51 protein-coding genes and 1 pseudogene (2 of these 52 running past the window's edge) are annotated in these 57,412 nt (G+C 53.3%); 21 read left to right on the forward strand and 31 right to left on the reverse strand.

Translation table 11 applies throughout. The annotated features are described in order from the left end of the window. From EoCCA6_RS04100 to EoCCA6_RS04115, 4 genes and pseudogenes are all read right to left on the reverse strand, one after another. The gene (locus EoCCA6_RS04100) for an IS3 family transposase (protein WP_152081591.1) occupies positions 1-166 on the reverse strand (it extends 982 nt beyond the left edge of the window). Within the gene, positions 1-166 belong to an annotated coding region that runs on past the window's edge; the region does not span the whole gene. A gap of 240 nt (positions 167-406) precedes the next feature. Further along, the gene (locus EoCCA6_RS04105) at positions 407-2,023 is read right to left on the reverse strand and encodes a TIGR02391 family protein (protein ID WP_152081592.1); all 1,617 of its coding nucleotides are present in this window, start codon (positions 2,021-2,023) and stop codon (positions 407-409) included. A 4-nt stretch (positions 2,024-2,027) separates the two neighbouring features. Next, the gene (locus EoCCA6_RS04110) at positions 2,028-3,077 is read right to left on the reverse strand and encodes a DNA cytosine methyltransferase (RefSeq protein ID WP_152081593.1); all 1,050 of its coding nucleotides are present in this window, start codon (positions 3,075-3,077) and stop codon (positions 2,028-2,030) included. A gap of 250 nt (positions 3,078-3,327) precedes the next feature. Continuing rightward, positions 3,328-4,269 (reverse strand): annotated as a pseudogene (locus EoCCA6_RS04115) (tyrosine-type recombinase/integrase); the annotation flags it as partial. Between the two features lie 167 nt (positions 4,270-4,436). On the opposite strand from EoCCA6_RS04115, the gene EoCCA6_RS04120 reads away from it, so the two are divergent. The 3 genes from EoCCA6_RS04120 (at position 4,437) to EoCCA6_RS04130 (ending at position 8,514) form a co-directional block, all read left to right on the forward strand. Continuing rightward, entirely contained in the window at positions 4,437-5,108 is a 672-nt protein-coding gene (locus tag EoCCA6_RS04120; RefSeq protein ID WP_152081594.1) for an EAL domain-containing protein, read from the forward strand. Between the two features lie 544 nt (positions 5,109-5,652). Next, positions 5,653-7,029 (forward strand): diaminobutyrate--2-oxoglutarate transaminase, encoded by a 1,377-nt coding sequence (locus tag EoCCA6_RS04125; RefSeq protein WP_152081595.1) that lies wholly within the window; start codon positions 5,653-5,655, stop codon positions 7,027-7,029. An 18-nt stretch (positions 7,030-7,047) separates the two neighbouring features. Next, the gene (locus EoCCA6_RS04130; RefSeq protein WP_152081596.1) at positions 7,048-8,514 is read left to right on the forward strand and encodes a pyridoxal phosphate-dependent decarboxylase family protein; all 1,467 of its coding nucleotides are present in this window, start codon (positions 7,048-7,050) and stop codon (positions 8,512-8,514) included. Positions 8,515-8,564: 50 nt separating this feature from the next. Here the strand turns inward: EoCCA6_RS04130 and EoCCA6_RS04135 are convergent, their stop codons facing one another. Beyond that, complete coding sequence (locus EoCCA6_RS04135; RefSeq protein ID WP_152081597.1) at positions 8,565-9,485, reverse strand: LysR family transcriptional regulator; 921 nt, start codon at positions 9,483-9,485, stop codon at positions 8,565-8,567. A 122-nt stretch (positions 9,486-9,607) separates the two neighbouring features. Here EoCCA6_RS04135 and EoCCA6_RS04140 point away from each other — a divergent pair, with 122 nt between their 5' ends. Beyond that, positions 9,608-11,386, forward strand: coding sequence for an adenine deaminase (locus EoCCA6_RS04140; RefSeq protein ID WP_152081598.1), 1,779 nt, complete (start codon positions 9,608-9,610; stop codon positions 11,384-11,386). Positions 11,387-11,406: 20 nt separating this feature from the next. Continuing rightward, complete coding sequence (locus tag EoCCA6_RS04145; RefSeq protein ID WP_152081599.1) at positions 11,407-12,750, forward strand: NCS2 family permease; 1,344 nt, start codon at positions 11,407-11,409, stop codon at positions 12,748-12,750. An 8-nt stretch (positions 12,751-12,758) separates the two neighbouring features. Here EoCCA6_RS04145 and EoCCA6_RS04150 read toward each other — a convergent pair whose 3' ends face one another. From EoCCA6_RS04150 to EoCCA6_RS04160, 3 genes are read right to left on the reverse strand one after another with little or no spacing between them, the layout of a single operon-like run. Continuing rightward, complete coding sequence (locus tag EoCCA6_RS04150) at positions 12,759-14,945, reverse strand: polysaccharide biosynthesis tyrosine autokinase (RefSeq protein WP_152081600.1); 2,187 nt, start codon at positions 14,943-14,945, stop codon at positions 12,759-12,761. After that, positions 14,945-15,394 (reverse strand): arsenate reductase/protein-tyrosine-phosphatase family protein, encoded by a 450-nt coding sequence (locus EoCCA6_RS04155; protein WP_152081601.1) that lies wholly within the window; start codon positions 15,392-15,394, stop codon positions 14,945-14,947. The genes EoCCA6_RS04150 and EoCCA6_RS04155 overlap by 1 nt, the downstream gene beginning before the upstream one ends. Next, positions 15,394-16,533 (reverse strand): polysaccharide export protein, encoded by a 1,140-nt coding sequence (locus EoCCA6_RS04160; RefSeq protein ID WP_152081602.1) that lies wholly within the window; start codon positions 16,531-16,533, stop codon positions 15,394-15,396. The genes EoCCA6_RS04155 and EoCCA6_RS04160 overlap by 1 nt, the downstream gene beginning before the upstream one ends. Positions 16,534-16,999: 466 nt before the next feature. Between EoCCA6_RS04160 and EoCCA6_RS04165 the strand changes: the two genes are divergently transcribed. Both EoCCA6_RS04165 and EoCCA6_RS04170 read left to right on the forward strand, forming a co-directional pair. Next, entirely contained in the window at positions 17,000-17,332 is a 333-nt protein-coding gene (locus EoCCA6_RS04165) for an RcnB family protein (RefSeq protein ID WP_152081603.1), read from the forward strand. After that, positions 17,283-17,762, forward strand: coding sequence for a GNAT family N-acetyltransferase (locus EoCCA6_RS04170; protein ID WP_152081604.1), 480 nt, complete (start codon positions 17,283-17,285; stop codon positions 17,760-17,762). The genes EoCCA6_RS04165 and EoCCA6_RS04170 overlap by 50 nt, the downstream gene beginning before the upstream one ends. Positions 17,763-17,867: 105 nt before the next feature. Here the strand turns inward: EoCCA6_RS04170 and apbC are convergent, their stop codons facing one another. Beyond that, positions 17,868-18,977, reverse strand: coding sequence for an iron-sulfur cluster carrier protein ApbC (apbC, locus tag EoCCA6_RS04175; RefSeq protein WP_152081605.1), 1,110 nt, complete (start codon positions 18,975-18,977; stop codon positions 17,868-17,870). 165 nt (positions 18,978-19,142) lie between these two features. Here apbC and metG point away from each other — a divergent pair, with 165 nt between their 5' ends. Beyond that, positions 19,143-21,176 (forward strand): methionine--tRNA ligase, encoded by a 2,034-nt coding sequence (metG, locus tag EoCCA6_RS04180; RefSeq protein WP_152081606.1) that lies wholly within the window; start codon positions 19,143-19,145, stop codon positions 21,174-21,176. Positions 21,177-21,284: 108 nt separating this feature from the next. Here the strand turns inward: metG and EoCCA6_RS04185 are convergent, their stop codons facing one another. From EoCCA6_RS04185 to EoCCA6_RS04195, 3 genes are read right to left on the reverse strand one after another with little or no spacing between them, the layout of a single operon-like run. Beyond that, positions 21,285-21,755 (reverse strand): YehS family protein, encoded by a 471-nt coding sequence (locus EoCCA6_RS04185; protein ID WP_152081607.1) that lies wholly within the window; start codon positions 21,753-21,755, stop codon positions 21,285-21,287. Between the two features lie 47 nt (positions 21,756-21,802). Next, a complete protein-coding gene (gene btsR / locus EoCCA6_RS04190) occupies positions 21,803-22,522 on the reverse strand; it encodes a two-component system response regulator BtsR (protein ID WP_152081608.1) in 720 nt (239 codons plus the stop codon). Beyond that, positions 22,516-24,201, reverse strand: a complete 1,686-nt coding sequence (locus EoCCA6_RS04195) for a sensor histidine kinase (protein WP_152081609.1) — start codon at positions 24,199-24,201, stop codon at positions 22,516-22,518. The genes btsR and EoCCA6_RS04195 overlap by 7 nt, the downstream gene beginning before the upstream one ends. Positions 24,202-24,419: 218 nt before the next feature. On the opposite strand from EoCCA6_RS04195, the gene mlrA reads away from it, so the two are divergent. Both mlrA and EoCCA6_RS04205 read left to right on the forward strand, forming a co-directional pair. Continuing rightward, positions 24,420-25,160, forward strand: coding sequence for an HTH-type transcriptional regulator MlrA (gene mlrA, locus EoCCA6_RS04200; RefSeq protein ID WP_152084397.1), 741 nt, complete (start codon positions 24,420-24,422; stop codon positions 25,158-25,160). A gap of 69 nt (positions 25,161-25,229) precedes the next feature. Beyond that, positions 25,230-25,343, forward strand: coding sequence for a protein YohO (locus tag EoCCA6_RS04205; protein WP_010433613.1), 114 nt, complete (start codon positions 25,230-25,232; stop codon positions 25,341-25,343). Here EoCCA6_RS04205 and EoCCA6_RS04210 read toward each other — a convergent pair. From EoCCA6_RS04210 to bglX, 5 genes are all read right to left on the reverse strand, one after another. After that, entirely contained in the window at positions 25,318-26,055 is a 738-nt protein-coding gene (locus EoCCA6_RS04210) for an ABC transporter permease (protein WP_152081610.1), read from the reverse strand. The two genes, EoCCA6_RS04205 and EoCCA6_RS04210, sit on opposite strands and share 26 nt — an antisense overlap. Continuing rightward, positions 26,039-26,989: an ABC transporter ATP-binding protein gene (locus EoCCA6_RS04215; RefSeq protein ID WP_152081611.1), complete on the reverse strand. Its 951-nt coding sequence runs from the start codon at positions 26,987-26,989 to the stop codon at positions 26,039-26,041. The genes EoCCA6_RS04210 and EoCCA6_RS04215 overlap by 17 nt, the downstream gene beginning before the upstream one ends. Beyond that, on the reverse strand, positions 26,982-28,139 hold the full coding sequence (locus EoCCA6_RS04220; RefSeq protein WP_152081612.1) for an ABC transporter permease: 1,158 nt from the start codon (positions 28,137-28,139) through the stop codon (positions 26,982-26,984). Before EoCCA6_RS04220 ends, EoCCA6_RS04215 begins: the two co-directional genes overlap by 8 nt. 12 nt (positions 28,140-28,151) lie before the next feature. After that, entirely contained in the window at positions 28,152-29,069 is a 918-nt protein-coding gene (gene osmF / locus EoCCA6_RS04225) for a glycine betaine ABC transporter substrate-binding protein OsmF (protein WP_152081613.1), read from the reverse strand. Positions 29,070-29,215: 146 nt separating this feature from the next. Then, the gene (gene bglX / locus EoCCA6_RS04230; protein WP_152081614.1) at positions 29,216-31,513 is read right to left on the reverse strand and encodes a beta-glucosidase BglX; all 2,298 of its coding nucleotides are present in this window, start codon (positions 31,511-31,513) and stop codon (positions 29,216-29,218) included. A gap of 189 nt (positions 31,514-31,702) precedes the next feature. Here bglX and dld point away from each other — a divergent pair, with 189 nt between their 5' ends. Both dld and EoCCA6_RS04240 read left to right on the forward strand, forming a co-directional pair. Continuing rightward, complete coding sequence (gene dld / locus EoCCA6_RS04235) at positions 31,703-33,451, forward strand: D-lactate dehydrogenase (RefSeq protein ID WP_152081615.1); 1,749 nt, start codon at positions 31,703-31,705, stop codon at positions 33,449-33,451. Positions 33,452-33,563: 112 nt separating this feature from the next. Next, the gene (locus EoCCA6_RS04240; protein WP_152081616.1) at positions 33,564-34,118 is read left to right on the forward strand and encodes a GNAT family N-acetyltransferase; all 555 of its coding nucleotides are present in this window, start codon (positions 33,564-33,566) and stop codon (positions 34,116-34,118) included. A gap of 104 nt (positions 34,119-34,222) precedes the next feature. Here EoCCA6_RS04240 and pbpG read toward each other — a convergent pair whose 3' ends face one another. Together pbpG and EoCCA6_RS04250 are read right to left on the reverse strand one after the other, a co-directional pair. Then, a complete protein-coding gene (gene pbpG, locus EoCCA6_RS04245) occupies positions 34,223-35,146 on the reverse strand; it encodes a D-alanyl-D-alanine endopeptidase (protein ID WP_152081617.1) in 924 nt (307 codons plus the stop codon). Positions 35,147-35,313: 167 nt separating this feature from the next. Further along, positions 35,314-35,901, reverse strand: a complete 588-nt coding sequence (locus tag EoCCA6_RS04250) for a Yip1 family protein (protein ID WP_152081618.1) — start codon at positions 35,899-35,901, stop codon at positions 35,314-35,316. Positions 35,902-36,058: 157 nt separating this feature from the next. Between EoCCA6_RS04250 and EoCCA6_RS04255 the strand changes: the two genes are divergently transcribed. Next, on the forward strand, positions 36,059-36,634 hold the full coding sequence (locus EoCCA6_RS04255; RefSeq protein ID WP_152081619.1) for a DedA family protein: 576 nt from the start codon (positions 36,059-36,061) through the stop codon (positions 36,632-36,634). Between the two features lie 25 nt (positions 36,635-36,659). Here the strand turns inward: EoCCA6_RS04255 and EoCCA6_RS04260 are convergent, their stop codons facing one another. Beyond that, positions 36,660-37,424 (reverse strand): SDR family oxidoreductase, encoded by a 765-nt coding sequence (locus tag EoCCA6_RS04260; protein ID WP_152081620.1) that lies wholly within the window; start codon positions 37,422-37,424, stop codon positions 36,660-36,662. A gap of 50 nt (positions 37,425-37,474) precedes the next feature. After that, on the reverse strand, positions 37,475-38,893 hold the full coding sequence (gene mdtQ, locus EoCCA6_RS04265; protein ID WP_152081621.1) for a multidrug resistance outer membrane protein MdtQ: 1,419 nt from the start codon (positions 38,891-38,893) through the stop codon (positions 37,475-37,477). Positions 38,894-39,107: 214 nt separating this feature from the next. On the opposite strand from mdtQ, the gene yohP reads away from it, so the two are divergent. Further along, positions 39,108-39,191: a small membrane protein YohP gene (gene yohP, locus EoCCA6_RS21810; protein ID WP_015572324.1), complete on the forward strand. Its 84-nt coding sequence runs from the start codon at positions 39,108-39,110 to the stop codon at positions 39,189-39,191. Positions 39,192-39,237: 46 nt separating this feature from the next. Here the strand turns inward: yohP and dusC are convergent, their stop codons facing one another. Continuing rightward, positions 39,238-40,173: a tRNA dihydrouridine(16) synthase DusC gene (gene dusC, locus EoCCA6_RS04275; RefSeq protein ID WP_152081622.1), complete on the reverse strand. Its 936-nt coding sequence runs from the start codon at positions 40,171-40,173 to the stop codon at positions 39,238-39,240. A 168-nt stretch (positions 40,174-40,341) separates the two neighbouring features. On the opposite strand from dusC, the gene EoCCA6_RS04280 reads away from it, so the two are divergent. From EoCCA6_RS04280 to EoCCA6_RS04300, 5 genes are all read left to right on the forward strand, one after another. After that, positions 40,342-40,740, forward strand: coding sequence for a CidA/LrgA family protein (locus EoCCA6_RS04280; RefSeq protein WP_152081623.1), 399 nt, complete (start codon positions 40,342-40,344; stop codon positions 40,738-40,740). Further along, complete coding sequence (locus EoCCA6_RS04285; protein WP_152081624.1) at positions 40,737-41,432, forward strand: CidB/LrgB family autolysis modulator; 696 nt, start codon at positions 40,737-40,739, stop codon at positions 41,430-41,432. The genes EoCCA6_RS04280 and EoCCA6_RS04285 overlap by 4 nt, the downstream gene beginning before the upstream one ends. A 128-nt stretch (positions 41,433-41,560) precedes the next feature. After that, positions 41,561-42,445: a cytidine deaminase gene (gene cdd, locus EoCCA6_RS04290; RefSeq protein WP_152081625.1), complete on the forward strand. Its 885-nt coding sequence runs from the start codon at positions 41,561-41,563 to the stop codon at positions 42,443-42,445. A gap of 125 nt (positions 42,446-42,570) precedes the next feature. After that, positions 42,571-43,290 (forward strand): outer membrane permeability protein SanA, encoded by a 720-nt coding sequence (sanA, locus tag EoCCA6_RS04295; protein WP_058683478.1) that lies wholly within the window; start codon positions 42,571-42,573, stop codon positions 43,288-43,290. Positions 43,291-43,306: 16 nt separating this feature from the next. Continuing rightward, the gene (locus EoCCA6_RS04300; RefSeq protein ID WP_152081626.1) at positions 43,307-43,597 is read left to right on the forward strand and encodes a hypothetical protein; all 291 of its coding nucleotides are present in this window, start codon (positions 43,307-43,309) and stop codon (positions 43,595-43,597) included. 54 nt (positions 43,598-43,651) lie between these two features. On the opposite strand, the gene mglC is transcribed toward EoCCA6_RS04300, so the two are convergent. The 7 genes from mglC to EoCCA6_RS04335 all read right to left on the reverse strand — a co-directional run bounded on the left by mglC (position 43,652) and on the right by EoCCA6_RS04335 (position 51,845). Next, positions 43,652-44,662, reverse strand: coding sequence for a galactose/methyl galactoside ABC transporter permease MglC (mglC, locus tag EoCCA6_RS04305; protein WP_152081627.1), 1,011 nt, complete (start codon positions 44,660-44,662; stop codon positions 43,652-43,654). A gap of 15 nt (positions 44,663-44,677) precedes the next feature. Continuing rightward, entirely contained in the window at positions 44,678-46,198 is a 1,521-nt protein-coding gene (gene mglA / locus EoCCA6_RS04310) for a galactose/methyl galactoside ABC transporter ATP-binding protein MglA (protein WP_152081628.1), read from the reverse strand. A gap of 79 nt (positions 46,199-46,277) precedes the next feature. Next, positions 46,278-47,276, reverse strand: a complete 999-nt coding sequence (gene mglB / locus EoCCA6_RS04315; protein ID WP_008500923.1) for a galactose/glucose ABC transporter substrate-binding protein MglB — start codon at positions 47,274-47,276, stop codon at positions 46,278-46,280. Between the two features lie 295 nt (positions 47,277-47,571). Further along, positions 47,572-48,594 carry an HTH-type transcriptional regulator GalS gene (galS, locus tag EoCCA6_RS04320; RefSeq protein ID WP_152081629.1) on the reverse strand — a complete coding sequence of 341 codons (1,023 nt, stop codon included), beginning with the start codon at positions 48,592-48,594 and terminating at the stop codon, positions 47,572-47,574. Positions 48,595-48,749: 155 nt separating this feature from the next. Continuing rightward, positions 48,750-49,907, reverse strand: a complete 1,158-nt coding sequence (yeiB, locus tag EoCCA6_RS04325) for a DUF418 domain-containing protein YeiB (protein WP_152081630.1) — start codon at positions 49,905-49,907, stop codon at positions 48,750-48,752. A gap of 18 nt (positions 49,908-49,925) precedes the next feature. After that, on the reverse strand, positions 49,926-50,594 hold the full coding sequence (folE, locus tag EoCCA6_RS04330; protein ID WP_042320272.1) for a GTP cyclohydrolase I FolE: 669 nt from the start codon (positions 50,592-50,594) through the stop codon (positions 49,926-49,928). Between the two features lie 102 nt (positions 50,595-50,696). Then, a complete protein-coding gene (locus EoCCA6_RS04335) occupies positions 50,697-51,845 on the reverse strand; it encodes a YbfB/YjiJ family MFS transporter (protein WP_152081631.1) in 1,149 nt (382 codons plus the stop codon). A gap of 138 nt (positions 51,846-51,983) precedes the next feature. On the opposite strand from EoCCA6_RS04335, the gene fghA reads away from it, so the two are divergent. Beyond that, positions 51,984-52,820: an S-formylglutathione hydrolase gene (gene fghA / locus EoCCA6_RS04340; protein WP_152081632.1), complete on the forward strand. Its 837-nt coding sequence runs from the start codon at positions 51,984-51,986 to the stop codon at positions 52,818-52,820. Between the two features lie 271 nt (positions 52,821-53,091). Continuing rightward, a complete protein-coding gene (locus EoCCA6_RS04345) occupies positions 53,092-55,077 on the forward strand; it encodes a ligand-gated channel protein (protein WP_152081633.1) in 1,986 nt (661 codons plus the stop codon). A gap of 54 nt (positions 55,078-55,131) precedes the next feature. On the opposite strand, the gene EoCCA6_RS04350 is transcribed toward EoCCA6_RS04345, so the two are convergent. Beyond that, entirely contained in the window at positions 55,132-56,601 is a 1,470-nt protein-coding gene (locus EoCCA6_RS04350; RefSeq protein WP_152081634.1) for an amino acid permease, read from the reverse strand. A gap of 182 nt (positions 56,602-56,783) precedes the next feature. After that, positions 56,784-57,412: the 3' portion of a DNA-binding transcriptional regulator YeiE gene (yieE, locus tag EoCCA6_RS04355; RefSeq protein WP_152081635.1), read on the reverse strand. 238 nt of this gene lie beyond the right edge of the window; only the last 629 of its 867 coding nucleotides appear in the window; the start codon falls outside the window, past its right edge; it ends in the stop codon at positions 56,784-56,786.

The raw sequence follows: 57,412 nt of genomic DNA on the forward strand, positions 1-57,412 counted from the left end.
GCTCTTTGTTGGTGGAAGAGTCCGGCCCGTACTTCTTTATCCAGGCATAAAGACTGTGGGTAGTGATATCGAGACGTGTTGCAACACTGGAAACAGAATGGTCACGATCAACAACCTGTTTGACAGCTTCAATTTTAAACTCTTCAGGATAACGCTTACTGCTCATGTGCACCTCTCTTAAAGCCATTTTAAATGACTCTGAGGCGTCTGTTAAACCCGTGGCGATTCAATTTGAACAACTCTCTGATATTTGAGAATTCCTAATGTCATATTGGGGAGGTCCCCAAAGTTAACGTTTAACAGCTTAAATAACCACGCTAATAATCCACGGAAAGTAGGCCTTTCTGAATGAAGCATACACTAAACCCTGTGTATGCCTTCATATCTTCAGAATTAAAATTAATTACTATATTGCTCCTTTATCCGTTATAACCTCCGCACCTTCCATCCTTTCAAAAAGATAAGAAATCAAACTTAAAACGTTTAAACAATCCAACTCTGAATATTGCTCAGGAACTAATTTATCCAATGGCATATGAGCAGCCGGGTTTCTAAAGGACTCAATAACTCCTTGAGATAATGAGCGCTGTCCACTTTGAATACTCATACCTGTTTTAGTTGAAGTATCACATAATTTAATGACAGGTTTATTAGGAGAGAATACTAAATTAACAAGTTCTGTACCATCAAGTGTTGAACCAGTAAGTTCACGAATCACCTCACAGTATATTTTCGTTCCTTGATCAGCTGCCATTCCATATTGTTTATTTGTATAGAATGCTTTTATTCTATCTTTAATTTTCTCATTCAGATACCGCCAGTGTAGCAAAGGATATTCTGGAACTATTGTATGCAGAGCTTCAATTACAGGAGTATACTTCTCCAGTGCGTCCTCTTCACCAAGAAAGTCAATAATTTTTGATGTTTGTTGCCTTATATCCTCAGGCATAGTACTCATCCATTGATTGGTATCTATGCCAGTTGTCACCTCAAGTTCTTTTTCCTTCTTCTCTTTCCTTTTATTTCTCCAATCATTATTAACTTGGTTAATGATTGTTGATAAATATTCTCGAAGAAGAGCCATTTCTTCATTATCCCAATCAATAGACTGCCGGTTGGTTGAGATGACATCATCATCAAGATCATCAATGAAATCAACAGATATCCATCCGGTCAAATATTGAAAGAAATGGCTTGACGTGCTGTTTGAAAAAAACTCGGGGTTATTAACGAGCTTCCCTCTTGAAAATAGCGAAATACCTCTTAATCCCGAATTTGGTCTTATAGGAGTTCGTGAAGTATACAATTTTCCTTTCAATTTATCTTTATAAGGGCTGTCATCTTTAACCAAAGACTCAACATCCCATTCGAACTGCTGCTCAAAACCACTATAACGACGAGCATTATTTACAGTTGCAACATGACCATGTTGGTCTTTAAGATTTATATTAAAATTATCATCAACGATAAATATTTTTGACAGGCTGTTAGCAATCGCTTCAAGATCAAATGGCGATTGTCGTTTGAGTTTGGATAATTTTATCGTCGTCCCATTTGGAGCATCTGTAGGCCCATCAGATAATTCAACCGTTGGATTATAAACACCATCAGCATTGAGCAGTGCATTCCAATCAAGTATAAATCTATTTCTTTTTCCATCCTTAACAGTATCAATAGTTATTTCTTTGGCAAGACCAAAAAGAGCTAATTTCCCTAAACCTTTTTTACCTGTAGCATAACGTCCAAACCGTGGTGTTGGCTTATCACCATCATGTCGGCGTCTATTTCTGCCTATGACTAAAAATCGTTGTTGAATATCTGTGGCACTCATCCCTGTACCATCATCTTTAATACTGATAAATTTGTTACTCCCTACTTCCAAAAAATCGAGAGTCACGTTTCCTGAGTCAGCATCATAGGCATTTGAAATCAGTTCAGCAAGAGCTGGTGGAAGCGTAGAATACATTTTCACGCCGAGATGTTCTATCGTATGAGGATCAAACTTCATTTCGTAATCAGACATGTGATTATTCCCTATTCTGTTTTCCTAATTGATTCAAATGCTCAATAATCTTGGTTGCATGTGCACAAATAAAAGCAGGTGGCAAGGCATTGCCGATCATTAGTGCAGCGAACTCTCTCCCTCTATCCAGCGAAAAGGCATAGTTTTTGGGAAAAGTTTGAAGTGCGGCAGCTTCACGCAACGTAATAGCTCTATCTTGTTCAGGATGCAAAAAACGTCCCTTTGAAGGATTGGTACACCCACCAGTAATGGTTGGAGAAACTTTATCCCATGACATTCGCCCATAAACATCTTTATATCCATCTGGATTTTTCAAATGGCAGGGTAGCCACAAGTGTTTGGGTAAATCTGATCTCGAACCACCATTTTTAGGAATATTTCTGATCATGGCTTTAATTTTATCGGTCCTGCTCGGAATAAAATCATGCAGAATATCATTACCTTCACCAGGAACAGGAAAATCTGCGATTGCATCTTTGACGGTCTTAGGAGAAGCTACTTTTAAAGGCTCATCGATATAACCAAACTTAGATGCGATAAGGATCATTCTTTTTCTACGTTGAGGAACTCCATAGCAAGCGGTATCTTTCACTTGCAATGTCTTTTCACCAATGGCATATCCACGATCATGGAGCTCGTCAATGACCTTATTTATTCTTTCATCTTTAGCCAGAGCAGGAACATTCTCGATCATGACTGTTTTAGGTTCAAATGCCCTCACAAATCTCATTAAATCAAAAATAAGGTCATTTCTAATATCTTCAACTGAAGTACATTTGTTTCGAGTGCGATGAGATGAGAAACCTTGGCATGGAGGGCAACCCGCTAATAAATCCAACTCTCCCGGTTTGAGCTGCAACTCCTCCATGATTTTTAAAGGATTTAACGAGCGAATATCAGCTTCGTAGAGTATATGATCGGCATGGTTAGTTTTGTAAGTTCTTGCAGCAACAGCTTCAAGCTCAACACCTGCGATAACTTTAAAGCCAGCTTCTTTTAAACCGCATGTCAATCCACCCGCACCGCAGAATAGGTCAATTGCTGTGAAATTCATTGATTAGATCCATGTGTTCGTTCCTTTCTGCAATTTTGCCATAGTATCAATTGCTTGAAAAGTAAAGAAGAAAGTATAATTAGTATTAATGAGTTAAAAACCATCATACATTTATCATTAACCCTTTGATCCAGCAAAAGTAAGCACCATTCAGAATAGCTGACTCACAACTTCTTTTCCTGCAATTTTAATGGTTGGAGTATATTTTTCGCACAGTAAACGCGGTTGCACTATCAAGCATTAAGGTTCGTTAGCTCGTCCAACTCAAGCCGTCTATCACATAACAGATCGTAGTGAGGGGAAATGTATGCAGATAACGCTTAGTTATTCCCCCGCTCTTCTCATGACCAACAGTCTGTTGCAAGTGTAGGATGTTCTTCACCCAACCAGCCATTGCAGCGGAACAGACCGAGTGACGGATAGAATGCAGTAACCTTCGCTGTCCATAATCGTCCAGGTAAGCAATACCTAACTGATCTCGAACTTCAGCAAACACTTTACCAACCTTAGTCATGTTCGTACCCGCCACGTCTGAGAATATCCGCTCCTTCCACTGGCAATTAACGTACTCCATGAAACCCCATTCGATTAACTTCGGGTTGATGACTACCTGTCTTGTAGCGTTTTCGGTTTTCCCCTGACCTCCTTCGGCAATTAGGAAATAGTAACGCTGGCTGTCCTTATCATACTTAATCTGTGACTTCTCCAGTTTGGCAATCTCTCCTCTTCTGGCTCCGGTATATGCCAATAGCAATATGATCCATTTTATCCAGTTGTCAGGCTGTTTTAACGCCCACTATACAAACTTTCTCATTTCTGTCGCACTGTATGCACCAAACCTCGCTTTAGACGGTGCAGCCACTACTCCATCAGTCGGAGACTTCTCCAGAATATCTTTATTGTCAGTCAGGAAGGTTTTAAACAGCGATTTGTAAATCTTCAAATGCTTGTGGATGGCCTCAACACCAACCAGTTCATCAGGAGAAACATCATCGCATTCGATTAGTTGCTGAATAGTCATTGAGCGATAAGGCTGAACAACACGCTTCGGGAGATTTTCAACGACCTCCATCACCTGTTTAATGTCCTGTTTGGTAATCGCCGTGACATCGGATTCCCCTCCCAAGACAGTCAACAACACTCCCACGTAACGCTCATTTGCCATTGAGATCGATTTTGTCCAGTTGCGCCCCAAAAAAGGCCAGCTTCAAGAATAATCTTAAAAATAAATTATCATCATAAATCAAAAAGATACATTTATCGTTTTTATCGATCATTACTTGATTATTGATCGTTATTATTGATCAATAATTTTTAAAGGTGCATTATCAGCCAGTTATCACTCAACTGGAACGTAACATGCACTCCGAATTCATTGCTGAACCCATAATGAACTTTGAAGGTAAGCTGTTAGGAGTCGAGCTTCTTACCCGGTTTATCTCTGAGTCCAGGCGGCCTCTTCACCCAGAGTTTGTCATTTCAGGCTGGGATTTCGATCGGAAACGCCTTTTCCTCTATGAACAGTTTGGGGTCATAGCCAGTAAGCAGGACTGGTTCGAGCATAACGGCTTGTTCTGCTCTCTCAACATTGATTACGATATGGCGACACTTTTAAGGCATGACGGTTTATTACAGTTAACAGTCAGTTCCATGCCGTTTATCAAACTTGAAGTTTCTGAAGAGTTTCCCGGTCTTGAGCAAGGGCTTAAAAGCCCAATACTGAAAGCACTGTGTCAGGGTGTTAACTCACTCTGGCTGGATGACCTGGGAGCCGGAAATGCAACAGTTGCCAGCCTGCTTGGAGGCTGCTTCGAAGTGGTGAAGATTGACCGTCATTTCTTCAATGATCAAATTGATAAACCCACATTTCCCTTGTTGATAAAAAATATAAAACGGTATTGCAATAAGATAGTGGTGGAAGGCGTAGAGAGTAGACAGTATCTCGAACGACTACAGGAGGTTGGTATTTGGGGACTGCAAGGATACCTCTTTGAATCAGCCCCCTTTCATAGCGTTGAGACATTGCTATAAAAAAGCCGGGCTTGACCCGGCTTTTATGGAACGGCACCCCGAGTCATTGATAAGAACTTACTCTCGTTTTGCAGAGCAGGTGAAGTCAATGCGCGATGCAAGACATGGCGGTGCCTCGCTGTCATGTTAGTTGTTATAGCAATCAGGCTTATTGAAAACGGTATTACGGATATGTCCCGGAATAAAAACAGCCTGACGTGTCTACCGTATTTGGCGGGTAATGCTGACACAATCAGGCAAAAGGGGCGTTCTGCCCTCATTATCCTCGTTCTGTGGCACGATTTGTCACATACTTTTCTCTATTTTTACAGTCCTGACAAATTGCACTTAACTGTCTGTTTTCATTTGGCATAAAGCGCAATTTCTTTTCTCAAAACGGGCATATTTCCGCCCCCACCCTCCGCGTCACAAAACCGTAAACAAATTAACCATTGAGCCCCGTGGCAAAAGGCTCTATATTGGCGGCGTTTTTTTCAGGCCCCATCTGTTTTTTAACTTTTTATTCAATCGTGGCTCATAACGAAGCGGCGGTTGTAGGAGTGATATGATGACGGATAAAGTCCGTATTGACACTGTAGATGCCCATAAAAGCAACGAAACCTATCTGGCCCGTCAGGCCGAGTTTGAATCTAACGTCAGGAGTTACCCGCGCAAGCTGCCTTTAGCGATCACTAAAGCAGAAGGCGTGTGGATCACCGATGCAGATAACAAAGAATACCTTGACTGTTTAGCTGGCGCAGGCACTCTCGCGCTGGGTCACAATCATCCTGATGTGCTGAAAAGCATCCAAAATGTCATTACCAGCGGCTTGCCGTTACATACCCTGGATCTGACGACGCCGTTAAAAGACGCGTTCTCAGAATACCTGCTCTCTCTGCTGCCTGGTCAGGGCAAAGAGTATTGCCTGCAGTTCACCGGTCCATCCGGTGCTGACGCCGTTGAAGCGGCGCTGAAGCTGGCGAAAAAAGTGACCGGCCGTAGCGGTATCATCAGCTTCTCTGGTGGTTACCACGGCATGACCCACGGCGCACTGTCCGTCACCGGCAACCTGTCTCCGAAAGAAGCCGTTGACGGTATGATGCCGGAAGTGCAGTTCATGCCTTACCCGCACGAGTACCGCTGCCCACTGGGTATCGGCGGTGAGGCGGGCGTGAAAGCGCTGACCTACTACTTCGACAACCTGATTAACGACGTTGAAAGCGGCGTGCGTAAACCTGCTGCGGTGATCCTGGAAGCCGTTCAGGGTGAAGGCGGCGTGAACCCGGCTCCGGCTGAGTGGCTGCAGCGCATCCGTAAAGTGACTCAGGAACACGGCATTCTGCTGATCCTCGACGAAGTTCAGGCTGGCTTTGCCCGTACCGGTAAGTTCTTCGCGTTTGAACACGCTGGCATCGAGCCAGACATCATCGTGATGTCCAAAGCGGTTGGCGGCGGTCTGCCACTGGCTGTGCTCGGTATCAAAAAGCAGTTCGATGCATGGGCACCAGGTCACCACACCGGCACCTTCCGCGGCAACCAGCTGGCGATGGCAACCGGTCTGACGACGCTGAAAATCCTGAAAGACCAGAACATCGCAGGCAAAGTCGCTGCTCAGGGTGAATGGCTGAAAGGCCAGCTGAAAGAGATGGCGAAACGCTACCCGGTTATCGGTCACGTTCGCGGTCTGGGCATGATGATCGGTATTGAGATCGTTAAGCCGCATGAAGCCGCTGACCACATGGGTTGCTTCCCTGGCGACGGTGAGCTGTCTGCGCTGATTCAGAAGAAGTGCTTTGAAGCCGGTCTGATTCTGGAGCGTGGCGGTCGTAACGGCATTGTGCTGCGTCTGCTGCCGTCTCTGCTGATCAGCGATGATGAGCTGAAAATCTTCCTGGATAAATTTGAGCAGGCACTGCTTGCTGCGGGCGTTCGCCCGGCGTAACCGGAGTTGTTGATTACGATGTCTGATTCAAACCCAATTTTGTTCTCCTCTGCGCAGAGCATTGAGGCTTACCAGCAGGCGATTGAACAAAGCTCTCAGGCTGTGATGCAGTGGCTGAAACAGCCTGAGATGTACCAGGGCAAAACGGTCGCGGAACTGCGCGACCGTATTAAGCTGGATTTCAACCCGAAAGGGCTGGGTAACGAAGCGGCGATTGAACGTGCCGTGGAGTTTTTCCTGAAAGACAGTTTGTCTGTTCATCACCCGCAGTGTGTGGCGCACCTGCACTGCCCAAGCCTGGTGGTAAGCCAGGCGGCGGAAGTGCTGATCAACGCCACTAACCAGAGTATGGACTCCTGGGATCAAAGCCCGTCCGCAACCATTATCGAGATCAAACTGATCGAATGGCTGCGTACCCGCGTGGGTTATCAGGCTGGCGACGCAGGTGTCTTCACCAGCGGCGGCACCCAGAGCAACCTGATGGGTCTGATGCTGGCGCGCGATGCGTTCTTTGCGCGCCAGGGTCACTCCGTTCAGCAGGACGGTCTGGTGGGCGATCTGCGTAAAATTCGCGTGCTGTGCTCCGAGAATGCGCACTTCTCCGTGCAGAAAAACATGGCGCTGATGGGCCTCGGCTATCAGTCCGTGGTGCAGGTGAAAACGGACGAATTCTCGCGTATGGATCTGACCGACCTGGCGGCGAAAATTGAGCAGTGTAATGCCAACGGCGAGCAGATTCTGGCGATTGTGGCGACAGCAGGTACGACCGATGCGGGCGCTATCGATCCGCTGCGCGCGATTGCTGAGCTGGCGGCGAAGCAGAACATCTGGGTACACGTTGATGCGGCCTGGGGCGGCGCGCTGCTGATGTCTGAGCAGTATCGTCACTATCTGGACGGCATTGAGCTGGTGGATTCCGTGACGCTGGACTTCCACAAGCAGTTCTTCCAGACCATCAGCTGCGGCGCGTTCCTGCTGAAAGAAGCGCGTCACTATGAGCTGATGCGCTATCAGGCGGCTTACCTGAACTCTGAGTTCGACGAAGAGGCAGGCGTGCCTAACCTGGTGTCCAAATCTCTGCAGACCACGCGCCGCTTCGACGCGCTCAAGCTGTGGATGAGCCTGGAAGCACTGGGGCAGGAGCAATACGCGGCGATCATCGATCACGGCGTGACGCTGGCACAGCAGGTTGCGGCTTACGTGAAAGAGCAGTCTGCTCTGGAGCTGGTGATGCAGCCACAGCTGGCAAGTGTCCTGTTCCGCTTCCGTGGACAGGTACAGATGGATGATGCGGGCATCGCCCTGCTGAACCAGAAAATTGGTGATGCGCTGCTGGAATCCGGCCGTGCCAACGTTGGCGTGACCGAGCACAACGGCGTCACCTGCCTGAAGCTGACCCTGCTGAACCCAACCGTGACGCTGGAGGATGTTAAAGTCCTGCTGTCTCTGGTGGAACGCACCGCGCAGGAAGTTCTGGCGAAGTAAGACTTACCCCTCTCCCTTCCGGGAGAGGGTATTTCCCCTGCCCCATCCCCTCAGTTTGTTCGCAAGGTTTCAACCATCAGCGTAAAGCAGGATTCTATCAGCGGCGGCAATGCCTGCGGCGCGCGCATTAATGCCACTGTTCGGGTCAGTGCCGGTTGTTGAAGATGAACCACCCTGAGCTGCGGGTCCTGAAGATGCGTGGTGTAAAGCTGCGGTAAAATCGCCACGGCCAGCCGCGAGCGCACCAGGCCGTACAGCGTTTCAATGTAATCCACCTGATAGCGCGTCTGCAGCGACAGACGATGACTTTCCGCAAGCGCCCCGACCAGACGCTGAATGTTACCTTTCGAGAAGACAGCAATCTCCCGGCCAACCAGCTGCTTCCAGGGCACATGTGCCGAAGCCGCCAGGGGATCGTCACAGTGGATCACCGCAACAAACGGATCGTCCTGCAGCGGAAAGACCTCCAGCCCATCGGGAACCGAGTTATCCAGCGCGCCAATACCAAAATCAATCTGCCCTTTCAGCAACTGTGCCAGAAGCGCATCATTGGTCTGATCGTGAAATTCCACCTTCAGGCGGGGAAAAGCCTGCGCAAGAGTCTGCGGAAGCGAGGGAAACAGCAGAGAACTGACGGATGGAATAAGCCCGATGCGTACCGTGCCGTCGCCGCCCGCCTGTACAATCTGCTGCATGTCGTCAAATGCGAGCTGGGCCACGCTAAGCACCCGCTGCGCATGCGGCAGGATGGCGTTACCCAGCTCCGTCAACGTAACGGACGAGGCGGTACGGTTCACCAGCTTTCCACCGAGCACCGTTTCGATTTGCCGCAGTGCGCTGCTGAGCGCAGGCTGGCTGATCGCCAGCTTACTGGCGGTATCCGTAAAATGACGCAGTTGCGCCAGGGTGACAAAATACTGAAGCTGCCGAAGAGAAAGCGCGGGCAAGCGCTGCCAGGGTTCCGTCGTCATTATCTTTTTCACGCTTCTCAGAATAAGCCGGAGTTATCGGGCGATAAATTTTATCAGCTGGGCAAACGTTTGCCGGGTGCATAGAGTATCGTCAATGTTTGAATGCTGGAACCGTTAATTGCATGACTGCTGAAACCCGACGCCGCGCCGTTCAGGCCGCGCGAGGCGAAACACCTTTCGACCTGCTACTCACGCATGTCCGAATTGTTGATATGGCTACAGGCGAGATCCGCAATGCCGATGTCGGCATTGTCGGAGAACTGATCGCCAGCGTCCATCCGCGCGGAAGCCGAAGCGATGCGCTTGAGACGCACGATCTGCAAGGCCACTTCCTGTCCCCAGGCCTGATGGACACGCACGTCCACCTCGAAAGTTCTCACCTCCTGCCTGCCCGCTACGCGGAAATTGTACTGGCGCAGGGCACCACGGCGGTGTTCTGGGACCCACATGAGCTGGCAAACGTACTGGGTATTGAGGGCGTGCGTTTTGCAATCGAGTCCAGCCGCAACCTGCCGCTGCAGGTGATGGTGGCCGCCCCCTCAAGTGTCCCCTCCACGCCGGGGCTGGAGATGTCGGGTGCTGATTTCGCCGGAGACGAGATGAATACCCTGCTCCGCTGGCCGGAAGTACGCGGCGTAGCGGAGGTGATGGACATGCACGGCGTGCTTAACGGCAGCCAGCGAATGCTGGAGATCCTGCAGGCGGGGCTTGAAAGCGGTAAGCTCATTGAAGGCCATGCGCGCGGGCTCAGCGGTGCAGATTTACAGGCTTACCTGGCCGCTGGCGTGACCTCTGATCATGAGTTGACCTCCGCCGAAGATGCGCTGGAAAAATTACGCGCCGGGCTAACGCTGGAAATTCGCGGTTCGCACCCCTATCTGCTGCCGGATATCGTCAGGGCGCTGAAAACCCTGCCGCATCTTTCATCGCAGATCACGGTCTGTACTGACGATGTTCCGCCGGACATACTGCTGGAAAAAGGTGGAATTATTGCGTTGCTGAATCTGCTTATTGAGCACGGATTACCGGCAACGGACGCGCTGCGCTTTGCCACGCTGAACGCCTCCCTTCGTCTGCAGCGCAACGACCTGGGGCTGATTGCTGCCGGACGTCGTGCCGATTTGGTGGTCTTCGATTCCCTTGAAAAACTGACGGCTCGCCAGGTTTACGTGGCCGGGAAAATGATTGCTCGGGACGGAGCGATGATTGAACCGATTGCAGATGCCGCACTGGCACTGCCACGCGATACCGTGCATTTGTCTTCGCTGAGCGCCGATGATTTTCACATGCATATTGCCGGTGCGCACCACGGTGTCGCCCGTCTGCGCCACATCAGCGGCGCACGGTTTACCCGCTGGGGGGAGACTGACGCGCAGGTGCGTAACGGAAAGGTGCAGATCCCGGAGGGCTTTAGTGTGATCTGGGTTCAGCATCGTCACGCACGCCATGCGGCAAAACCGCAGATTGCCCTGCTGGAAGGCTGGGGAGCGCTGCGCGGTGCAATCGCCACCAGCTACTCCCACGATTCGCATAATCTGGTGGTACTGGGCCGCGATCCTGACGATATGGCGCTGGCCGCCAATGCGCTGATCCAGAGCGGCGGCGGCATGGCCCTGGCGCAAAACGGCAAATTAATTGCCCATGTTGAAATGCCGATTGCAGGCATGCTGTCGGACCAGCCCCCTGCCGGGCTGGCGCGCCAGTTCCGGGAGCTGCGCGAACGCAGCAGCCTGATTGCCGACTGGGAACCGCCGTACCGGGTATTTAAAGCGATTGAGGGAACCTGCCTTGCCTGTAATGCCGGGCCACATTTAACCGATCTTGGGCTGACCGATGGCACCACGCGCCAGATTGTCGATCCGCTGATTTCTTACCGGGAAACCCCGGACACAACACAATAATACCGAAGGAGAGCCGGATAATGGCCGACAATACCGTTAATTCGCCAGCACCAGGGAGCTGGCTCGAACGTCGTTTTGCACTGCATTCGCGCGGCAGTACGGTGCGCACTGAATGTCTCGCCGGGATCACCGGCTTTCTCGCAGCGGCCTATTTACTGGTGGTGATCCCCGGTCTTCTGGCGACAGGCGGCATGGATAAAGGCGCGGCAACCACGGGGACGATTCTGGTGTTTGTTGCCGGTACGCTGCTGATGGCGTTCTATGCGAACTTGCCGTTCATCGTCGGACCGGGCATTGGCGGCTCAGTCCTGGTCGGCGTAACCCTTGCCGGAAGTGAAGGGATTGGCTGGCAAATTGGCCTGGGGATCGCCTGCTGGTCCGGCATTCTGTTCTTCCTCTTGACCCGTTTTGGCCTGCGCGAAGTGGTCACCCGTTCCGTACCTCAGTCTATCAAACTGGGGCTGACGGCCTCCATCGGTCTGTTTGTCGCGGTCCTCGGTTTTCGCAATGCCGGGCTGGTGCTGGCAAACGCTAAAACCAACGCACTGATGCTGGGCGATTTTCTTTCACCCGGCGCGCTCGTGGCACTGTCTGGTTTGTTCCTGGCAATCGCGTTGCAGGCCCGTCGTATTCCGGGCGCGATTTTGTGGGCCATCCTGTTCGCGACCCTGGTCGGGCTTCCGTTGGGCGTGACGAAATTGCCATCCAGCTTTATTGACGTTCCTCATTCGCTGACGCCGGTGTTGGGTCACATCGACATGTTGGGCGCACTGAATATTGCTTTCCTGCCTTTCCTGTTTGTCTTTTTCGCTTCTGAGTTTTTCTCTACGATGGGGACCACCCTGGCGGTGGGCGGTGAGGCTGGCTTGCTTGATGAAGAGGGCAACATGCCGCAAATTAACCGCCCGTTTATGGTCGATTCGATTGCCGCCGCCATCGGACCGTGGGTAGGGATACCGGCTGCGACAGCGCTTATAGAGTCGTCGGCAGCAGCAGAAGCGGGTGGCAAAACCGGCATGACGGCGCTGGCTGCCGCGGTGATGTTCCTGCTGATGCTGCTTTTCACGCCCATCGCGCTGATGATCCCGAAAGAAGCGACCGCGCCCGCACTTATCCTGATTGGTCTGAATATGTTCAGCGGCTTGCGAAAGGTTGATCTGACAAACTTCACCGAAGGTCTTCCGGTCCTGATGATGGTGATGATCACCCTGATTGCCAATAGCTTCGGGACGGGTATTGCAGGAGGGTTACTGTTTTACATCATCATCAAGACGATTGCCGGGAAATGGCGCGAAATCCCGGTTGGACTTTGGGTTCTCGCCATCCCCCTTGTGTACTACTTCGCTACGCTAGTGAAGCACTAATCCTGCAGTCACTTTTGCTTCGGGGTGTAGTCGTAGTCCTGATAACTACACCCTGAGCTGTAATAAAGTGCTCTGGATTTCACAATATCGTTCAGAATAGTGCCGCTCACCTTCACGCCCGCCTGATGCAGACGTTTCAGGCTGGTCTCCATCTCTTTCATTGTGGTTTTACCGAAGCGAGCAACCAGTACCGTTGTTGCGGCCTCTTTTGCAGCCAGCGCAGCATCCGTTACGGCAAGCACGGGCGGTGTGTCGAGGACAACCAGATCATAATGTTCGTCAGCCCATGACATTACAGCCTTAAAACGATCGTTCAGCAGCAACAGTGAAGGATGAGACAGCACCGGACCACAGGTCATCACATCAATACCGCCTTTTTCATAACGCTGAATGACATCCTGACACTCCTGTTTTCCGGCGAGCACGCTGGTTAGCCCGATATGATTACGCAGACCAAAGATGTTATGGACATACCCTTTGCGCATATCCGCATCAATAAACAGCACCCGTTGCCCCGCCTGAGCCGCAATGGCTGCCAGCGATGTGCTGACCAGGGTCTTTCCGCAGTCCTGAGTCGGGCCGGAAATCATCACAATGCGATTTGCGGCATCCATCATGGTGAAATGCAGACTGGTACGCAGCCCCCGCACCGCCTCAATGAACATATCCGTCGGTCTCTCTACAGGCAGGAAGGGGATTTCCGACGTTTTATGTTTCCACTGGGAAGCAAATGGATTCGTCCTGCGCAGGTGTGTTTTTTTCCATAGCCAAACCGAGTGTGGCAGCGTCGCGAGTACCGGAATTCCGTGGGCTTCCAGCTCCTCAGAAATCATAATACCGCGCTTCAAAGCGACAATTACCAGCAGATAGCCCATTGAGACCATCATGCCCGCCAGCATGCCAACGAGAATAATCAGCGCTTTTTTGGGCTTTAACGGCTCTGGTTGAGTCACTGCAGTATCGATGATCCGCACATTTCCGATGACACTGGAGCGCGAGATATTTAACTCTTGCTGACGCGTCAGCAGTTGCAAATAGATGGCCCGCCCGGATTCCACGTCCCGACTCAGACGTAAAATTTCCTGTTGCGTCGAAGGCATCGTTGAGACACGCCCATTCAGGCGCGCCCTCTGCTGTTCCAGTGTGTGGCGTTTTTCTCTTAAAGCACGATAAGTAGGGTGATCCTTTTTAAAAAACTGTGAGATTTCAGCTTCGCGAAAGGTCAGTTCGTTCAACTGGTTTTCTACATTCACCACCTGATCCAGAACCGATTTGGCTTCAAGGGATAAGTCGACGGAATCGCGCTGCTCACGGTAAGTATTAAGCCGCGCCTCGGCCTGATCCAGTTCACCGCTGATTTTTGGTAACTGGTGCTTTAAAAACGCAAGGCTACGGGCATCCTGAGCTTCCTGGCGGGCAATATTTTGCTTGAGATAATTGCCTGCGATACTGTTGAGTATTGCCGGAATTTTTTCAGGATCTTCACCCGTCAACGTTAGCACCAGCATGCCGCTCTGCTTAGACGATTCAGTAACGATAAAGCGTTTAAACAGCCGGTTTATGGTGTCGAGCCTCGTAAACGTTTTTAACGTGAATTGCGCCCCTGTTGCCGCAGCAAGTGACGTGACCTGCAACGATACGCCATTTTTGGTGAGCAGCTTTCCGACAACCCCTTCAGCATGAACGTTATCCCCGTCAACGCGGTATTTCCCCTGCCCCAGAACCGTCAGTACCAGCTCTTGCGGCTTCCCCTCACGAAGGGGGATCTGCAGTGACTGAAGCGTTATTTTACCCGGCGTCTCCCCCCTAAGCCGCCCCCACAACGAGCCCAGCACCGGCATCACTCGGGGTTTAACCTGCTGCGTTAACCCTAACTCATCGACGGTCTCACCCAGAATCATGCGTGATTTAAGGAGCAACAGTTCTGGCGCAACATCAGGTGAAAGCTCACTGCCAAGCTGGCTCAGGTTCTTCAGCAGGCTGTTATTCTGTTTCGCTTCAATCTGTATCAGGGCATCAGCCTGATAAACAGGCGTGGTGGAAAACGCATAAATCCCCGCAAATAACGTGAACAGGAAGGTGACGCTCAATATCATTACGCGGTGATCGACCATCTCGCCGAGAAAACGGACGATATCAATTTCATTTTTTTCAGGTGCTGCGGCACCATAATTGTCTGCTGAATAAGACGACATTAATGCTTCATTCCTTTTTGCCCTAAACGGCGTGCCCATTCCTGGCTGGCTTTACCCAACTGCCCGAAAACGTATTCGAATGCTTCATGGCTTTTACGGTACGGATCGGGAATGATCTGCGGGTCCAGCCATTGCCCGAACAGCAGCGATTTGCCGCGAATCTCCGGTGCCATAGCGGAAATAAAGTGAAGATGCTCTGGCTCCATCACCAGAATCAGATCGGATTTTTGCATCAGGCTACGCGTCAGTTTGCGCGCCACATGACCATCAAGTGAAATGCCGTGACGCAACGCGACAACCTGGGCATCTTGATCTGCCGGGCTTCCTTCCTGCCCCCAAATACCCGCAGAAGAGACCTGCTTCCCCGGTAAAAGCTGGCGCAAAAGTCGCTCCCCGATGGGAGAGCGACAAATATTGCCGGTACAAACCACTAATATGGAATTAAACATTATTGCGGCCACGATCTGATGTAGCGGACCGTTTCTGTCAGGTCATGTACGCCACTGATTGTCGGCACAAGCTGTGTGATCACCCGGTTCCAGCGTGACAGCGGTGCCGTGGTGACATAGACGATGTCATACGGTTCCAGCTGGAATTCCGTTCCCAGCACCATTGCGGAGGCATCCTTCGCATTGAGCTGGTAGATGTTGGCAATCTTGCCCGCCTGCCCGGATTGGGCTACCGAACGAATGACAAAAATCCCGGTGGCATCCGCCATGTCCTGGTTTAAACCGCCTGCACTTCCCAGGGCTTCGGCCAGCGTCATGCCGCTACGATCCATCTTCAGCGTGCTCTGTTTAACCACCTCCCCCATCACGAACACTTTCAGCGCATCGTTACGCGGCACGAAAAGAATATCGCCAGGATAGAGCAGCTTATTTTGTGTGAGATCGCCGTGCTGCATCAGCGCATACAGGGAGAGACGTAAGTCCTGACCATTGTGCGTAAGCACAACATTGCGCCAGTCAGCATCGGCGGAGAGGCCACCAGCAGCATTGACGGCATCCATCACCGTTAATGGAATATTGGTGATAGCCTGCTGACCCGATTTCACCACCTCCCCCGTGACGTAGGCTTTTTGTGAACGGAAAGCGGCGACGCTGACATCCACCTGGGGGCTTTCGATAACATTTTCCAGCCGGGCGGTGATCTCATCACGCACCTCAGCAACCGTTTTTCCGGCCGCATGCAGTTTGCCGACGTAAGGATAGAAGAGTGTGCCGTCGGCATTGACCCAGTTACCTGCATCACTCGCGCTACGGTATTGTCCGGCTGGCGTCGTCAGTTCAGGGTGGTCCCAGACGGTCACCGTCAAAATGTCACCGGTTCCAATGCGGTATTCCCAGTTTTTGATCTGCTCATCCAGATTAGGATTTGCCTGAGATTTCAGTGCGGGAGAGCGGAGTTTTTCAACAAGCGAAGGCGTAAGGGGATAAATATCCATACGTTTGTCTATATAATTAAGTTCTTCCGTAGACGTAATTCGATTTTTTCCTCCCGTGCTTATAGTTTGCCCTGGAGAAAATACGCACCCTGTCAACTGGCTTAGTGTTAAGAATATTACAGAGAGAGCTGTTATTTTTTTCATTTAAAGTGATTTGTCATCCATGAACGAGTGAAAGACGTACAACCAACCAGCCACAAGCTATTCGCACCATTAAACACAGTTGTTTTCAGTTAATTAAACAGACAATTTCATCATAACGTGAAATAAAACAACCAGACGATTGAATTAACTACAGGCGAATTATTCGATTCCATTTTTTATAATCTTATATCTTATTTCATTAAAATGCATGCCACATTTCTGATAAAGCAATATTTAACATGCATTTTCAGAATTAATTAAAAAAACCATAACCCCAGTGAAATAGTCCGACCAAAATACATTCACGCAAAGAATAGCGCTGGCCTGTTGCACTACACAAAACCGTTCACTTTTGTTACATTTTTTATCAAACACACCAGGCGCTGATCCTTAGAATGGTCTGCCTGCCAGGCTGTCAACGCAACAGCAGGCTGTGAGTATCTGTAACGGTATAACTGGAGAAAAAATGGCTAAATGTAAATGGCTGCTTCTGGGTGCAGTAATGTCTCTGGCGAGTGTGGCCTCTGCCGCCCCACAAACGGGGTCTGCGCCTTCTGGCATCAAAGCCTATGAAGAGCAAGAGTTTATTGCCGATTTCACAAAGTTCAAGATCGGCGACACGGCTCCCGCGCTGTATCAAACCCCTGAATACACCATTAAACAGTATCAGCTGCGAAATCTGCCCGCGCCGGATGCAGGTACACACTGGACCTACATGGGCGAAAACTATGTCCTGATTGGCGATGCGGATGGCAAAATCTACAAAGCCTATAACGGAGACATCTTCTATCACCGCTAAGGCGATGTTAATCCGGCCGTGGCAGGAGAGCGATCGCCCTTTCCTGCGCACGCTCTATCTCCACGCCCGGCGTGACGCCTGGCCATGGCTGGACAGCGCAGCGTGGCAGCTTGAAGATTTTGACGCGGCAATCCTGGACGAAGAGATTTGGGTGGCGGTGCAGGATGGACATCGACTTGGTTTCGCCTCAGTCTGGACGAACGATAATTTTCTGCACAATCTGTTTGTCGACCCGCAGTATCAGAGCCTGGGCGTCGGGCATATGTTGCTTGAGCACGTACAGAAGACGTTTACCAGTACGGGGGCGCTCAAGTGTCTGGTGAAAAATACGCGGGCGATTGCCTTTTACCAGCGACACGGCTGGCATATTGAGGCATCCGGGAATTCTCCGGACGGAGAGTATTATTTGATGCACTATCGGTTGGGTTAAAGTCGGGTGGCGGCTTCGCCTTACCCGACCTACGTGATAGTGCCATTTGTAGTTTCGTAGGCCGGGTAAGGCGAAGCCGCCACCCGGCACTAAAACGCAGAGGCGTTACACCGCGCGGAACGCGATTTCGCTCGGGATCACTTCGCCCTGCCAGTAAAGCTGCGCCGCAACGCGCCCCGCCAGCTGACGATACATCTCCGCAAATTCGCTGTCCGGACGGCTGACCACCGTCGGTTTCCCGCTGTCCAGATCTTCACGCAGCGTGATGTGCAGCGGCATCTGCCCCAGCAGTTGGGTGTGATACTGCGCCGCCAGCTTTTCCGCACCGCCAGTACCGAAGATCGGCTCATGGTGCCCACAGTTGCTGCAGATATGCATGCTCATGTTCTCGACGATACCGAGCACCGGCACTTCGACTTTCTCGAACATCACGATGCCTTTTTTGGCGTCGATCAGGGCGATATCCTGTGGCGTCGTGACCACGACCGCACCGGTAACAGGAATGTTCTGCGCCAGCGTCAGCTGAATATCACCGGTGCCCGGCGGCATATCCAGCACCAGATAATCGAGATCCGGCCACATTGTCTCCTGCAGCATTTGCATCAGTGCTTTGCTGGCCATCGGGCCACGCCAGACCATCGCGTTGTCGTCAGTGACCAGATAACCGATGGAGTTGGTCGCAAGACCATGCGCCATGATCGGTGCCATGTGCGTGCCGTCCGGCGAAGTTGGACGCTGGTTTTCTGCGCCCAGCATGTTCGGAATGGACGGGCCGTAAATATCCGCATCCAGAATGCCGACCTTCGCCCCTTCGGCAGCCAGCGCCAGTGCGAGGTTTACCGCGGTGGAGGATTTACCCACCCCGCCCTTACCTGAACTCACGGCGATGATGTTTTTCACACCGTTAACGCCCGGCTGGTTTTTCACGCGTTTCAGCGTGGCGATGCTGTGGCTCAGCTTCCAGTCGATCGCTTTTGCGCCGGTAATGCGCAGCAGCTCGGAGCTGGTTTGTTCTTTCAGCACATCAAATGCACTCGTCCAGACAAACGGCATCTGCAGTTCGATGTGCAGCGTGTCGTCCAGCCAGGCGACGTGGTGCAGCGCTTTCAGCGTGGTGAGATTGTGCTTCAGGGTTGGATGCTGAAAATTAGCCAGCGTCCCGGCGACCATTGCTCGTAAGGCTTCCGGTGATTTGGCCTGGGATTGAGAACTCATCCCGACTCCTTTGTAGTAGTTCTGAAAAAGACATGTAACTACCAAGTTTACCCCAGAGGTAACAATTATTCATTTATGGATTAATGCCCTTATCACTTGGCGGAGTTATTACCTTTCAGGTAACATCGAAAACCCTTTTCACAGTTAAAAGAAGTAATGCCTACTATGACTCAAGTCGCGAAGAAAATTCTGGTAACGTGCGCCCTGCCGTACGCCAACGGCTCAATCCACCTCGGCCACATGCTGGAGCATATCCAGGCTGATGTCTGGGTCCGTTACCAGCGAATGCGCGGCCACGAGGTTAACTTCATCTGCGCCGATGATGCCCACGGCACGCCGATCATGCTGAAAGCACAGCAACTGGGGATTTCCCCGGAGCAGATGATTGCCGAAATGAGTCAGGAGCATCAGACCGATTTTGCTGGCTTTGACATCAGCTATGACAACTATCACTCCACACACAGCGACGAAAACCGCGAGCTGTCGGAGCTGATCTACACCCGTCTGAAAGAGAACGGTTTTATCAAAAACCGTACCATTTCTCAGCTGTACGATCCGGAAAAAGGCATGTTCCTGCCGGACCGTTTCGTCAAAGGCACCTGTCCGAAATGTAAATCCCCGGACCAGTACGGCGATAACTGCGAAGTGTGCGGCGCGACCTACAGCCCGACCGAGCTTATCGAGCCGAAATCCGTGGTCTCCGGCGCGACGCCTGTGATGCGTGACTCCGAGCACTTCTTCTTCGACCTGCCGTCGTTTAGCGAAATGCTGCAGGCGTGGACCCGCAGCGGCGCGCTGCAGGAGCAGGTGGCGAACAAGATGCAGGAGTGGTTCGAATCCGGCCTGCAGCAGTGGGATATCTCCCGCGATGCACCGTACTTCGGCTTTGAAATCCCGAACGCGCCGGGCAAATATTTCTACGTCTGGCTGGACGCGCCAATCGGCTACATGGGCTCCTTCAAGAACCTGTGCGACAAGCGCGGCGACACCACCAGCTTTGACGCCTACTGGAAGAAAGATTCCGATGCCGAGCTGTACCACTTCATCGGCAAAGACATCGTTTACTTCCACAGCCTGTTCTGGCCAGCGATGCTGGAAGGCAGCAACTTCCGCAAACCGACTAATCTGTTTGTTCATGGCTATGTGACGGTCAACGGCGCGAAGATGTCCAAATCTCGCGGCACGTTCATCAAAGCCAGCACCTGGCTGAACCACTTCGACGCCGACAGCCTGCGCTACTACTACACCGCGAAGCTCTCTTCCCGCATCGACGATATCGACCTGAACCTGGAAGATTTCGTGCAGCGCGTGAACGCGGACATCGTCAACAAGGTAGTGAACCTGGCGTCCCGTAATGCGGGCTTTATCGCTAAACGCTTTGACGGCGTGCTGTCTGCTGAACTGGCCGATCCTGAGCTGTATAAAACCTTCACCGATGCCGCCGCCGCGGTTGGCGAAGCGTGGGAAAGCCGTGAATTCGGTAAAGCGATTCGTGAAATCATGGCGCTGGCCGACGTGGCTAACCGCTACGTGGACGAGCAGGCACCGTGGGTTGTCGCGAAACAGGAAGGCCGCGATGCCGATCTGCAGGCCATCTGCACCATGGGTCTGAACATGTTCCGCGTGCTGATGACCTGGCTGAAGCCGGTTCTGCCACAGCTTGCTGAACGTGCTGAAGCGTTCCTGAACACCGAACTGACCTGGGACGCAATCCAGCAGCCGCTGCTCAGCCACAAAGTGAACACCTTCAAAGCGCTGTACAACCGCATCGAAATGAAGCAGGTTGAAGCGCTGGTGGAAGCCTCTAAGGAAGAAGTGAAGGCTGCTGCGGCACCGGTAACCGGCCCGCTGGCGGACGATCCGATTCAGGAGACCATCACCTTTGATGATTTCGCGAAAGTTGACCTGCGCGTGGCGCTGATTGAAAACGCGGAATTCGTGGAAGGCTCTGACAAACTGCTGCGTCTGACGCTGGATCTGGGCGGCGAGAAGCGTAACGTCTTCTCTGGCATCCGTTCTGCGTATCCTGATCCGCAGGTGCTGATTGGCCGTCAGACGGTGATGGTTGCCAACCTGGCACCACGTAAAATGCGCTTCGGCATCTCTGAAGGGATGGTGATGGCCGCAGGCCCTGGCGGGAAAGATATCTTCCTGTTAAGCCCTGACGAAGGCGCGAAGCCGGGTCAGCAGGTGAAATAACAAAAAAGCCGGAGATAATCTCCGGCTTTTTTTTGCCCGGCGGCGCTCCGCTTGCACGGGCCTGCGGGTTTTGTAGGCCGGGTAAGGCGAAGCCACCACCCGGCTAAATCACGCCTTCGGATGATGCACCCGGTGAGTCAGCCCGCGCAGGAAATTACGCAAAAACTGGTCGCCGCACTCGCGGTAGTTTTTGTGGTCCGGCGCGCGCATCATGGCGGTGATTTCCGGCATCGACACGCGGTATTTCTGCTCGGTCATGATCGTCAGGATATCGTCGGTTTTCAGTGAAAACGCAATCCGCAGCTTTTTCAGTACCGTGTTGTTGTTCACCCGACGCTCCAGCGCCAGCTCCGGCGCAGATTCATCTTTGCCGCGCTTGTCGTAGATAAGGCCGTTCAGAAAACCAGACAGAATAATGTCCGGGCAGCGAACGAAACCCTCTTCATCTTCTTTGGTCATCCAGGTATCGAAGCTGGCCGACGTGGCTTCCATATCGGAAAGCGCAAGAATGCGCACCATGTCGTTATTATTTGCTTTCAGGGTGTAGCGCAGGCTACGAAGAATATCATTACTAATCATGAGTGCCTTTAACTGTCGATGATGCAATGCCGCGCAGTGTACCAGCTTTACAGGCCTATCGCCTCTTTCAAACTCTTCAGATAGCGACGGCTAACGGGCACGGTTTGCCCGGCACGCAGCACCAGCTCCGCCTGGCCGTTATCTTCCAGACGGATCTCCTTCAGGTGCGCCATATTTACCAGGTACTGTCGGTGGCAGCGAATCAGCGGCGTGCGGCTCTCCAGCGTGCGCAGCGTCAGCTCTGTAAACCCTTCGTTACCTTCAGCGCTGGTGACATACACCCCGCTCAGACGGCTGCTGACAAAGGCGACATCATCCATCTGCAGCAGGTAAATTCGGCTATGGCCGGTGCACGGAATAAATTTCAACGGCTGCTGATTGTCCGGAAGCAGCGTCATATCCTGCACGGTGCGCTCCTGACGTAAACGGGTGAGCGTTTTTTCCAGACGCTTCTCTTCTATCGGCTTCAGCAGATAATCAAACGCATGTTCTTCAAACGCTTTGACGGCATATTCATCAAAGGCCGTCAGAAACACGATGTAAGGGCGGTGCTCAGGATCAAGCATCCCGACCATCTCCAGCCCGCTTATCCGCGGCATCTGAATATCCAGGAACAGCACGTCCGGGCGCAGCTTATGAACCGCGCCGATGCCCTCAATGGCGTTTGCGCACTCACCCACAATCTCAATGTCAGGCTGCTCCTGCAACAGAACGCGCAGGTTTTCCCGTGCTAACGGCTCATCGTCAACAATCAGCACTCTCAACATGCGTTTTCCTCCAGCGGCAGTCGTAGGGTAATTCGGGTAAAGCAATCTGGCTCACAGGCGACAGTGATGCCACAGTCGTCACCAAAATGCGCGCGCAGGCGTTTATCCACCAGGCTCATGCCTAACCCACCTGAGGCGGATTGTTCATACAGACCGGCGTTATCTTCAATATCCAGCACCAGATGGTGGTTAAACCGGCTGGCAGAAATGGTGATCTCCCCCATTCCCAACAGTTGCGACGTGCCGTGCTTGATGGCGTTTTCCACGATGGGCTGCAACGTAAAGGCCGGAAGATGCTGGTACGCCAGTTCATCGGGAACGGAGAGCGACACCTGCAGGCGCGACTGAAAACGCGCTTTCTCAATCTGCAGATAGGCATTTACATGTTCTATCTCATCGGCCAGCGTAACAATTTCCGACGGGCGCTTGAGGTTCTTGCGGAAAAAGGTCGACAGGAACTGCACCAGCTGTGCCGCCTGATCGCTGTCGCGGCGAATCACCGCTTTGAGCGTATTGAGGGCGTTAAACAGGAAGTGCGGATTCACCTGAGCATGCAGGAGTTTAATTTCCGACTGCGTCAGCAATGCCTTCTGCCGTTCATACTGCCCCGCCAGAATTTGTGCGGAAAGCAGCTGCGCAATCCCCTCCCCCAGCGTGCGGTTGATGGAGCTGAACAGTCGGTTTTTTGCCTCATAGAGTTTGATCGTGCCCATCACCCGCTGATTTTCACCGCGCAGTGGGATCACGAGCGTCGAGCCGAGTTTGCACTGCGGATGGAGCGAACAGCGATACGGCACTTCGTTACCGTCGGCATAGACCACTTCCCCGGTTTCAATGGCGCGCAGAGTATAGGCAGAAGAGATCGGTTTACCCGGCAGGTGGTGATCGTCCCCGGTGCCGGTAAACGCCAGCAGCCGCTCACGATCCGTTATTGCCACCGCACCGATATCCAGTTCTTTATAAAGTACCAGCGCCACTTTCATGCTGTTCTCTTCGTTAAAGCCCTGACGCAGTATCCCTTCCGTCGATGCGGCAACTTTTAAGGCGGTGGCGGAAAATGCCGACGTGTATTTCTCAAACATCGCGCGCTTATCGAGCAAAATACGCATAAAGAGGGCCGCGCCCACGGTGTTTGTCACCATCATTGGAGCGGCAATACTGCTGACCAGGTGGAGCGCATCGTCAAACGGCCGGGCAATCAGCAGAATGATCGCCATCTGCGCCATTTCTGCCACAAAGGTAATAGCCCCTGCGGTTATCGGGCTGAAGACTTTATCCGGCCGTCCACGTTTGATCATGTAGCTGTGGACCAGGCCCCCCAGCAGCCCTTCGACGATCGTTGAGATCATGCAGCTTAGCGCCGTCATCCCGCCCATCGAATAGCGATGCAGGCCGCCGGTTAACCCGACAAGCCCTCCCACGACGGGGCCGCCGAGCAACCCGCCCATCACTGCGCCAATGGCGCGCGTATTGGCAATAGAATCTTCAATGTGAAGACCAAACCAGGTCCCCATGATGCAGAATATGGAAAAGACAACGTAGCAGAGGAATTTGTGCGGCAGGCGTACGGTGACCTGCATTAGCGGGATAAACAAGCGCGTTTTACTCATCAACCAGGCGATGACCAGAAACACACACATCTGCTGAAGCAACAGCAGTACCAGATTAAACTCGTACATACTCACAAACCGCACACTCTAAAAACGCGTAACATACACTGAAGGAGCTTAACTTTCTTTGAAGCAGCCCATAAAAGGTATAAATCGTGTCCGTCATCACACCTTTTGCTGAACATAACGTATGCTTCGCATTATTTGTTCAAAAAACGGACAATTCTTCCTGGTTCGGCAAAGTGGGTCTACAGTTAAGCTGGGGACGCGCAAGCCAGGGGGCGAATATGGCGCTGTACACGATAGGTGAAGTGGCACTCCTTTGTGATATCAATCCCGTTACGCTACGGGCGTGGCAGCGACGGTATGGTCTACTCAAACCGCAGAGAACGGACGGCGGCCACCGTCTTTTCAATGATGCGGATATCGATCGAATCCGTGAGATCAAAAGCTGGATTGACAACGGCGTTCAGGTCGGCAAAGTGAAATCGCTGCTCAGCCAGGATGACCCTGACACACAACATCTCTGGCGCGAACAGCAGGAAACCCTCCTGCGCCTCCTGCAGGCCGGTAACCTGCAGCGCCTGCGTGGGTGGATCAAAGAGCAAGGGCGAGACTATCCGGCGCAAACCTTGATCACGCATCTTTTTATCCCGCTACGTCGCCGTCTGCAGTGTCAGCAGTCCACCTTGCAGGCGCTGCTCAGCATGCTCGACGGCGTGCTCATTAACTATATTTCCGTCTGTCTTGCTTCAGCGAGAAACAAGAGCGGCAAAGATGCGCTGGTTGTCGGCTGGAACGTTCATGACACCACGCGTCTGTGGCTTGAAGCCTGGATCGCCACCCAGCGCGGCTGGCGCGTGGACGTTCTGGCGCACTCTCTCGCCCAGCTACGGCCTGAGTTGTTTGACGGACAAACGCTGCTGGTCTGGTGTGGTGAAGTCCCGTCCGCCTCGCAGCAACAGTTGCTGACGGAGTGGCGTGAGCATGGTTATCCAGTTTATCCGCTTGGCCCAAATGAACCGTAACGGCATTTAATGGTTCATTAACAGCTGCGCTTCACCGTATAATTGTTCCGTTAACAACAGGAGCACATGATGAAGGCAACGAAACTGGCCGTAATTACCCTTTTTGTTCTGATGGCCGTCAGCGGTATCGGCGGCGTGATGCTGGCAGGTTACTCGTTTATTGTTCGTGGCGGTGTCGGCTGAGGTACACAGCCAGGCGCTCAAACAGGCGATCGACAACAATCGCCGCCAGCGCAACCAGTATCGCCCCCTGTACAATGTAAGCCGTATTAAACCCGCTTAAGCCGATAATAATTGGCGTTCCCAGCGTGTTTGCTCCCACCGTTGAGGCAATGGTCGCCGTCCCGATGTTAATGATCACCGAGGTACGGACCCCGGCCAGGATAACGGGCGCAGCCAGAGGCAGCTCAACTTTACGCAGCCGCTGCCAGGCGCTCATTCCCATGCCTTCTGCCACGCTCAATACCGATGCAGGAACAGCCGCAATCCCGGCCAGCGTGCCCTGAAGAATGGGCAGGACGCCGTACAAAATCAGCGCAATAATGGCGGGCTCCTGACCAAAGCCAATCACCGGAACGGCAATCGCCAGCACCGCTACCGGTGGAAATGTCTGGCCGATCGCCGCAATGGTCTCCACCAGCGGTCGAAACTCACGGCCTGAAGGACGCGTCACCGCAATCCCCGCCCCGACACCCAGCGCAATGGCAATAACGCTTGAGAGCGCCACCAGCCAGAAGTGTGCCAGCGTGAGATTAATAAAACTCTCCTGCTGGTAGACCGGACGCGGCAGGCCAGGAAAAAGCGAGCTAAACAGCGCCGCACTGTGTGGCATCAGGAAAAGTAAGGCGATAAAAACGCCAGCCAGCCAGAGTAACGGATCACGCACCCACTTCACGCGTCACCTCCCCGGCAAGCAAATCACGAAAATGTAGCGTACCGCATGGCGTGCCCTGCTCGTCAGAAACAGGCAATTCCTCGCATTGATGCGCAACAAACGCCGACAGCGCATCGCGCAAGCTCATCTGCTCCCGTAGTGGTTCGCCACTCACCTGAGAACCCTGTCGACGCATATAATCGCCCACGGTGCGCAGAGAAAGCAGCCTGACGCCCAGCTCGCTGTGACCAAAAAACTCGCGCACAAAATCGTTCGCCGGATGGGTGAGTAGCTCAAGCGGCGTTCCCTGCTGGACCACTTCGCCGTGATCCATCAGCACCAGATGGTCAGCAAGGCGCAGCGCTTCATCGATATCATGGGTGACCAGAATAATAGTGCGACCCAGAATACGGTGAATGCGCGTCATCTCCGTCTGCAACGCACCACGTGTGACCGGGTCCAGCGCGCCAAACGGCTCATCCATCAGCAACACCTGCGGATTAGCAGCCAATGCACGCGCCACCCCGACCCGCTGCTGCTGCCCGCCAGAAAGCTGGTGCGGGTAGCGATCGCGCAACGCAGGCTCTAACCCCAGCAGCGCCATCAGTTCGTCGATCCGATCATGAATGTTAGCCTGTGACCATTTTTCCAGTTGCAGCACGGTGGCGATGTTTTGCGCGACCGTCCAGTGTGGAAACAGGCCGATAGACTGGATGGCATATCCCATGCGGCGGCGCAGCTCCAGTACCGGCAGGCTACGGATCTCTTCTCCGGCAAAACGAATCAACCCACTGTCGTGCTCCACCAGCCGGTTGATCATCTTCAGCGTGGTCGATTTCCCCGAACCGGACGTACCAATCAGCACGGAAAACGCCCCCTCGGCAAAATGCAGGTTCAGGTGGCTCGCCGCCGGGCGGCCCGCAAAGGTTTTACTCACATCGTGAAATTCAATCATTGGCTCTCCCTCTGAGCAACGCGAGCCATAAGGCAAACAGCGCATCAAGCACCACCGCCAGCGCGATGGTGGGCACCACGCCCAATAACACCAGATCCAGCGCACTGCTGAGCAATCCCTGGAATACCAGCGCACCAAAGCCACCTGCGCCGATCAACGCCGCGATCACCGCCATCCCCACGGTTTGCACCGTCACCACTCGCAGGCTACGCAAGAGTAACGGCAGCGCAAGCGGAAGCTGAATTTTCCAGAAACACTGCCGCGCGCTCATTCCCATCGCCTGGGCGCTTTCCAGCACATCCGGCGCAACCTGGCTTAAGCCTGCCACCACGCCGCGCACCAGCGGTAACAATGCATACAGCACCAGGGCGATCAGCGCAGGCGTTAACCCGGTCCCGGCAATGCCAATCGTTCCCAGCGCAGGAAACGATTTCACCAGCCCTGCCAGTGGTGCAATCAGCAGGCCGAACAGCGCAACGGAAGGAATGGTCTGAATGATATTGAGAACCGTAAAGACGCCATCCTGACGGGCAGGATGGCGATAGCACCACATGCCCAGCGGTACGCCCAGCAACAGCGCGGGGAAAAGCGTACCGAAGAGGATCGTCAGATGCTGTACCAGCGCACCGTCAAACACATCCTGGCGGTTGGCGTACTCTTTTAACAGCGAGAGATTATTCAGCTCACCGCTAAACAGCAGCACTAACGGGATACACCAGATTTGTGCGTTCAATAACCAACGCCAGACCGACCCCATCATCAGGCGGCGGATCGCATCGCTACAGGCCAGCAGACACAGCGCCAGCCAGAGCCACAGGCCGCTGCCTACAGAGGTACGCGCAAGCGGGCTTTCGACAGACGTCATATGCGTCGCCGCCTGCCCTGCGCTCCAGAACAGCGCAATAAAGAGCACTTCGCAGAGCAGAAGCGTCAGCCATTGCGCCGCGCGCGTTGACGAGAACGATAAGGCGACCACAACAGCGAGCGTTACGCCCAACGGCACCGGCATAAACGACCAGATCTGCCAGAGCGCGCGTCCTTCGCCCGACATCAGGCGATTAGGCGCGACATTCACAAACGGTAGCGCAACCGCTGCAATGGCCACGCAGGCCAACAGCAGCAGTACGCGGTTATGACATTTTATTGGCACAGCCCTGTCCTGTTACTTCACAAGCCCTTGTTGTTTCAGGAAGTCGGCCGCCACTTTTTTGGCATCCAGTCCCTCAACGGCAATGCTGGCATTCAGCTGTTGCAGCGTTTTCTCATCCAGCTTTTCAAAAACCGGTTTGAGCCATTCAGCAATATCCGGGTACGCTTTCAGCACCGCTTCGCGCACCACTGGCGTTGGGGCATAAATCGGCTGAACGCCTTTCGGATCGGTTAACGTCTGCAGACCCAACGCCGCCACCGGGCCATCAGTACCGTAGGCCATCGCCGCATTGACACCGGAGGTTTGCTGTGCCGCCGCTTTGATGGTCACCGCGGTATCACCACCTGCCAGAGAGAGCAACTGTGCCTGGTCGAGTTTGAAATCGTAGGCTTTTTCAAACGCGGGCAGCGCGTCAGGACGTTCGATAAACTCAGCGGACGCCGCAAGTTTGAACTCACCTTTCTCTTTGATGTAGCGGCTGAGATCCTCAAGCGAGGTCAGCTTACCTTTTTCGGCAACGTCCTTGCGCACCGCAATGGTCCAGGTATTGTTGGCAGGCGCTGGCGTCAGCCAGACCAGCTTGTTCTGCTCAGCATCCAGCTTTTTGACTTTCTCATATCCTGCTTTGGCATTTTTCCACGCCGGATCGTTTTCATCTTTGAAGAAGAAGGCCCCGTTACCGGTATATTCCGGATAGATATCCAGCTCGCCGGAGGTAATCGCCCCACGCACGACCGGCGTGGTGCCAAGCTGAACTTTATTGACCGTTTTCACGCCGTGACTTTCGAGCACCTGCAAAATGATATTGCCGAGTAATGCCCCCTCGGTATCAATTTTAGACCCTACTTTCACCGGCTCTGCCGCCTGCAAAGGCAAGCTCAGCGCCGCCAGTAACGCCGCAGAACCTAAAATCCCCTTTTTAATCGTCATTCCGCTGTCCTCGTTTTTTTGTCGCCTTTTTCAGAGGCTTGAGAGAAAAGCGTAGCTTAAAACGGCGGATTTAACCGTCAAAATGCCTTTTTAGCATAAGATAAGACACATCCCCCGGCTGGCGGGGGATGGAGTGGAAGGAAAGGTTACAGCAGCTCGAACTCGCCTTTATTGACGCGGGCAGAATCCACGCCGATAAAGACATTAAACTTGCCTGGCTCGGCGTCGTATTTCATCTGCTGGTTCCAGAATTTCAGTGCGTCCACGTCAATCGGGAAGCTGACAGTTTTAGTTTCGCCAGGCTTGAGGTCCACCTTCTCAAAACCACGCAGCTGTTTCACCGGACGGCTCATGGAGGCGGTCACATCCTGAACGTACATCTGAATCACCGTTGCCCCTTCACGTTTACCGGTGTTGGTCACATCCACACTGGCGGTGACCTTGCCGTCACGCTTCATCGTTGGCGCTGACATTTTCACGTCAGAGACCTTAAAGGTGGTGTAGCTCAGGCCGTAACCAAAGGGATACAGCGGGCCATTGGCTTCATCGAAGTAGCGCGAAGTGTACTTGTTCGGCTTATCGGCATTGTAAGGACGGCCGGTATTCAGGTGGCTGTAGTACACCGGGATCTGCCCGACGGAGCGCGGGAAGGACATCGGCAGCTTGCCTGACGGGTTGTAATCACCAAACAGCACGTCGGCAATGGCGTTACCGCCTTCTGTCCCGGCGAACCAGGTTTCCAGAATCGCATCAGCCTGCTGGTTTTCTTTCACCAGCGCCAGCGGGCGACCGTTCATCAGCACCAGCACCAGCGGTTTGCCGGTCGCTTTCAGCGCAGCGATCAGATCGCGCTGGCTTTGTGGAAGGGTGATATCGGTACGGCTGGAGGCTTCGTGCGCCATGCCCTGCGCTTCACCAACGACGGCCACGACAACGTCAGACTGCTTCGCCGCGTTCACCGCTTCGTCAATCATCGCTTTCGCCGGGCGCGGATCGACCTTCACCGCTTCCTCGTACTGATTGAGGAAAGTAACGATATCGTTATCGTTAGTGACGTTCGCTCCTTTGGCGTAAACCACTTTCGCGTTTTCCCCGACCGCGTTTTTAATCCCGGTCAGCACGGTCACGGACTGGTCGGCCACACCTGCCGCAGACCAGCTCCCCATCACGTCACGCTTGCTGTCGGCCAGCGGGCCAACCACGGCAATGGTGCCGGATTTCTTCAGCGGCAGCGTCTCCAGGCGGTTTTTCAACAGCACCAGGCTTTCGCGCGCCACGTCGCGGGCTTCTTTACGGTGCAGTCGGCTTTCCGCGTTGGTATCCACCGGGTCTGACCCTTTCGGCCCCAGGTGGCTATACGGATCGTTAAACAGCCCCATGTCATATTTCACATTCAGCACGTGGCGCGTCGCGTCGTCCAGCTCCGCCATCGTTACCTTGCCGCTCTTCACCAGCCCCGGCAGGTATTTGCTGTAGTATTCGTCGCTCATGCTCATGTTGATGCCGGACTTGAGCGCCACGCGCACCGCGTCTTCCGGGTCGGAGGCGGTACCGTGCTTAATAAGCTCCTTAATCGCGCCGTGGTCAGAGACGGTGATGCCCTTAAAGCCCCACTGGTCGCGCAGCACATCTTTCAGCAGCCAGGAATCAGACGTCGCGGGTGTGCCGTTGAGTGAGTTCAGCGCGACCATCACCGCGCCGCTGCCCGCGTCCAGCCCCGCTTTGTACGGCGGCATGTAATCGTTGAACAGACGCTGCGGGCTCATGTCGACGGTGTTGTACTCTTTACCGCCTTCAACGGCACCGTAGGCCGCGAAGTGTTTGACGCTGGTCATCACCGAGTAGCGATCTGCCGGGCTCTTGCCCTGCATCGCTTCCACCATGGTTTTTCCCATCGTGGCGGTTAAATACGTATCTTCGCCAAAGCCTTCCGAGGCACGGCCCCAGCGCGGATCGCGGGAGACGTCCACCATCGGTGCCCAGGTCATGTTCAGGCCGTCGTCTGCTGCTTCATAGGCAGAAACGCGCCCGACGGTTTTCACCGCGTCGAGGTTAAAAGAGGAAGCGAGTCCGAGGCTGATCGGGAAGACAGTACGCTGGCCGTGCAGCACATCATAGGCGAAGAAAAGAGGAATTTTCAGGCGGCTGAGTTCCATCACCTGATCCTGCATTTTGCGGATATCCGGGCGGGTGACCGTGTTAAAGATCGCGCCAACCTGTCCGTCTTTGATCATCTCACGGATGGCCTCTTTCGGGTTATCCGGGCCGACGCTTATCAGGCGTAACTGGCCGATTTTCTCATCGACCGTCATCTTTTTGAGCAATTCCGTGACAAACGCATCCCGTGCTTCAGGCGTGAGCGGGTGATTGCCAAATAAATCCTCTGCCAGCGCAGGTTGCAGCGCCAGGCTAACGGCGACACCTACAGAACATAGCCATTTCATGTCGTTTTACTCTCTCATCAATAACCGCCGGAAGAACTCGGCCAGACCGTGCGAAAAGCGCAGTGTGCCACAAACCCTCTGAACGTTGCAGGGTTATTCTCTGATTTTTCTCATGAATATTAGACCGCTTAAGGGTTAATCGCGCTATGCTTTACAGCGAGAAATTTGCCCCACCACAAGGAGTGGAAGATGTCTTCTGTTCGAACTGACGATAACAACGCATTTATTAACGAACTGTCGCGCCTGGTTGGTCACTCTCACCTGCTTACCGACCCGGCCAAAACCGCCCGTTACCGCAAGGGCTTTCGTTCCGGCCAGGGCGACGCGCTGGCGGTGGTATTCCCCGGCACGCTGCTGGAGCTGTGGCGCGTACTGAGCGCCTGCGTCGTCGCCGATAAAATTATCTTAATGCAGGCCGCCAATACCGGCCTGACCGAAGGTTCAACGCCAAACGGCAATGATTACGATCGCGACATTGTCATCATCAGCACCCTGCGCCTCGACAAACTGCACCTGCTGGACAAAGGTGAACAGGTGCTCGCCTTCCCCGGCACCACGCTTTATTCGCTGGAAAAAGCGCTTAAGCCGCTGGGGCGTGAACCGCATTCTGTGATCGGCTCCTCCTGCATTGGTGCGTCGGTGATTGGCGGGATCTGCAATAACTCCGGGGGCTCGCTGGTGCAGCGTGGCCCCGCTTACACCGAGATGTCGCTCTACGCCCGTATCGATGAAAACGGCAAGCTGACGCTGGTGAACCATCTGGGTATCGATCTGGGCGTCACGCCAGAACAGATCCTCAGCAAACTCGACGATGACCGCGTGAAGGACGAAGACGTTCAGCATGATGGCCGCCACGCGCATGACCACGACTACGTGACCCGCGTGCGCGATATCGAGGCGGACACGCCTGCGCGTTATAACGCTGACCCGGACCGCCTGTTTGAATCCTCCGGTTGTGCGGGCAAACTTGCGGTCTTTGCCGTGCGCCTCGATACCTTCCCGGCCGAGAAAAAGCAGCAGGTGTTTTATATCGGCACCAACCAGCCTGAGGTACTGACCGAAATTCGACGTCATATTCTGGGCGAATTCACCCATCTGCCGGTGGCAGGCGAGTATATGCACCGGGACATTTACGACATCGCCGAACGCTACGGGAAAGACACCTTCCTGATGATCGACAAGCTCGGCACCGACAAAATGCCGTTCTTCTTCACCATGAAGGGGCGCACCGACGCCATGCTGGATAAGGTGTCGCTGTTTAAGCCACACTTTACTGACCGCTTCATGCAGAAACTGGGCAATGTCTTCCCGGCACATTTACCGGAGCGAATGAAGACCTGGCGCGACAAGTATGAACACCATCTGCTGCTGAAAATGGCCGGGGACGGGATTGCCGAAGCGCAAACCTGGCTGACCGAATTCTTCAAAACCGCCGACGGGGATTTCTTTGCCTGTACGCCTGAAGAAGGGAGCAAAGCCTTCCTGCACCGTTTCGCGGCTGCGGGTGCGGCCATTCGGTATCAGGCCGTTCATTCCGAAGAGGTGGAAGACATTCTGGCGCTGGATATCGCTCTGCGTCGAAACGATACCGAATGGTTTGAACACCTGCCGCCGGAGATCGACAGCAAGCTGGTGCACAAGCTCTATTACGGCCATTTTATGTGCTACGTTTTCCACCAGGATTACATCGTCAAAAAAGGCGTCGACGCGCATGAGTTGAAAGAGCAAATGCTCGCCCTGCTGCGCGAGCGCGGCGCACAATATCCTGCGGAACATAACGTCGGTCATCTGTATAAAGCGCCAGAGACACTTAAGCGGTTTTATCGCGAAAATGACCCTACAAACAGTATGAATCCCGGCATTGGTAAAACAACGCGGAAGAAATACTGGAAAGAGAGTGCCGAAACCGAGCAGCACAATACGCAAGCCTCTGATTGAAGCACACCGTCATATTTAAGAGATTGTTAAGCGCGTCTCAAACGTAATAGAGTAATTGCCTGTTGCCGGAGAAACCTTTCTCCGGCCTTCAATGATGAGGAGCAGGCACATCATGTCGGCAGTAGAGGCGTTATCCGAAACCGAAGTGGAAGTGCGCGATGCCCTTCCTGACGATGTGCATGCCATCTCGGCCATCTATGCCTGGCATGTGCTCCATGGTCGCGCATCGTTTGAAGAAGTTCCCCCCACCGTCGACGAAATGCGTGAGCGTTTGAAAAACGTGACCGGAAGCGGTTTACCGTGGCTGGTTGCGCTGTATCGCGGCATCGTCGTAGGCTATTGCTATGCCACGCCCTATCGCCCGCGTCATGCCTACCGCTATACGCTTGAGGAGTCCATTTATGTGGATGCCAGCACTACCGGACGCGGTTTTGGTACGGCGCTGATGGATGCCCTGATTGCACGGTGTGAGCAAGGTCCCTGGCGGCAGATGATTGCTGTGGTCGGTGACGGAAACAATAATGCGGGATCGTTACGACTGCATAAAAAGCATGGCTTCGAGGTTGTCGGTCAGTTGCGCAGCGTAGGCTATAAGAAGGGGGACTGGCGGGATACGTTGATCATGCAGCGTCCACTCAACGATGGTGACTGGACGCTGCCGGAGTAGGCGCTTTCGCCCGGTGGCGCTTCGCTTACCTGGCCTACGTGTTGGGCTGCTTTAGGGCCGTAGGCCGGGTAAGGCGAAGCCGCCACCCGGCACAGACAGGCGACTCAGTCGTTTTGCGCCGTCGCCATCTGTTCCGCTTTCTGCTTTTTATACGTCAACGCAGCGGCCGGAACCGGCTGCACTTTCCCGGTCTCAATCCAGGTACGCAGACGGCTGGCATCCGCAAAATGGGTATATTTGCCGAAGGCATCCATCACCACCAGCGCCACCGGCTTACCGTTAAACACGGTGCGCATCACCAGGCAGTGTCCTGCCGCATTGGTAAACCCGGTTTTGGTTAACTGGATATTCCAGTTTTCACGGTAGACCAGATGGTTGGTATTGCGAAACGGCAGCGTATACGCAGGATTCGAGAATGTCGCCATATTTTCACGCGTGGTACTGAGCTGGCCAATCAGCGGGTACTGTTTGCTGGCAATCAGCAGCTTCGTCAAATCCCGCGCCGTAGAGACGTTATGGATCGACAGGCCGGTTGGCTCAACGTAATGCGTGTTAGTCATGCCCAGCGATTTAGCCTTGGCATTCATCGCCCGTATAAACGCGTCATAGCCGCCCGGATAGTGGTGAGCCAGGCTCGCCGCTGCGCGGTTTTCTGAGGACATCAGCGCCAGCAGCAGCATATTTTTACGGCTGATTTCACTGTTCAGACGCACGCGAGAGTAGATCCCTTTCATCTCAGGCGTATGGCTGATATCCACTTTCAGCTTTTCATCCAGCGGCAGTCGTGCATCAAGCACCACCATCGCGGTCATTAATTTGGTAATCGAGGCGATTGGACGCACCAGATCCGGGTGGCTGGCGTAGATCACCTTATTGGTATTTAGATCAACAATCATCGCGCTACCGGAAGCGATTTGCGGTTGGGTAGCGGCGGTGGTCACCGCGGGCGTTTTGGCCATCGCTGGCGCGGCAACAGATGCCCCCAGGATAAGCGCAAGGCTAAGTAATGAAACTCGGAATTTCAGCATGGTGAGACTTCTGATAATTATTCACGCACGTAATGACGTACACCGCCTGTGTTAACGGACAATCACAGGCTGGCTTTGGCATCATAGCGGTGACCGTGCGTTGTCGCCAGCGGATAATCGTGAACAGATGCTGCATTGCTGGCATTTACGCCAGCAATGCAGTGAGCTTAAAAGAGACGGTATCCATAACCCCAAAGAATAACCGTCAGCGCCAGTAGCGCCTCCAGGACCAGCACGCCGATGGCGAGCGTTGAGCTGGAGAAGCTCAGGCCCTCTTCTTTATTGATATTCAGGAAGGTGGGCACTCCCAGATACAGCAGATAGCCTGTGTAAAAGAGAGCGACAGTACCGATCAGCGCGCACAACCAGACCAGTGGATAAAGCGCAACAATACCGCTTAAAAACAGCGGGGTCGCGACATATCCGGCAAAGACCATACAGTGTGCCAGCGACGGACGTTGTGGGTAATTACGTGCCATCCAGTAAATGACGCGCCCCATGACCGCCACCCCTGCCAGCATCAGGCCATAAAACAGAATGGCGAGGTATAAACCCGTAAACCAGGAGAGCTGAACGACGGTGCCATCACCAAAGTTCCAGCCGATTTGTGTTGTACCAATAAACGCGCAGATCACCGGCACCGCAGCCATCAGCAGCACATGGTGCGTATAGTGATGCGCGACCGTTTCATTCTCGTTTCTGATGACCTGCATTTCACGGTCGGGATGGGAGAAGAGTCCCCAGACATGGTTCATAACGCCCCCTTGTTGTCGGCCCGTCAGCGATAGGGTAAGTATAATGCAGAGGTTAGATTATTTTCTGTACAGTGGGAAATTTCCGTTGATTGCCGCGATATTTATTCATGAGGTATATGATTAAGGCAGGCATGTGTAGGGAGATTAGGCTTACTTAATGGATATCAACGGTCTTATTGAACAATACGGATACGCTGCGCTGGTGATCGGTAGCGTGGCAGAAGGTGAAACCATTACGCTTTTAGGCGGTGTCGCCGCGCATCAGGGATTGCTGAAATTTCCTCTGGTGGTCGCTGCGGTCGCTCTCGGTGGCATGATTGGCGATCAGTTGCTCTACTTTCTGGGCCTGCGTTTTGGACCCACGCTTTTAAAGCGTTTTGCGAAACATCAAAAGAAAATCCGCCGTGCGCAACGGCTTATCCAGCGTAATCCTTACCTTTTCGTCATTGGCACCCGCTTTATGTACGGCTTTCGGATTATCGGGCCAATTCTGATTGGTGCCAGCCGCTTACCGCCCAAACTATTTCTGCCGCTCAATATTATTGGCGCAATTGCCTGGGCGCTTATCTTTACCACGCTCGGCTACGTGGGTGGGGAAGTGATTGGCCCGTGGCTACATAACCTTGATCAGCATATTAAACACTGGGCGTGGTTGATTCTGGTGGTTGTGGCGGTGATTGGGGTAAGGCTTTGGCTCAGGCATCGTGAGAAGACGCGGCGGGAGGAAGGGTAAGTGCGCGACGCACTTACCCTTCACTCTACCCTGCTGGCTTAAACTGCGGGTTTGCCAGCATAAATCCGCCATCGACAATAAACGACTGTCCGGTGGCGTAACTGGCGTCGTTGTCACACAGCCATGCCACCAGGCTGGCAATCTCTTTGGTGTGTCCCGGTCTTGCCAGCGGGATTTCTGGCATCGATCCCGCCTTTACTTCGCTGTCGTCCATATCATTCATCGGGGTGGCTATCGCGCCAGGGGCAACGGCGTTCACCAGGATTTTATGCTCCACCAGTTCAAGCGCCATCGATTTGGTTAACCCTCCCAGCGCATGTTTGGCTGCCGTATACGCACTCGCCTCCGGAAGGGGCGTGTGTTCATGCACCGAAGTGATATTCACTATGCGGCCCCCTTCTCCTTGTTTCACCATCTGACGTGCCGCGATTTGTGAACAGAGAAACGCGCCGTCGACATCCACGGTAAAAATGCTCCGCCAGTCGTCAAACTTCATATCCAGAAATGGAGCTTTGGTCATCGCGCCAGCATTATTGACCAGCACATCCAGCCGACCAAAACGCCCGATAAGCGTTTCAATCGCCTTCGCGCCTTCTGGCAGCGCGCTTAAATCAAGCTGGATAGCTTCTGCCCGCTGCCCCAGCGCTTCAACCTCGCGACACGTCTCCAGCGCCCCTTTTTCGTCAGAATGCCAGGTGACGCCGACATCAAAACCCCGCTCAGCCAGCATCAGCGCCGTGGTTTTGCCAATCCCCGAATCAGATGCGGTAACAATTGCCACTCTGGTCATACTCACCTCCTCAATATCATCAAAGAGGTAAGTATAGATAATGACCGTTTTTACCCGTGATGATAGCCGCCGCCCAGCGCAGAAGTGAGCTGTAGCGTAGCGTCCACATACTGCCCTTTGAGCATGATCCCGGCGATGTGTTCTTTTAATGCCGGAATTTTGGCTTCGCTGACGCGTGAGCCAGCAATGATTCCAGCGCTAAAGCGAGCCTGTGCCAGCGCAACCACGCGCGCGGCATCTTTTTCCACCTGCTGTTGCTGCTGATTTTTGGCCGTCAGCGTTTCGACTTCACTGGCCGTCCGCGCAACCTGGTTCACGGCATCCACCACGGCTTTGTTGTAGTTCGCTACCGACAGATTGTTCTGAGCCTGGGCAATATCAAGGTTCGCATTCAGCCTGCCGCTGTCGAAAATCGGCAACGTTAACCCGGCAGTGACGCCCATTTGTTGCGCAGAAGAGCGGAACAGATCGCTCAGATGCAGAGCATCCTGTTGTAAGAATGCCATCAGGTTGATATCCGGGTAGAAGGCTGCTCTGGCGGCCTCGACGTCGCTCATGGAGGCTTCGATATACCAGTGTGCTTCCTGTAAATCAGGACGACGAGCCAGCAACTCATAGCCGAGCGTGGTCGGTAACGACGCTTCTGTAGCAGGCAGTGCGTGGCGCGAAAGTTTCATTGTCGGGGACTGGGTCAGCGCCGCCAGGCGCGCCTCCACCGCTTTCATTTTGCCGTTCACTTCTGCCAGCTGTTCATCCGTCTTGCTGGCATTGATATCGGTTTCGACACCTTCAACGGAGGAGGTAATACCGTGCTGATACAGTTCCCGGTCGGCGTGGATGATATTTTCCTGCTCCCGTTTGATCTCTGCCAGAACATCACCCACAGCGGCCTGGGTTTGCCAGTCCCAGTAAAGCCGGGCCACGCTGCTGGCAAGCAGTTGACGGGTCTGTTCCAGCTCCGCTTTTTGTGCATTCACCTTGCCGATTCTTGCTTCTACCTGGTCCCGGTTTTTCCCCCACAGATCCAGATCCCAGCCTGCCGTCAGTCCAAATGTGCCGTTGGTGTACCACGGTCCGGTGGTTCCCGCCGCAGGATCGGTGATAGCAAACGGCCCCATCAGCCCTTCTGCCGACATCTTCTGGCGCTCCGCGTCAGCAGAAAAGTCGATCTGCGGGCCGTCAGCAGCCATCGCAGCTTTTGCCTGTGCTTCTGCCAGGGTAATGCGTTGCCGCGCAATTTGCATATCCGGCGCATCATTCAGGGCTTTTGCAACCAGCGAATCAAGCTGGGGATCGTTATACGCTTTCCACCACTCATTTTTCGGCCAGTCAGTGTGGCTCAATTGTGTATTAACAGACGTTGCGACGGCTTGCGTTTGTACGGGTGAGACAGTGGCATGTTCAGGCGCGCACGCCGACAAAATGAAAACAACGGGAGCACTCAGAGATAAAATAAGAGAACGTTTCATTACGGCATTACCAAAAAAATAAAGGCGCACGTTACGCCCGATATCGTTATTTTTTTTAGTAACGCGTGGCAATCAGCAATTTGTCATACATTTACACAATCAGAAAAATATTCTCTTTAAGAATCAGTTAATTAAATTCATTTATTGTAATTATGAATTGTTAACGTGAAGGGCTGCTACACTTAATATCGATAACCAGACGCAGGAGAGCCGAATGAAAATATTATTGTGGGTAATTTTAATTATTTTTCTGATAGGGCTGTTAGTGGTGACGGGTGTATTCAAGATGATTTTCTGATTTATTTGCCCGGCACTTTACCGGGCAAATTCAAAGAAATGCCCCTTCAGCGTTTTGCCTGGATAACGCGCGCAATATCAGCAGACGTCTGCAGCGTGCGGATCTCCTGAAATAAGCCCAGCGCCTCGCTGTACTCTTTACGCAAATAACTTAGCCACTGTTTAATACGCGCAACGTGATACAAACCCGTATCGCCCTGCTTTTCCAGACGACTGTATTTTTGCAGCAGTGTCACCACCTCATGCCACGGCATACGCGGCGCGTTATATTTCACCACCCGGCTAAGGTTCGGCACGTTCAGCGCACCGCGACCTATCATCACCGCATCGCAGCCCGTCTCTTTCAGGCACGCTTGCGCGCTTTCGTAATCCCAGATTTCGCCATTGGCAATAACCGGAATGGTGAGCCTTTTGCGGATCTCACCGATCGCCTGCCAGTTAATGCGATCGGCTTTGTAGCCATCTTCTTTGGTGCGGCCATGTACTACCAGCTCTGTTGCCCCGGCCTGCTGCACCGCATCGGCAATTTCAAACTGGCGCGCGTCGCTGTCCCAGCCCAGGCGCACTTTGACCGTCACCGGCAGATGCGACGGCACGGCTTCACGCATCGCCTTCGCGCCACGGTATATGAGTTCAGGATCTTTCAGCAGCGTTGCCCCGCCGCCGCTGCCGTTGACCAGCTTCGACGGACAACCGCAGTTGAGATCGACACCGTAAGAACCCAGCTCGACCGCGCGAGCGGCGTTTTCCGCCAGCCACTCCGGATACTGACCTAATAACTGGATGCGCACCAGCGTACCGGAGGTGGTTCGGCTCTGACGGTGCAGCTCCGGGCAGAGTCGGTAGAAAGACTTTACCGGCAACAACATATCGACCACGCGCAAAAACTCCGTCACGCAGAGATCGTAATCGTTCACCTCGGTCAGCAGCTCGCGCACGAGAGAATCGAGCACGCCTTCCATTGGGGCCAGCAAAACACGCATAAGATTACCTGTGAAAAAAGACGCGCTATAGTAGCTGCTCTCCAGGCATGAGGAAATACCCGACGTTCCATTTGGGAATGTCTGGTATGCTCAAAATTCATGATGTGATCCGTGGCACATTTCCGGGTTTAATTGTATGATGAATGCGTTTCATCAAGGACTTTAATCATGAGCAAATCACTGAATACTCTCTGGCAATATCTGCGCGCATTCGTCCTGATTTATGCCTGTCTTTACGCCGGGATCTTCATTGCTACCCTGCTGCCCATCACCATTCCAGGCAGCATTATCGGGATGTTGATCCTGTTTGTGCTCCTGGCGCTGCAAATTCTGCCCGCAAAATGGGTTAACCCTGGCTGCTTCGTTCTCATCCGCTATATGGCGCTGCTGTTCGTGCCCATCGGCGTGGGCGTGATGCAATATTTCGATTTGCTCAAAGCGCAGTTCGGCCCGATTGTCGTCTCCTGCGCGGTCAGTACGCTGGTGGTTTTCCTGGTGGTAAGCTGGAGTTCGCATCTGGTACATGGCGAACGTAAAGTGGTCGGGCAGAAAGGAACAAAACAATGATGGCCAATATCTGGTGGTCGCTGCCGTTAACGCTGGTGGTGTTCTTCGCCGCTCGTAAACTTGCGGTACGCTTCAAAATGCCGTTGCTGAACCCGCTGCTGGTCGCGATGGTGGTGATCATTCCTTTCCTGCTGCTCACCGGCATTCCCTATGAGCGTTACTTTGCCGGGAGCAAAATTCTCAACGACCTTTTGCAACCTGCCGTTGTGGCGCTGGCGTTTCCTCTTTATGAGCAACTGCACCAGATCCGCGCCCGCTGGAAGTCCATCATTACTATCTGTTTCGTCGGCAGCCTGGTGGCGATGATCACCGGAACATCGGTGGCTCTGCTGATGGGAGCGTCGCCACAGATTGCCGCCTCCATCCTGCCAAAATCAGTCACCACGCCTATCGCAATGGCCGTGGGTGGCAGTATCGGCGGTATTCCGGCGATAAGCGCTATGTGCGTGATTTTCGTCGGGATTCTGGGTGCGGTATTTGGTCATACCCTGCTGAATGCGATGCGTATCCACACGAAAGCCGCGCGCGGCCTGGCAATGGGCACGGCGTCGCATGCTCTGGGCACCGCGCGTTGCGCTGAAACAGATTATCAGGAAGGGGCATTTAGCTCGCTGGCGCTGGTGATTTGCGGGATTATTACCTCTCTGATTGCTCCGTTCGTGTTCCCGGTTATTCTGGCGGTGGTGGGATAAAATTTGCGATGCGTCGCGCAAATTTCATTTTGATTTCATAAGTTGCATAAACAATGAGAAGTGGATCACATATAAAGCCGTAACGGCTCCGTACACTACCGATCCATTAACCTTTAAGAGGCAACGCCATGCATCCACGTTTTCAATCTGCTTTCGCCCAGCTTGCAGAGAATTTGCAATCAGCCCTGGCTCCGGTTCTGGCGGATACGCATTTCCCCGCCCTGCTGACGGCCGGGCAGGTCGCGACGCTTAAACAAGCAACGGGACTGGACGAAGACGCGCTGGCTTTCGCACTGCTGCCGCTGGCTGCCGCCTGCGCGCGCGCCGATCTCTCCCACTTTAATGTCGGCGCAATTGCACGCGGCGTGAGCGGGACATGGTACTTCGGCGGAAACATGGAGTTCCTGGGTGCGACCATGCAGCAAACCGTCCATGCGGAACAAAGCGCCATCAGCCACGCCTGGCTGCGCGGTGAAAAAGCGCTGAGCGCCATTACCGTAAACTACACGCCCTGCGGTCACTGCCGTCAGTTTATGAATGAGCTGAACAGCGGTTTGCAGCTGCGCATCAACCTGCCAGGCCGCGAGCCGCATACGCTGGGCGATTATCTGCCGGACGCCTTCGGGCCGAAAGATCTGGAGATTAAAACGCTGCTGATGGACGACCAGAACCACGGCTTCGCCCTGTCCGGTGATGAGCTGAGCCAGGCGGCCATTACTGCCGCAAATAAAAGTCATACCCCGTACAGCAAATCGCCAAGCGGCGTGGCGCTGCAGTGTCGTGACGGCCGTATCTTCACCGGCAGCTATGCAGAAAACGCTGCGTTTAACCCGACGCTGCCTCCGCTGCAGGGTGCCCTGAACCTGCTGAGTCTGAACGGCTATGACTACCCGGATATCCAGCGTGCCATTCTGGCAGAAAAAGCCAATGCGCCGCTGATTCAATGGGACGCCACCGCCGCCACGCTGAAAGCACTGGGCTGCTCGACCATCGACCGCGTACTGCTTGCGTAAATTTCCGGCGGGCAGAAATGCCCGCCGACTGATGAAAAACCCTTCAGTTGATTCGCTGTTTCTTGCGCTAACCAGGCGGGTAAAGTAGCCTGAGTTAAATTTCACCTCAGGTATGAGCCATCTGCATGTTAAAGCGCGTTTTTTACAGCCTGTCTGTCCTGGTCGGCATACTGCTGTTGATCGTGCTGGGTCTCGACCGGTGGATGAGCTGGAAAACGGCTCCTTATATCTTCGATGATCTTCAGGACCTGCCCTACCGTCAGGTCGGTGTCGTACTTGGCACCGCCAAATATTACCGCACCGGCGTGATCAACCAGTATTATCGCTACCGTATTCAGGGCGCGCTGAATGCCTATAACAGTGGCAAGGTAAATTACCTGCTGCTGAGCGGCGATAACGCGCTGCAAAGCTATAACGAACCCGTGACGATGCGAAAAGATCTGATTGCCGCAGGCGTCGATCCGGCGGATATCGTGCTGGATTATGCCGGGTTCCGCACCCTGGATTCCATCGTGCGTACCCGTAAAGTATTCGACACGAACGATTTCATTATTATTACTCAGCGCTTCCACTGCGAGCGCGCGCTGTTTATCGCGCTGCATATGGGCATCCAGGCCCAGTGCTATGCCGTGCCGTCGCCTAAGGATATGCTGAGCGTGCGTGTGCGTGAGTTTGGCGCGCGGTTTGGCGCGTTGGCAGATCTGTATATCTTCAAACGCGAACCGCGCTTCTTAGGCCCGCTGGTGCCCATTCCGGCGATGCATGAAGTGCCGGAAGATGCCCAGGGTTATCCGGCGGTAACGCCAGAGCAGTTGCTGGATATACAAAAAAAACAAGGAAAGTAACGACAGAAGGCAGGATATGAAAATTGAGCATCTTTTATTTACTGCTGCAGTCGAAGTCGTCGGTATGTGGCTGCTTATCCAAAATATCAAAGCCTGGAAAAAAGGCGTAACCCACATCTATTACTATCCTTTTTTTGGCTCCCGTCGACTTGATCCAGTGTATCGTCATGAAGAACCCATAATTTTTCACATCATATTGTTATGGGAAACGCTGTTGATTATTGGCGTGATGGCAACAATGCTTTATTGCATCATCGGGGTTTATCTCTATGACCATGGTCTTGCAGAATTGATGTTATCGCTGTAGAAAAAAAAGCCCGTCACAGCACTAACTGCAACGGGTTTTTCGTTATTCAGAATCTTATTTCTTACGTGCGTATTTCAGTGAATCCAGCGCAACCGCGAAGATAATAATCGCGCCTTTGATAATGTACTGCCAGTACGGGTTCACGCCGATGTAGGTCAGACCGTAGTTGATAACGGTGAAGATGATCACACCGGTCACCACACCCAGCACCGTACCCACGCCGCCGCTGAAGGAGACGCCGCCAACCACACAAGCGGCAATCGCATCCAGTTCGTACATAAAGCCGAGGTTGTTGGTCGCAGAGCCGATACGTCCCGCTTCCAGCATCCCGCCGAAAGCGTAGAACACGCCTGACAGGGCATAAATCATCAGCAGATTCAGAGCAACGTTAACGCCGGAGACTTTCGCCGCTTCCGGGTTGCCACCGATAGCGAAGATGTTTTTACCGAAGCGGGTTTTGTTCCACAGCACCCAGACGAAGGCCACCGCAATCAGCGCATAGAAAGTAATGTACGACAGGCGGAAGCTGCCCAGCGCGACGAACCCCTGCGTGAAGGTCGAGAAGCCGCTGTCGAAGCCAGAAATCGGGGATGCCCCCACGAAGTCGTAATAGAGGGAGTTGATCCCGTAGACGATGATCATCGTACCTAACGTGGTGATGAATGGCGTCACGTTCAGGTAAGCAATGATAATACCGTTAATCAGACCAATCACCGCGCCGATAGCGCACACAATCAGGATCACCACGAAAATCGGCATGGTTGCCATTTCCGGGAACACCTTGTTAGCGTTTTCCATCGACTGCAGCAGCGTTGCCGCAATAACCGCCGCCAGACCGACCTGACGCCCTGCAGAAAGGTCCGTCCCCTGGGTGACGATAAGCCCTGCCACGCCCAGCGCGATGATGATACGCACGGAAGACTGGGTCAGAATGTTACTCAAGTTCAGCAAACTTAAGAACGTAGGGTCCTGGAAAATAATAATGGCCAGTAACACTAAAAGAACAACGTAAATACCGCCTTCTTTCAGATAAGTGAGAAAACTTTTTTTATTTAACGCACTCATGAGGAGCCCCTGATCTTAAAGGTGCAAAGACGCAAGACGCAAAATTTCGTTTTGCGTTGTCGTTTTGGTGTCAACAATACCGGCAACGAGACCATTGCTCATAACCAGAATACGATCTGTGATCCCTAACAATTCCGGCATTTCGGAAGATATAATAATGATCCCTTTATTCTTTTTAGCCAGCTCAGCAATCAACTGATAAATCTCAAATTTTGCACCTACATCAATACCACGGGTAGGTTCATCCAGCATCAGAATTTCCGGTTGGGTTAACAACCAACGACCGATAATAACCTTTTGCTGGTTCCCCCCCGAAAGCGAACCGATTTGTGTACGGTGGCCCGGTGTTTTCACGCGCATAGCGTCAATAACCCACTGGGTATCACTCTTCATGCGGGAATTATCCAGCAGACCCACTTTATTTTTATAGTTGCGAATATTCGAGATTAACGAGTTAAAATTAATGTCGAGATACGCATAAATCCCGGTCGAGCGTCGCTCTTCCGTCACCAGCGCAAAACCATTATTAATGGCTTCGTTGGCGTTGTGGTTATTAATTTTCTTGCCGTGCAGCGTAATCGTACCGCCCGATTTTTCACGGATACCAAACAGGGTCTCCACAATATCGGTACGTTTCGCCCCCACCAGCCCGGCAATGCCCAGAATCTCGCCTTTGTGCAGGTCGAAGGAGACATCGCGAATGGACGGCTGGCGCAGCGACGTGAGGTTACGCACCTCCAGAATCACTTCACCCGGCTTGTTTTCTTTGTCCGGGAAGCGCTGGTTGAGGGAACGGCCCACCATCATGGCGATGATCTTGTCCATGTCCAGCCCTTCCAGCGGCTGGGTGGCAATCCACTGGCCGTCACGGAGGATGGTAATTTCGTCACACAGCTGGAAGATCTCTTCCATTTTATGCGAGATATAGACAATGCCGCAGCCGCGATCTTTCAGCTTACGAATAATGGTAAAAAGGTGGTTAACCTCTTTTTCCGTTAATGACGATGTCGGTTCATCCATGATGACAATTTTGGCATCATAGGAGAACGCCTTGGCAATTTCGATCATCTGCATCTGAGAAACGGATAACGTCCCGACGCGGGCGCGCGGATCGATATCAATATCCAGTTCATCGAAAATAGCTTTGGTGTCGCGATACATTTTATCCTGATCGACAAAGACACCTTTGGTTGGATAACGGCCCAGCCACATATTATCCATAACCGAGCGTTGCAGTACCAGGTTCAATTCCTGGTGAACCATTGAGATACCGTTTTCCAGCGCTTCTTTCGCTGAATGGAAATCGATCTCTTTCCCCTGAAAAAGAATGCTGCCAGAATCTTTTTGATAGATCCCAAAAAGACATTTTAATAATGTTGATTTACCCGCCCCGTTTTCACCCATTAAGGCATGAATAGAGTGGGGACGAACTTTTAAATTAACATTATCGAGTGCCTTAACACCGGGAAAAGACTTGTTGATGCCGCTCATTTCCAACAAGTATTCACCGGACGACTGAGTATTTGTGCTGACCATAATTATACCTTGTTGGCCTCGCATATCGCGTTATAAAAGGGCGCAACGAATTGCGCCCAGTGGAGACATGTCGATTAACTTATTTACCGATAAACTCAGCCAGGTTGGACTGGTCTACGCCCACGTAAGGTACGCGAACGATTTTATTGTCGATTTTCCAGTTGGTGCCATCAGCTGCACCTTTGCCATCGGCCAGGTTTTTCGCCAGATCAAAGGTCGCTTTCGCCTGGTTGTTGGCATCGTTCAGAACAGTACCGGCCATCGCACCTGACTTAACGAGCGCCAGTGCTTCTGGCAGAGCATCCACACCGAAGACAGGAATGGACGATTTGTTGTGTGCTTTCAGCGCTTCGACTGCACCCATTGCCATCGCATCGTTGTTGGCGATAACCACTTCGATTTTGTTGGCGTTAGGGCCGGACAGCCATGCGTCCATCTTATCTTTCGCCTGAGCGGTATCCCACATTGCCGTATCCAGCGCTAACTGCTGGGTTTTCAGGCCCTTGTCGTTCAGCTCTTTGATAACGTAAGTGGTACGGGCTTCAGCATCCGGGTGGCCTGGCTCGCCTTTCAGCAGAACAAACTGGATCTGACCATCTTTGTTCAGGTCCCAGTTCGGGTTCGCCGCCCAGTGTTTAGCGATCAGATCGCCCTGGATAATACCGGACTCTTTGGAGTCAGTACCCACGTAATACGCTTTGTCGTAGCTATCCAGCGCTTTACGAGAAGGTTCTTTGTTGAAGAAGACGATTGGCACGTTCTGGCCACGTGCTTTCTCAATTACTGTGCCTGCCGCTGCCGGGTCAACCAGGTTGATTGCCAGCGCTTTCACGCCTTTTGCCAGCAGAACATCGATCTGGTCGTTCTGTTTGGACTGGTCGTTCTGGGAGTCATTCATCAGCAGCTGAACGTCTGGCGCTGCCTTAGCATCTTTCTCAATTGCTTTACGCACAACAGACATGAAGTTGTCGTCGTATTTATAGATGGTCACGCCAATACGGGTATCCGCAGCGTGCGCTGCTGCACCAAAAAGCATGCTTGCCATTACAGCAGACAGAGTCAACACCTTCTTATTCATGGTATCTCCGGTTTTTTTTATGCAGGGTAGTTCTTGTGAATAACGGACGGCGGGCAGGTGTTAATAAAACGTTACTGATCGCCGAAGTTCACTTATAAAATTTCTATCTTCCGTGTTCGGTAACGCTCCAGAAATGCGTTTTTTTGGTTGTTTACGGCGCGTTGGCTATAGTCAAAGTGAATAATCACCGTTACATAGCGTTTCAGCCCTTAAAACGCTGACATCATAGTCAGCGGCTTGTTAAGATACTGTGAATTTACTCACAGATTGAAAACGGTTACATCACCACATGTAATCAGTTAGTGATCGGAACCACAATTTGTCGAATGGCTACCGAATGACGACGCACTAAAGTCGGCATGAAACAGTGCGTTGCACCGGGATCTAACTGCCCTGCCGCTCCCTGTAACGCCAGTTCTGTCGCCAGTTTTGCCATCGAAGCAATGGGGTAACGCACTGTGGTGAGCTGCGGGTCGGTGTAACGGGCGATGGGGATGTCATCGAAACCAATCAACGACAAATGCTGTGGCACCGCAATGCCGTTATCTTTCAGGGCCGTGAGTGCCCCTGCCGCCATGCTATCGTTATAGGCAAAGACTGCAGACAACTGCAGATTGCGGCCCAATAACTCTACCATTGCCGCTTCACCGCCCTGCATATCTGGCGTACCTGTTCCCACCCAGCTCTCAAGCGGCACGATGCCCTGCTCTTTCAGGGCGTTTTGCCAGCCTTCGCGGCGCATCGTGTCGTCTTCAATATGATGGCTGGAGGCCAGATAACCGATGCGCTGGTGTCCATTATTGATCAGCATCCGCGTCGCCATCATTGCACCGCTGACATTGTCCAGCCCTACGCAGCGATGGGCGTAACCTGGCACAATGCGGTTGATCAGCACCATGCCGGGAATTTGCTCCATAAACCCGGCCAGTTCTTCATCGCTCAGGGCTTTCGAGTGGACAATCAACGCGTTACAGCGCTGGCGGATCAGCACTTCGATGGCATGACGCTCTTTTTCCGCTTCATGATAGCTGTTCCCGATCAGCACATACTTATGATGCTGCTGGGCGACAACGTCCACCGCTTTAACCAGTGCACCAAAAAACGCATCTGATACGTCCATCACCACCACGCCAATGGTGTCGCTGACCTGCGTCGCGAGCGCCTGGGCATTAGCATTTGGCCGGTATCCCAACTGGGTGACGGCTTTCATTACGGTTTCACGGGTTTCAGGGCTGACCAGCGCGCTGTTGTTCAGCACGCGAGAGACGGTAGCAACAGAAACACCCGCCTGACGGGCGACGTCACGAATGGTGATCATATTCACCATCCTTCAAAGGATTGCAGCAACTCACAGACACCCCCTGTGTTTAGCAAGGTGGCTATTTTGGCAGCGAGAGAAAAGGGACTACGTGAAGAAGCTCACACGGATGAAAACGCTTACATCCGTTTTGTTAATGATTGTGATCCAGATCGTTATCTGGATGTATTACTCAATGATACACCCGAAGCATGTGCGGTTAATCGCCGCCACACCCACTCCAGCGGCCCCTGGCGGAAAAAGCGTAGCCAGATAACGGAAAACACCACGTTAACAACCCAGACCGGAATAACGAACGCCAGCAGCGTAAGACGGTCGAATTTCATAAACAGGCCGAATCGATAGAAAAGCGTGGTGCAAATCAGCGTCTGCAAAATGTAATTGCTTAACGCCATGCGCCCGACGCAGGCGACGGCACTGACGATCCACAGACGTGAGAGCTGCGGCCAGAAGCCATAAATGAGCGCCGCGTAGCCAATGGTCTGAAACGGTGCACTCAGCTCGCGCGGCACCTGCAGCAGGAACGCACACCAGCGATAGTCCCAGTGAATATGCCACTGGGTGATGATGGCCGGAAGGTTAATCAGCACGCCCAGCAGAACCAGACCTGCGCCCGTGCGGCGATAGTGGCGCAGGCTAAATTCACCTTTCAACCAGCCAGTACGCATCAGGGACGCGCCCATCAGCATCATTCCCGCCAATTGCCAGCCGTACTGAGCACCCAGCGCCAGAAGATTATCCCCCAGCATATCCGCACGGTTACCGATCGCCTCTGTTCCGCCTTTCAGTTTCCAGAACTGTTCATACTGAAGGTTTGCCGCATCCGGTATCCATGAACGGTTAGTCGCATCGCCGGAGATAAGCCCCAACAGCAGTAATACGCCAAGCCCCATGACATAGAGCATCACGCCGGTATTAAACAGGCTTTTTACGCTATGCGCATCGCGGATGAGCCGCCAGCAGATCAGCCCCACCAGCCCATAGGCGAGCAGAATATCACCATCCCAGAAAAACAGGCCGTGAATAAAACCGAGGATCACCAGCAGCGTCAGGCGAGACTGTATCCAGCGCGTGCCGCGTTTAAGCAAAAGCTGAAGACCTGCGCCAAACAGCAGTGCAAACAGGGTGAGGAATTTGACCTGAGCAAAGAGATCGAGGATCGCCCACGTCCAGGCATCGCTACGGGTAATGTCGCCATACCAGGCAGGATTGAGATAAGCCGCCTTCGGCAAACCGAAGGCGCTGATATTCAGCAGCAGGATACCGAGAATGGCGACGCCGCGAACAAAATCGAGCGTGACGTTTCGCTCCATGGTCCCTGCCCTGTCTGATTAGTTATGGTGACGCACGGCGCGCAGGAACTCCTGGCGGGTGTTCTGGCTGGATTTAAACAGACCGCCCAGCGACGTGGTAGTGGTCGCACTGGTGGCATCACGCACACCACGCGCTTTTACACAATAGTGAACCGCGTCGATAGAGACCGCCACGTTATTGGTGCCCAGCAGGGTTTGCAACGCGGTGAGGATCTGCTGCGTCAGGCGCTCCTGCACCTGTGGACGCTGCGAGAAGAACTGCACGATGCGGTTGATCTTGGACAGGCCAATCACCGTATCTTTTGGAATGTAAGCCACGGTCGCTTTACCATCAATAGTCACGAAGTGGTGCTCGCAGGTGCTGGTCAGCGTGATATCACGCACCGTCACCATCTCATCCACCTTCATCTTATTTTCGATGACCGTGATTTTCGGGAAATTGGCGTAATCGAGGCCGGAGAAGATCTCGTCGACATACATTTTTGCGATGCGGTGCGGCGTCTCCATCAGACTGTCATCGCTCAGATCGAGATTCAGCAGTTGCATGATCTCGGTCATGTGCCCGGAAATCAGTCGCTTACGGGTTTCATTATCTAACTCCTGAACCGGCGGGCGCAGCGGTGTTTCAAGGCCGCGTGCAACCAGGGCTTCATGGACCAGGGCAGCTTCTTTACTGAGTGATGACATTATTTTCTCCTGCAGGTGTGGCGTCTTTTGCCCTCGTTGTGGCAAAAGTGTGCGCTCATTGTGCGTGAGGCGGCGCACATAATCCAGTATTCACGACGATAATTATTGCAATTGCTGTTGCCTTTCGGCCTGACGGTTCCAGACCAATGCGCCGCCGATAAACAGCGCCACGCCCGCCAGCCCCAGCGCAGGCTCCAGCCGGTGCGTCAGCCAGGTCGATAAGGCAGAGGTTACCGGGCCAACCAGCTGGCCGATGGCATAACCGGTGGTGAGCAGTCCGGCCATATAGCGCGTGTGGCTCGGTGCCAGCTCACGACCATATAAAAGAGAGAGCTGTACGGCACACAAGAATCCGCCGCCGACCAGCAGGCCGCCCGTCAGCAAACCGCCAATCCCCGGCAACAGCCAGGCGGCCAGCACGCCAGCGCCCTGCAACCACAGGACAATCGCCAGCCTGCGGTTAGACGTTGAGGTGTGGCGCAAAACAATGCTGAGAGCGATGCCTGCCACCGATGCCGCACCAAATATTGGCCAGACAAACTGGGCAAACAGGCTGCCGGGAAAACGGGCCGCAGCCATTTGCGATAAGAATGTCGCCGGAAGGATATAACCAAACCCGGCCAGGCTGTAGCTCCAGACCAGACGCTTTAGATCCGCCGTCAGCACCAGCGGCTCCGGTGCAGTGCCTGGCCGATGAAGTTGCCCTGCGCGTGGCAGATATCGCGCCACCACGGCAACAAGCACCAATGCCAGGACGCCATAGATTTGCCATGCGGCCCCCGCCGACAGCGCTTTCGCCTGAATATAGACCGCGAGCAGCCCGCTCAGGGCAATACCCGCTCCAGGCCCGGCAAACACGGCGGCACTGAGCCCCGGTTTACCCAGTTGCCCCAGCCGCTCGTTGGTCCATGCGGCAATTAATACCATTGACCAGCCGCTCATGCAGCCGATGACAAAGCGCAGCAGGCCGTGAACAAGGGCGTTATCCGCCACGGCGGAGAGCAATGTGAGCGCCACCGCACCAAAAATCCCCAGCCAGAGGCGGGTTTCAACGAAGCGATGAGCCCGCATCGCATCCCATGCCCCTACCAGATAGCCCAGATAGTTCATCGCCGCCACCAGTCCCGCGCTGGTAAGCGTGAGTTGTCCGGCAGCAATCATCAGCGGCACCTGAGGCGTAAAGGCAAAGCGCCCTATCCCCATCGCCACCACCAGAACCACAAAGCCACTGAGCGCGATTCGCAGCGCCATGATCACTCCAGTTGTTAAATAAAAGTTAATTTATGATGCAGCATCTCGCCGCCTTGCGAAAGTGAAAGTTGCTCACAGGTAAATGAAAACTCTGTATTATGGGTTTTATGAATAGCAAACCGCACTGAGGAGCCCTGCATGGAACTGCTCGAAGAGCATCGTTGTTTTGAAGGCCGACAGCAGCGCTGGCGGCACGACTCCACCGTTCTGCACTGCGCCATGACGTTCAGCATTTTTCTGCCGCCGGCCAAAGATGGCGCTAAGCCTCCGGTTCTGTTCTGGCTGTCGGGTTTAACCTGCAACGACGAAAATTTCACCACTAAAGCTGGTGCGCAGCGCATTGCGGCGGAACTGGGCATTGCACTGGTCATGCCAGACACCAGCCCGCGCGGGGATGATGTCGCCGATGATGCCGGATATGATTTAGGTAAAGGTGCCGGGTTCTATCTGAACGCCACCCGTCAGCCGTGGGCGAGCCATTACCGTATGTACGACTACGTTCGCGACGAACTGCCTGCGCTGGTGCAAACGCAGTTTGACGTCAGCGAACGCTGCGCGATCAGCGGCCATTCTATGGGCGGACACGGCGCGCTGATTCTGGCGCTGAAAAACCCAGGAAAATATACCAGCGTGTCAGCCTTTGCGCCGATCGTGAATCCAGCGCAGGTGCCGTGGGGGCAGAAAGCGTTCGCGAATTATCTGGGTGATGATGCGAAAAAATGGCAGGCGTGGGACAGCTGTGCCCTGTTGCTGGCAAGCGAGGCGAAAGATGCGATTCCGACGCTTATCGATCAGGGCGATGCAGATCAGTTCCTCGCCGGTCAGCTACAGCCTGCGGTACTGGCTGAAGCAGCACGCCAGAAAGACTGGCCGCTGACGCTGCGTATTCAACCCGGCTACGATCACAGCTACTACTTTATTGCGTCCTTTATTGAGGATCATCTCCGCTTCCATGCGGAGCATCTGTTCAGATAAAGGCCCTCCTGCTATGCCCGGTGGCGTTTCGTTTACCGGGCCTTCTCCCCTCTTACATTCTTTACATTAATCTATCCGTTTGAATCCGCGCTATTTTCCCGCCACACAATCAAACACAAATGATTTCAATTATCATTTGTGTTTACAATTCTACATTCTTTTGTACAATTCCAGGCTCTTCTCCATCACAAAGAGTTCTTACAAGACAAATACATACAGTTCTCAGGGTTATCCCGATGGAGTTTTTTTCATTTTTATACGGAATGTACAAATGACTATACCTCGCGTTAAGGCACTGGCCGTCGCCATTGGCGTCGCCACACTTCCCCCATTCGTTTACGCAGCCGATCAGGATACCGTTGTCGTCACCGCGACGGGTTTTGAACAAAAGATCCAGAATGCTCCCGCGTCAATCTCCGTCATTTCAAAACAGCAGATTGAAGATAAGGCTTATCGCGACGTCACCGATGCGCTGAAAGATGTGCCGGGCGTCGTTGTCACCGGCGGTGGCAGCAGCAGCGATATTAGCATCCGCGGCATGGCTTCCCAGTACACGCTTTTCCTGGTCAACGGTAAGCGTATCAGCACCCGAAGCACCCGCCCTAATAGCGACAACTCGGGTATCGAACAGGGCTGGCTGCCGCCGCTGGAATCCATCGAGCGCATTGAGGTTATTCGTGGGCCAATGTCTTCCCTCTATGGTTCTGATGCGATGGGTGGCGTAATTAACGTCATCACCAAAAAAGTATCAAATACCAAAGCCTGGACCGGCTCATTGCACGGCGATGCCACATTCCAGGAAAACAATGATTCCGGTGATATTTTCCAGACCAACGCCTACGCCTCTGGTCCACTGATTGACGGCCTGCTTGGGGCAAAAGTGACGGGGCTGCTGTCACGTCGCGCAGAAGATAAAATTGAGAACGGCTATAACGAGCAGAAGATGCGTAACGGTGGCATCACGCTGAACTTCACGCCGGACGAGCAAAATGATTTCGACCTCGATTTTGCCCGTGAACTTCAGGACAGGAACAGCACGCCGGGTATGTCAAAAGCGGAAGAAACCTGTCGCGGAAATACCTGTACGCCAAACACCAAAAGTGAAACGCGTTACGAACATACGACCTGGGCTTTAACCCACAGCGGTTATTACAGCGACTTCAATACCACCAGCTATATCCAGCAGGAAGAGACCAATAACCCGGAACGCGAAATGCGTTCTTACAACACCACGTTCAACAACCAGAACCAGATCTTCCTGGGCGATCATACCCTGACGCTGGGTGGACAGTATCGCTACGAGAAACTGCGCGATAACGGCAACCAGCTGGAAGCAGCCGATGGGCTGAATAAGCTGACACGCTGGAGCTGGGCGCTGTTTGCCGAAGATGAATGGGCAATGACCGATACCTTCACGCTGACCGGCGGTCTGCGTATGGATAAAGACCAGAACTACGGTACGAACTGGACGCCACGCGGCTACGGTGTGTGGCATCTGGCCGATCAGTGGACGCTGAAAGGCGGGGTTTCTGCGGGCTATCGTGCGCCGGATCTGCGCCAGTCTTCTGCGAACTGGGGCCAGGTCACCGGTGGTGGACGCCTTGACGGTATTATCGTCGGTAACCCGGATTTGAAACCCGAAAAGAGCCTGAGCGAAGAGATTGCCCTGCTCTGGGATAACAACGACAACCTGAACGCCGGGGTGACGCTGTTTAATACCGACTTTAAAGACAAGATCACCGAAGTTCGCCGCTGTAACAGCAGGTCCGATCCCGCGTGTACTATTGGCGACTACACCTATGATTTCGTCAGCGACCGTGTCAACGTCGATAAAGCTAACATGCGCGGCGTGGAATCCACCTTCGGCTGGAAAATCACGCGAGATGTGAACTGGACGGCAAACTACACCTATACGGAATCTGAGCAGAAAAGCGGCCAGTTCTCCGGCAAACCGTTGAACAAAATGCCGAAGCATATGTTCAACACCACTCTGGACTGGCAGGCAACGCCGGACGTTGGCTTCTGGAGCCGTCTGAATCTTCGTGGCAAAACCTCTGAGTACCTGAGCCGTACCTCTATGTCTCAGGGCACGCCTTCTTATACTCAGGTTGATGTTGGTCTGCGCTACAACGCGAATAAGAACCTGCTGGTTACTGCCGGGGTTTACAACGTGCTTGATAAGCAGATTGATTACGACACCTATGACACCGTACTTGATGGCCGTCGTTACACCGTTGGCATGACGTACAGCTTCTGATCCTCATACAAAAAAGCCCGCTCAACTGAGCGGGCTTAAAGAGAGGAAGTGCGGTTATTGTTTAAATCGTTCCGGGAAATCCATTTCACTGTAGCGAACGAAGTGCGTGCCTTTCACCAGTTTGTAACCAAACCAGATAGCCAGAAACAGCGGAATACCAATGTAGGTCGCCATCACGCCACCCCAGTCGATGGTGTCTGACAAGAACGCCTCGTAATTCTGACCAAGCGTAATAATCAGGCACAGCACGAAGGCAAAAATCGGCCCCAGCGGGAAGAAACCTGAACGGTACGGCAGGTCATTCAGATCATGCCCCTGCATCACATAGCCGCGGCGGAAACGATAGTGGCTAATAGCAATGCCCAGCCAGGCGATAAAGCCCGTCATCCCGGAGGTGTTAAGCAGCCACAGGTACACCGTCTGGTTACCGAACATTGAGGTCAGGAAGCACAGACCCGCAATCACCGTAGTGGCATACAGCGCGTTGCGCGGCACGCCGCCGCGAGACAGTTTCGAGAAAATGCGCGGCGCTTTGCCGTCGCAGGCCAGGGTGTAGAGCATACGGGTGGAGGCGTACATGCCGGAGTTACCCGCAGAGAGCACCGCCGTCAGGATAACCGCATTCATCACCGCCGCCGCAGAAAGCAGACCAGCATGCTGGAAGACCAGGGTGAACGGGCTAACGCTGATGTCTTTCACGTCATTACGCAGCAGGCTTGGATCGGTATACGGGATGATCAGGCTGATGATCAGAATAGCGAACACATAGAACAGCAGGATACGCCAGAACACCTGACGCACCGCGCGCGGAATATTCTTCTCCGGGTTTTCGGATTCACCGGCCGCGATACCAATCAGTTCGGTTCCCTGGAAGGAGAAGCCAACAATCATTGCCACGCCAATCATCGCCGAGAAGCCACCGGCAAACGGCGCATCACCTATGGTCCAGTTGCTCCAGCCCGCCGGTTCAGTGCCTTTGAAAATACCAACGATCATCGCCACACCGACGACGATAAAGATGATGACGGTTGCCACTTTAATCAAAGAGAACCAGTATTCCGCTTCACCAAAACCGCGAACGGAGATGTAGTTCAGCAGGAAGATCACGGCCAGGAACAGCGCACTCCAGATCCAGCCTGGCGTATCCGGGAACCACCAGGTCATCACCAGCTGTGCGGCGACCAGGTCAACGGCGATGGTTACCGCCCAGTTGTACCAGTAGTTCCAGCCCAGTGCGAAACCGAAGCCTTCTTCAACGTATTTTTGACCGTAGGTTGAAAACGAACCCGACACCGGCATATATGCCGCCAGTTCGCCCAGACTGGTCATCAGGAAATAGACCATCAGGCCAATCAGGATATAAGAGAAAAGTGCCCCACCAGGGCCTGCTGCCGAAATGGTTGCGCCAGAGGCAACGAAAAGACCTGTACCGATTGAACCGCCGATGGCGATCATCGTCAGGTGACGCGCCTTGAGTTCGCGACGTAGCGCGGGCGCTTCTGTGGTTTTAGTTTCTGAAACCATGTGAAAATGCTGTCCATCTAATAAATGAGGCGCGATTGTAGCAGACGATACGCGTTCCATCTGGCAGAAATACGCAGTTATAAGAGAGCTTCATGACTCGGCCAGGATTATAAGTAAAGCAGAAAAAGACGGGGTGAAAAGTACGAGTAGCCCCGGAAAGCGAAGCGCCACCGGGGAGTTTTTCAGATTTCGCAATAGCGCAAAAAGCGCTGCAAAGAACTGGAAAGATGTTTCTGGCGGTGATGAATGCACCACAACGTGCGCACCAGTTTCGGCAACGGAATCGGGATTTCAACCAGTGTGCCGGCCTCAAGCTGCTCGACAATCACCCGGCGAGAGAGGCAACTGATCCCCAGACCGTGGCGTACCGCGTGCTTGATGGCTTCGGAGTTCCCCAGTTCCATCCCAAGCTGGAACTGCGGCAGGTGCGACAGCAGCAGGTAATCGACAATTTCACGCGTACCGGAGCCTTGCTCACGCAAAATCCACTGCGCCTGAGCAAGGCGCTCCAGCGTGACTTCGCCCTGTAATAATGAAGAGGCCGGTGAGGCGAACACCACCAGTTCATCTTCCAGCCAGGGCTCTGCAATGATATCCACGTTATGGCATGGCCCTTCGATCAGGCCAATATCCACGCGGAAATCGATCACCGCGTTAATCACATCCTGGCTATTACCGACGCTCATCTCCAGCGGCAGGGTCGGGAAATCCCGGCGATAGCGGGCAATCACTTCCGGCAGGATGTAGTTCCCAATCGTACTACTGGCATAAACACGGATCGCACCGTTGTCTTCGCGGAACAATTGTTCTA

Source organism: Enterobacter oligotrophicus, assembly GCF_009176645.1.
GTDB lineage: Bacteria > Pseudomonadota > Gammaproteobacteria > Enterobacterales > Enterobacteriaceae > Enterobacter > Enterobacter oligotrophicus.

Excerpts from the sequence above, each read along its gene's own strand:
- EoCCA6_RS04105 (WP_152081592.1), bottom strand. The coding sequence starts at position 2,023 with ATGTCTGATTACGAAATGAAGTTTGATCCTCATACGATAGAACATCTC.
- EoCCA6_RS04110 (WP_152081593.1), bottom strand. The coding sequence starts at position 3,077 with ATGAATTTCACAGCAATTGACCTATTCTGCGGTGCGGGTGGATTGACA.
- EoCCA6_RS04120 (WP_152081594.1), top strand. The coding sequence starts at position 4,437 with ATGCACTCCGAATTCATTGCTGAACCCATAATGAACTTTGAAGGTAAG.
- EoCCA6_RS04125 (WP_152081595.1), top strand. The coding sequence starts at position 5,653 with ATGATGACGGATAAAGTCCGTATTGACACTGTAGATGCCCATAAAAGC.
- EoCCA6_RS04130 (WP_152081596.1), top strand. The coding sequence starts at position 7,048 with ATGTCTGATTCAAACCCAATTTTGTTCTCCTCTGCGCAGAGCATTGAG.
- EoCCA6_RS04135 (WP_152081597.1), bottom strand. The coding sequence starts at position 9,485 with ATGACGACGGAACCCTGGCAGCGCTTGCCCGCGCTTTCTCTTCGGCAG.
- EoCCA6_RS04140 (WP_152081598.1), top strand. The coding sequence starts at position 9,608 with ATGACTGCTGAAACCCGACGCCGCGCCGTTCAGGCCGCGCGAGGCGAA.
- EoCCA6_RS04145 (WP_152081599.1), top strand. The coding sequence starts at position 11,407 with ATGGCCGACAATACCGTTAATTCGCCAGCACCAGGGAGCTGGCTCGAA.
- EoCCA6_RS04150 (WP_152081600.1), bottom strand. The coding sequence starts at position 14,945 with ATGTCGTCTTATTCAGCAGACAATTATGGTGCCGCAGCACCTGAAAAA.
- EoCCA6_RS04155 (WP_152081601.1), bottom strand. The coding sequence starts at position 15,394 with ATGTTTAATTCCATATTAGTGGTTTGTACCGGCAATATTTGTCGCTCT.
- EoCCA6_RS04160 (WP_152081602.1), bottom strand. The coding sequence starts at position 16,533 with ATGAAAAAAATAACAGCTCTCTCTGTAATATTCTTAACACTAAGCCAG.
- EoCCA6_RS04165 (WP_152081603.1), top strand. The coding sequence starts at position 17,000 with ATGGCTAAATGTAAATGGCTGCTTCTGGGTGCAGTAATGTCTCTGGCG.
- EoCCA6_RS04170 (WP_152081604.1), top strand. The coding sequence starts at position 17,283 with ATGGCAAAATCTACAAAGCCTATAACGGAGACATCTTCTATCACCGCT.
- apbC (WP_152081605.1), bottom strand. The coding sequence starts at position 18,977 with ATGAGTTCTCAATCCCAGGCCAAATCACCGGAAGCCTTACGAGCAATG.
- metG (WP_152081606.1), top strand. The coding sequence starts at position 19,143 with ATGACTCAAGTCGCGAAGAAAATTCTGGTAACGTGCGCCCTGCCGTAC.
- EoCCA6_RS04185 (WP_152081607.1), bottom strand. The coding sequence starts at position 21,755 with ATGATTAGTAATGATATTCTTCGTAGCCTGCGCTACACCCTGAAAGCA.
- btsR (WP_152081608.1), bottom strand. The coding sequence starts at position 22,522 with ATGTTGAGAGTGCTGATTGTTGACGATGAGCCGTTAGCACGGGAAAAC.
- EoCCA6_RS04195 (WP_152081609.1), bottom strand. The coding sequence starts at position 24,201 with ATGTACGAGTTTAATCTGGTACTGCTGTTGCTTCAGCAGATGTGTGTG.
- mlrA (WP_152084397.1), top strand. The coding sequence starts at position 24,420 with ATGGCGCTGTACACGATAGGTGAAGTGGCACTCCTTTGTGATATCAAT.
- EoCCA6_RS04205 (WP_010433613.1), top strand. The coding sequence starts at position 25,230 with ATGAAGGCAACGAAACTGGCCGTAATTACCCTTTTTGTTCTGATGGCC.
- EoCCA6_RS04215 (WP_152081611.1), bottom strand. The coding sequence starts at position 26,989 with ATGATTGAATTTCACGATGTGAGTAAAACCTTTGCGGGCCGCCCGGCG.
- osmF (WP_152081613.1), bottom strand. The coding sequence starts at position 29,069 with ATGACGATTAAAAAGGGGATTTTAGGTTCTGCGGCGTTACTGGCGGCG.
- bglX (WP_152081614.1), bottom strand. The coding sequence starts at position 31,513 with ATGAAATGGCTATGTTCTGTAGGTGTCGCCGTTAGCCTGGCGCTGCAA.
- dld (WP_152081615.1), top strand. The coding sequence starts at position 31,703 with ATGTCTTCTGTTCGAACTGACGATAACAACGCATTTATTAACGAACTG.
- EoCCA6_RS04240 (WP_152081616.1), top strand. The coding sequence starts at position 33,564 with ATGTCGGCAGTAGAGGCGTTATCCGAAACCGAAGTGGAAGTGCGCGAT.
- pbpG (WP_152081617.1), bottom strand. The coding sequence starts at position 35,146 with ATGCTGAAATTCCGAGTTTCATTACTTAGCCTTGCGCTTATCCTGGGG.
- EoCCA6_RS04250 (WP_152081618.1), bottom strand. The coding sequence starts at position 35,901 with ATGAACCATGTCTGGGGACTCTTCTCCCATCCCGACCGTGAAATGCAG.
- EoCCA6_RS04255 (WP_152081619.1), top strand. The coding sequence starts at position 36,059 with ATGGATATCAACGGTCTTATTGAACAATACGGATACGCTGCGCTGGTG.
- EoCCA6_RS04260 (WP_152081620.1), bottom strand. The coding sequence starts at position 37,424 with ATGACCAGAGTGGCAATTGTTACCGCATCTGATTCGGGGATTGGCAAA.
- mdtQ (WP_152081621.1), bottom strand. The coding sequence starts at position 38,893 with ATGAAACGTTCTCTTATTTTATCTCTGAGTGCTCCCGTTGTTTTCATT.
- yohP (WP_015572324.1), top strand. The coding sequence starts at position 39,108 with ATGAAAATATTATTGTGGGTAATTTTAATTATTTTTCTGATAGGGCTG.
- dusC (WP_152081622.1), bottom strand. The coding sequence starts at position 40,173 with ATGCGTGTTTTGCTGGCCCCAATGGAAGGCGTGCTCGATTCTCTCGTG.
- EoCCA6_RS04280 (WP_152081623.1), top strand. The coding sequence starts at position 40,342 with ATGAGCAAATCACTGAATACTCTCTGGCAATATCTGCGCGCATTCGTC.
- EoCCA6_RS04285 (WP_152081624.1), top strand. The coding sequence starts at position 40,737 with ATGATGGCCAATATCTGGTGGTCGCTGCCGTTAACGCTGGTGGTGTTC.
- cdd (WP_152081625.1), top strand. The coding sequence starts at position 41,561 with ATGCATCCACGTTTTCAATCTGCTTTCGCCCAGCTTGCAGAGAATTTG.
- sanA (WP_058683478.1), top strand. The coding sequence starts at position 42,571 with ATGTTAAAGCGCGTTTTTTACAGCCTGTCTGTCCTGGTCGGCATACTG.
- EoCCA6_RS04300 (WP_152081626.1), top strand. The coding sequence starts at position 43,307 with ATGAAAATTGAGCATCTTTTATTTACTGCTGCAGTCGAAGTCGTCGGT.
- mglC (WP_152081627.1), bottom strand. The coding sequence starts at position 44,662 with ATGAGTGCGTTAAATAAAAAAAGTTTTCTCACTTATCTGAAAGAAGGC.
- mglA (WP_152081628.1), bottom strand. The coding sequence starts at position 46,198 with ATGGTCAGCACAAATACTCAGTCGTCCGGTGAATACTTGTTGGAAATG.
- mglB (WP_008500923.1), bottom strand. The coding sequence starts at position 47,276 with ATGAATAAGAAGGTGTTGACTCTGTCTGCTGTAATGGCAAGCATGCTT.
- galS (WP_152081629.1), bottom strand. The coding sequence starts at position 48,594 with ATGATCACCATTCGTGACGTCGCCCGTCAGGCGGGTGTTTCTGTTGCT.
- yeiB (WP_152081630.1), bottom strand. The coding sequence starts at position 49,907 with ATGGAGCGAAACGTCACGCTCGATTTTGTTCGCGGCGTCGCCATTCTC.
- folE (WP_042320272.1), bottom strand. The coding sequence starts at position 50,594 with ATGTCATCACTCAGTAAAGAAGCTGCCCTGGTCCATGAAGCCCTGGTT.
- EoCCA6_RS04335 (WP_152081631.1), bottom strand. The coding sequence starts at position 51,845 with ATGGCGCTGCGAATCGCGCTCAGTGGCTTTGTGGTTCTGGTGGTGGCG.
- fghA (WP_152081632.1), top strand. The coding sequence starts at position 51,984 with ATGGAACTGCTCGAAGAGCATCGTTGTTTTGAAGGCCGACAGCAGCGC.
- EoCCA6_RS04345 (WP_152081633.1), top strand. The coding sequence starts at position 53,092 with ATGACTATACCTCGCGTTAAGGCACTGGCCGTCGCCATTGGCGTCGCC.
- EoCCA6_RS04350 (WP_152081634.1), bottom strand. The coding sequence starts at position 56,601 with ATGGTTTCAGAAACTAAAACCACAGAAGCGCCCGCGCTACGTCGCGAA.